This window comes from Streptococcus sp. FDAARGOS_192, assembly GCF_002073815.2.
GTDB lineage: Bacteria > Bacillota > Bacilli > Lactobacillales > Streptococcaceae > Streptococcus > Streptococcus salivarius_H.
In genome coordinates, this window is sequence record NZ_CP020431.2 from 1,900,001 (window position 1) to 1,957,671 (window position 57,671).

The 57,671-nt window shown below is 40.1% G+C and carries 55 protein-coding genes, 9 tRNA genes and 1 rRNA gene (1 of these 65 cut by a window edge); 52 read left to right on the plus strand and 13 right to left on the minus strand.

What is annotated here, in order from left to right:
- From A6J31_RS09825 to A6J31_RS09885, 13 genes are all read left to right on the plus strand, one after another.
- A tRNA-Ser gene (locus A6J31_RS09825) sits at positions 1–13 on the plus strand (it extends 77 nt beyond the left edge of the window).
- A 9-nt stretch (positions 14–22) separates the two neighbouring features.
- A tRNA-Met gene (locus A6J31_RS09830) sits at positions 23–96 on the plus strand.
- 3 nt (positions 97–99) lie between these two features.
- Positions 100–172, plus strand: a tRNA-Phe gene (locus tag A6J31_RS09835).
- 14 nt (positions 173–186) lie between these two features.
- Positions 187–267 (plus strand) — tRNA-Tyr (locus A6J31_RS09840).
- Between the two features lie 5 nt (positions 268–272).
- Positions 273–343 (plus strand) — tRNA-Trp (locus A6J31_RS09845).
- An 11-nt stretch (positions 344–354) separates the two neighbouring features.
- Positions 355–427 (plus strand) — tRNA-His (locus A6J31_RS09850).
- 8 nt (positions 428–435) lie between these two features.
- Positions 436–507, plus strand: a tRNA-Gln gene (locus A6J31_RS09855).
- Between the two features lie 9 nt (positions 508–516).
- A tRNA-Leu gene (locus tag A6J31_RS09860) sits at positions 517–600 on the plus strand.
- 50 nt (positions 601–650) lie between these two features.
- Positions 651–5,045 (plus strand): PolC-type DNA polymerase III, encoded by a 4,395-nt coding sequence (locus A6J31_RS09865; RefSeq protein ID WP_080611072.1) that lies wholly within the window; start codon positions 651–653, stop codon positions 5,043–5,045.
- Positions 5,046–5,208: 163 nt separating this feature from the next.
- Positions 5,209–6,450, plus strand: a complete 1,242-nt coding sequence (locus A6J31_RS09870; protein ID WP_080611074.1) for an aminopeptidase — start codon at positions 5,209–5,211, stop codon at positions 6,448–6,450.
- Between the two features lie 19 nt (positions 6,451–6,469).
- On the plus strand, positions 6,470–6,700 hold the full coding sequence (locus tag A6J31_RS09875) for a GlsB/YeaQ/YmgE family stress response membrane protein (RefSeq protein WP_002889604.1): 231 nt from the start codon (positions 6,470–6,472) through the stop codon (positions 6,698–6,700).
- 132 nt (positions 6,701–6,832) lie between these two features.
- Entirely contained in the window at positions 6,833–7,261 is a 429-nt protein-coding gene (locus tag A6J31_RS09880) for a MarR family winged helix-turn-helix transcriptional regulator (RefSeq protein ID WP_045771742.1), read from the plus strand.
- 87 nt (positions 7,262–7,348) lie between these two features.
- A complete protein-coding gene (locus A6J31_RS09885) occupies positions 7,349–7,894 on the plus strand; it encodes an NAD(P)H-dependent oxidoreductase (RefSeq protein ID WP_080611076.1) in 546 nt (181 codons plus the stop codon).
- A gap of 87 nt (positions 7,895–7,981) precedes the next feature.
- Here the strand turns inward: A6J31_RS09885 and A6J31_RS09890 are convergent.
- From A6J31_RS09890 to ahpC, 3 genes are all read right to left on the minus strand, one after another.
- A tRNA-Cys gene (locus A6J31_RS09890) sits at positions 7,982–8,052 on the minus strand.
- Between the two features lie 175 nt (positions 8,053–8,227).
- Positions 8,228–9,760 (minus strand): alkyl hydroperoxide reductase subunit F, encoded by a 1,533-nt coding sequence (gene ahpF, locus A6J31_RS09895; RefSeq protein WP_080611078.1) that lies wholly within the window; start codon positions 9,758–9,760, stop codon positions 8,228–8,230.
- A gap of 16 nt (positions 9,761–9,776) precedes the next feature.
- On the minus strand, positions 9,777–10,337 hold the full coding sequence (gene ahpC, locus A6J31_RS09900) for an alkyl hydroperoxide reductase subunit C (protein WP_004182174.1): 561 nt from the start codon (positions 10,335–10,337) through the stop codon (positions 9,777–9,779).
- 272 nt (positions 10,338–10,609) lie between these two features.
- Here ahpC and rpsB point away from each other — a divergent pair, with 272 nt between their 5' ends.
- Complete coding sequence (gene rpsB / locus A6J31_RS09905) at positions 10,610–11,377, plus strand: 30S ribosomal protein S2 (RefSeq protein ID WP_002886342.1); 768 nt, start codon at positions 10,610–10,612, stop codon at positions 11,375–11,377.
- A gap of 110 nt (positions 11,378–11,487) precedes the next feature.
- The gene (gene tsf, locus A6J31_RS09910; RefSeq protein WP_080611079.1) at positions 11,488–12,528 is read left to right on the plus strand and encodes a translation elongation factor Ts; all 1,041 of its coding nucleotides are present in this window, start codon (positions 11,488–11,490) and stop codon (positions 12,526–12,528) included.
- A 107-nt stretch (positions 12,529–12,635) separates the two neighbouring features.
- Here the strand turns inward: tsf and A6J31_RS09915 are convergent, their stop codons facing one another.
- On the minus strand, positions 12,636–13,106 hold the full coding sequence (locus tag A6J31_RS09915) for a COG2426 family protein (protein WP_004182164.1): 471 nt from the start codon (positions 13,104–13,106) through the stop codon (positions 12,636–12,638).
- A 317-nt stretch (positions 13,107–13,423) separates the two neighbouring features.
- Here A6J31_RS09915 and A6J31_RS09920 point away from each other — a divergent pair, with 317 nt between their 5' ends.
- Positions 13,424–13,879: a CtsR family transcriptional regulator gene (locus A6J31_RS09920; protein WP_014633783.1), complete on the plus strand. Its 456-nt coding sequence runs from the start codon at positions 13,424–13,426 to the stop codon at positions 13,877–13,879.
- The gene (locus A6J31_RS09925) at positions 13,880–16,330 is read left to right on the plus strand and encodes an ATP-dependent Clp protease ATP-binding subunit (protein WP_080611081.1); all 2,451 of its coding nucleotides are present in this window, start codon (positions 13,880–13,882) and stop codon (positions 16,328–16,330) included.
- A 127-nt stretch (positions 16,331–16,457) separates the two neighbouring features.
- Here the strand turns inward: A6J31_RS09925 and pbp3 (A6J31_RS09930) are convergent, their stop codons facing one another.
- Together pbp3 (A6J31_RS09930) and pbp3 (A6J31_RS09935) are read right to left on the minus strand one after the other, a co-directional pair.
- A complete protein-coding gene (gene pbp3, locus A6J31_RS09930) occupies positions 16,458–17,714 on the minus strand; it encodes a D-alanyl-D-alanine carboxypeptidase PBP3 (RefSeq protein ID WP_080611083.1) in 1,257 nt (418 codons plus the stop codon).
- Between the two features lie 144 nt (positions 17,715–17,858).
- Complete coding sequence (gene pbp3 / locus A6J31_RS09935; protein ID WP_192573926.1) at positions 17,859–19,106, minus strand: D-alanyl-D-alanine carboxypeptidase PBP3; 1,248 nt, start codon at positions 19,104–19,106, stop codon at positions 17,859–17,861.
- Positions 19,107–19,315: 209 nt separating this feature from the next.
- On the opposite strand from pbp3 (A6J31_RS09935), the gene pnp reads away from it, so the two are divergent.
- The 14 genes from pnp to rpsI all read left to right on the plus strand — a co-directional run bounded on the left by pnp (position 19,316) and on the right by rpsI (position 31,988).
- The gene (gene pnp, locus A6J31_RS09940) at positions 19,316–21,553 is read left to right on the plus strand and encodes a polyribonucleotide nucleotidyltransferase (RefSeq protein WP_073689843.1); all 2,238 of its coding nucleotides are present in this window, start codon (positions 19,316–19,318) and stop codon (positions 21,551–21,553) included.
- A complete protein-coding gene (locus A6J31_RS09945) occupies positions 21,550–22,320 on the plus strand; it encodes an SseB family protein (RefSeq protein WP_080611087.1) in 771 nt (256 codons plus the stop codon). The genes pnp and A6J31_RS09945 overlap by 4 nt, the downstream gene beginning before the upstream one ends.
- 84 nt (positions 22,321–22,404) lie before the next feature.
- Positions 22,405–23,025 (plus strand): serine O-acetyltransferase, encoded by a 621-nt coding sequence (gene cysE, locus A6J31_RS09950; RefSeq protein WP_014633706.1) that lies wholly within the window; start codon positions 22,405–22,407, stop codon positions 23,023–23,025.
- A 376-nt stretch (positions 23,026–23,401) separates the two neighbouring features.
- On the plus strand, positions 23,402–24,745 hold the full coding sequence (gene cysS, locus A6J31_RS09955) for a cysteine--tRNA ligase (protein ID WP_014633787.1): 1,344 nt from the start codon (positions 23,402–23,404) through the stop codon (positions 24,743–24,745).
- Entirely contained in the window at positions 24,738–25,139 is a 402-nt protein-coding gene (locus A6J31_RS09960; protein ID WP_048790652.1) for a Mini-ribonuclease 3, read from the plus strand. Before cysS ends, A6J31_RS09960 begins: the two co-directional genes overlap by 8 nt.
- Positions 25,140–25,303: 164 nt before the next feature.
- Complete coding sequence (gene tnpA / locus A6J31_RS09965; protein WP_013990678.1) at positions 25,304–25,777, plus strand: IS200/IS605 family transposase; 474 nt, start codon at positions 25,304–25,306, stop codon at positions 25,775–25,777.
- Between the two features lie 398 nt (positions 25,778–26,175).
- On the plus strand, positions 26,176–27,852 hold the full coding sequence (locus A6J31_RS09970) for a hypothetical protein (RefSeq protein ID WP_004182169.1): 1,677 nt from the start codon (positions 26,176–26,178) through the stop codon (positions 27,850–27,852).
- Positions 27,853–27,899: 47 nt separating this feature from the next.
- Positions 27,900–28,643 carry a 23S rRNA (guanosine(2251)-2'-O)-methyltransferase RlmB gene (gene rlmB / locus A6J31_RS09975; RefSeq protein WP_080611089.1) on the plus strand — a complete coding sequence of 248 codons (744 nt, stop codon included), beginning with the start codon at positions 27,900–27,902 and terminating at the stop codon, positions 28,641–28,643.
- A 2-nt stretch (positions 28,644–28,645) separates the two neighbouring features.
- A complete protein-coding gene (locus A6J31_RS09980) occupies positions 28,646–29,161 on the plus strand; it encodes an NYN domain-containing protein (protein WP_002886370.1) in 516 nt (171 codons plus the stop codon).
- A gap of 8 nt (positions 29,162–29,169) precedes the next feature.
- A complete protein-coding gene (locus A6J31_RS09985; RefSeq protein WP_080611091.1) occupies positions 29,170–30,030 on the plus strand; it encodes a DegV family protein in 861 nt (286 codons plus the stop codon).
- A gap of 152 nt (positions 30,031–30,182) precedes the next feature.
- Positions 30,183–30,653, plus strand: a complete 471-nt coding sequence (locus A6J31_RS09990; RefSeq protein ID WP_080611093.1) for a hypothetical protein — start codon at positions 30,183–30,185, stop codon at positions 30,651–30,653.
- Positions 30,654–30,662: 9 nt separating this feature from the next.
- Positions 30,663–30,863, plus strand: a complete 201-nt coding sequence (locus A6J31_RS09995; RefSeq protein WP_002886373.1) for a helix-turn-helix transcriptional regulator — start codon at positions 30,663–30,665, stop codon at positions 30,861–30,863.
- Between the two features lie 258 nt (positions 30,864–31,121).
- A complete protein-coding gene (rplM, locus tag A6J31_RS10000; RefSeq protein WP_002886374.1) occupies positions 31,122–31,568 on the plus strand; it encodes a 50S ribosomal protein L13 in 447 nt (148 codons plus the stop codon).
- Between the two features lie 27 nt (positions 31,569–31,595).
- Positions 31,596–31,988 carry a 30S ribosomal protein S9 gene (gene rpsI / locus A6J31_RS10005; RefSeq protein ID WP_002888293.1) on the plus strand — a complete coding sequence of 131 codons (393 nt, stop codon included), beginning with the start codon at positions 31,596–31,598 and terminating at the stop codon, positions 31,986–31,988.
- A gap of 110 nt (positions 31,989–32,098) precedes the next feature.
- Here rpsI and A6J31_RS10010 read toward each other — a convergent pair whose 3' ends face one another.
- The 5 genes from A6J31_RS10010 to A6J31_RS10030 all read right to left on the minus strand — a co-directional run bounded on the left by A6J31_RS10010 (position 32,099) and on the right by A6J31_RS10030 (position 35,882).
- The gene (locus tag A6J31_RS10010; RefSeq protein ID WP_045768738.1) at positions 32,099–33,316 is read right to left on the minus strand and encodes a tyrosine-type recombinase/integrase; all 1,218 of its coding nucleotides are present in this window, start codon (positions 33,314–33,316) and stop codon (positions 32,099–32,101) included.
- Between the two features lie 70 nt (positions 33,317–33,386).
- Positions 33,387–33,647, minus strand: a complete 261-nt coding sequence (locus A6J31_RS10015; RefSeq protein WP_045768737.1) for a helix-turn-helix domain-containing protein — start codon at positions 33,645–33,647, stop codon at positions 33,387–33,389.
- Positions 33,648–33,706: 59 nt separating this feature from the next.
- On the minus strand, positions 33,707–34,735 hold the full coding sequence (locus tag A6J31_RS10020; protein WP_045768736.1) for a replication initiation factor domain-containing protein: 1,029 nt from the start codon (positions 34,733–34,735) through the stop codon (positions 33,707–33,709).
- 2 nt (positions 34,736–34,737) lie between these two features.
- Entirely contained in the window at positions 34,738–35,160 is a 423-nt protein-coding gene (locus A6J31_RS10025) for a hypothetical protein (RefSeq protein ID WP_045768735.1), read from the minus strand.
- 278 nt (positions 35,161–35,438) lie between these two features.
- Positions 35,439–35,882: a hypothetical protein gene (locus A6J31_RS10030; RefSeq protein ID WP_021144847.1), complete on the minus strand. Its 444-nt coding sequence runs from the start codon at positions 35,880–35,882 to the stop codon at positions 35,439–35,441.
- A 158-nt stretch (positions 35,883–36,040) separates the two neighbouring features.
- Between A6J31_RS10030 and A6J31_RS10035 the strand changes: the two genes are divergently transcribed.
- Positions 36,041–36,616, plus strand: coding sequence for a helix-turn-helix domain-containing protein (locus A6J31_RS10035; RefSeq protein ID WP_052699104.1), 576 nt, complete (start codon positions 36,041–36,043; stop codon positions 36,614–36,616).
- A gap of 220 nt (positions 36,617–36,836) precedes the next feature.
- Positions 36,837–37,001: a hypothetical protein gene (locus tag A6J31_RS11575; protein WP_167546404.1), complete on the plus strand. Its 165-nt coding sequence runs from the start codon at positions 36,837–36,839 to the stop codon at positions 36,999–37,001.
- Positions 37,002–37,155: 154 nt separating this feature from the next.
- On the opposite strand, the gene A6J31_RS10040 is transcribed toward A6J31_RS11575, so the two are convergent.
- Both A6J31_RS10040 and A6J31_RS10045 read right to left on the minus strand, forming a co-directional pair.
- Positions 37,156–38,526, minus strand: coding sequence for an MFS transporter (locus A6J31_RS10040; RefSeq protein ID WP_080611095.1), 1,371 nt, complete (start codon positions 38,524–38,526; stop codon positions 37,156–37,158).
- Positions 38,527–38,566: 40 nt separating this feature from the next.
- Entirely contained in the window at positions 38,567–38,692 is a 126-nt protein-coding gene (locus tag A6J31_RS10045) for a hypothetical protein (RefSeq protein ID WP_021144850.1), read from the minus strand.
- 102 nt (positions 38,693–38,794) lie between these two features.
- On the opposite strand from A6J31_RS10045, the gene A6J31_RS10050 reads away from it, so the two are divergent.
- The 19 genes from A6J31_RS10050 to A6J31_RS10140 all read left to right on the plus strand — a co-directional run bounded on the left by A6J31_RS10050 (position 38,795) and on the right by A6J31_RS10140 (position 57,665).
- Entirely contained in the window at positions 38,795–39,124 is a 330-nt protein-coding gene (locus A6J31_RS10050) for a winged helix-turn-helix transcriptional regulator (protein WP_080611097.1), read from the plus strand.
- 805 nt (positions 39,125–39,929) lie between these two features.
- Complete coding sequence (locus A6J31_RS10055; RefSeq protein WP_049545170.1) at positions 39,930–40,511, plus strand: hypothetical protein; 582 nt, start codon at positions 39,930–39,932, stop codon at positions 40,509–40,511.
- Between the two features lie 3 nt (positions 40,512–40,514).
- Entirely contained in the window at positions 40,515–40,724 is a 210-nt protein-coding gene (locus tag A6J31_RS10060) for a helix-turn-helix transcriptional regulator (protein WP_002886384.1), read from the plus strand.
- Positions 40,725–41,397: 673 nt separating this feature from the next.
- On the plus strand, positions 41,398–41,817 hold the full coding sequence (locus tag A6J31_RS10065) for an LPKTxAVK-anchored surface protein (protein WP_049545169.1): 420 nt from the start codon (positions 41,398–41,400) through the stop codon (positions 41,815–41,817).
- Between the two features lie 86 nt (positions 41,818–41,903).
- A complete protein-coding gene (gene srtB, locus A6J31_RS10070; protein WP_049545168.1) occupies positions 41,904–42,740 on the plus strand; it encodes a class B sortase, LPKTxAVK-specific in 837 nt (278 codons plus the stop codon).
- 165 nt (positions 42,741–42,905) lie between these two features.
- A complete protein-coding gene (locus tag A6J31_RS10075; RefSeq protein ID WP_037597324.1) occupies positions 42,906–44,123 on the plus strand; it encodes a CapA family protein in 1,218 nt (405 codons plus the stop codon).
- 322 nt (positions 44,124–44,445) lie between these two features.
- Entirely contained in the window at positions 44,446–44,712 is a 267-nt protein-coding gene (locus A6J31_RS10080) for an ACT domain-containing protein (RefSeq protein ID WP_002886390.1), read from the plus strand.
- A 17-nt stretch (positions 44,713–44,729) separates the two neighbouring features.
- A complete protein-coding gene (locus tag A6J31_RS10085; RefSeq protein WP_002886391.1) occupies positions 44,730–46,067 on the plus strand; it encodes a PFL family protein in 1,338 nt (445 codons plus the stop codon).
- 116 nt (positions 46,068–46,183) lie between these two features.
- On the plus strand, positions 46,184–46,888 hold the full coding sequence (locus A6J31_RS10090; RefSeq protein ID WP_080611099.1) for a histidine phosphatase family protein: 705 nt from the start codon (positions 46,184–46,186) through the stop codon (positions 46,886–46,888).
- On the plus strand, positions 46,875–47,672 hold the full coding sequence (locus A6J31_RS10095) for a M15 family metallopeptidase (protein WP_080611100.1): 798 nt from the start codon (positions 46,875–46,877) through the stop codon (positions 47,670–47,672). The genes A6J31_RS10090 and A6J31_RS10095 overlap by 14 nt, the downstream gene beginning before the upstream one ends.
- Positions 47,669–48,250 carry a glycoside hydrolase family 73 protein gene (locus A6J31_RS10100; RefSeq protein ID WP_080611102.1) on the plus strand — a complete coding sequence of 194 codons (582 nt, stop codon included), beginning with the start codon at positions 47,669–47,671 and terminating at the stop codon, positions 48,248–48,250. The genes A6J31_RS10095 and A6J31_RS10100 overlap by 4 nt, the downstream gene beginning before the upstream one ends.
- Before the next feature lie 192 nt (positions 48,251–48,442).
- Positions 48,443–49,477 (plus strand): heat-inducible transcriptional repressor HrcA, encoded by a 1,035-nt coding sequence (hrcA, locus tag A6J31_RS10105; protein ID WP_080611104.1) that lies wholly within the window; start codon positions 48,443–48,445, stop codon positions 49,475–49,477.
- Positions 49,478–49,515: 38 nt separating this feature from the next.
- Positions 49,516–50,040, plus strand: a complete 525-nt coding sequence (grpE, locus tag A6J31_RS10110; protein WP_080611106.1) for a nucleotide exchange factor GrpE — start codon at positions 49,516–49,518, stop codon at positions 50,038–50,040.
- A gap of 318 nt (positions 50,041–50,358) precedes the next feature.
- Complete coding sequence (gene dnaK / locus A6J31_RS10115; RefSeq protein ID WP_070476865.1) at positions 50,359–52,182, plus strand: molecular chaperone DnaK; 1,824 nt, start codon at positions 50,359–50,361, stop codon at positions 52,180–52,182.
- Between the two features lie 353 nt (positions 52,183–52,535).
- On the plus strand, positions 52,536–53,669 hold the full coding sequence (dnaJ, locus tag A6J31_RS10120; RefSeq protein ID WP_002886399.1) for a molecular chaperone DnaJ: 1,134 nt from the start codon (positions 52,536–52,538) through the stop codon (positions 53,667–53,669).
- A 105-nt stretch (positions 53,670–53,774) separates the two neighbouring features.
- On the plus strand, positions 53,775–54,521 hold the full coding sequence (gene truA, locus A6J31_RS10125) for a tRNA pseudouridine(38-40) synthase TruA (RefSeq protein WP_080611107.1): 747 nt from the start codon (positions 53,775–53,777) through the stop codon (positions 54,519–54,521).
- On the plus strand, positions 54,514–55,275 hold the full coding sequence (locus A6J31_RS10130) for a bifunctional hydroxymethylpyrimidine kinase/phosphomethylpyrimidine kinase (RefSeq protein WP_014633802.1): 762 nt from the start codon (positions 54,514–54,516) through the stop codon (positions 55,273–55,275). The genes truA and A6J31_RS10130 overlap by 8 nt, the downstream gene beginning before the upstream one ends.
- Positions 55,265–55,738 carry an ECF transporter S component gene (locus A6J31_RS10135; protein ID WP_014633803.1) on the plus strand — a complete coding sequence of 158 codons (474 nt, stop codon included), beginning with the start codon at positions 55,265–55,267 and terminating at the stop codon, positions 55,736–55,738. The genes A6J31_RS10130 and A6J31_RS10135 overlap by 11 nt, the downstream gene beginning before the upstream one ends.
- A gap of 379 nt (positions 55,739–56,117) precedes the next feature.
- Positions 56,118–57,665, plus strand: a 16S ribosomal RNA gene (locus tag A6J31_RS10140).
- Positions 57,666–57,671: the final 6 nt, after the last annotated feature.

Below are 57,671 nucleotides of genomic sequence, written 5' to 3' on the forward strand. Positions count from 1 at the left end.
CCCACATCCTCCTTATAATTAACGCGGGATGGAGCAGCTAGGTAGCTCGTCGGGCTCATAACCCGAAGGTCGTAGGTTCAAATCCTGCTCCCGCAATATGGCTCGGTAGCTCAGTTGGTAGAGCAATGGATTGAAGCTCCATGTGTCGGCGGTTCGATTCCGTCTCGCGCCATTTATTTATATTTTGGAAGGGTAGCGAAGAGGCTAAACGCGGCGGACTGTAAATCCGCTCCTTCGGGTTCGGGGGTTCGAATCCCTCCCCTTCCATAGTTACGGGCATAGTTTAAAGGTAGAACTAAGGTCTCCAAAACCTTCAGTGTGGGTTCAATTCCTACTGCCCGTGTTAGTAAAGTGGCGAATGTGGTGAAGTGGTTAACACATCAGATTGTGGCTCTGACATTCGGGGGTTCGATTCCCCTCATTCGCCTATATTTTTGGGGTATAGCCAAGCGGTAAGGCAAGGGACTTTGACTCCCTCATGCGTTGGTTCGAATCCAGCTACCCCAGTTATACTTTGCCGGCGTGGCGGAATTGGCAGACGCGCTGGACTCAAAATCCAGTGTCCGCAAGGACGTGCCGGTTCGACCCCGGCCGCCGGTATAAGTTACACTCCTTAAGGAGTGTTTTTTTTCTATAGGAGTTTATTTTTTATGTCTGATAAATTTCAGCTTCTCTTAAAACAAATTCGTTTTCCTGAGGATCACGATGCGTTTAAAGAAATTAATGATGGTTCTATCGAAACAGTAAAGCTATTTAAATCAAATCGCCAATGGTTCTTTGTTTTTTCTTTTCCTAGTGTTCTGTCTTATGAGTCTTTTGCTCTTTTTGATAGTTTACTTCACTCTTCTTTTAATTCTTTAGGTGCTAAAGCTTCTTTTGAGATTCGTTTAGTTTCTACTGCTTGCGATGATTCTTTACTTGGAGATTATTTTTCATATGCTTTAGATAGTTTAAAAGTGTCACACTTTTCTACTTATTCTTTATTCTCAAATCTAAAGGTTGAGATTTCGAATAATAGTATTTTTGTTAAAGCTCCAGAGCATATTATAAAGGAAAATGTACAGGATAGATTTATTTCTTTGATATCTAAATCACTTTCTCAAGTTGGTTTATCTGATGTATCCATTTCTGTTGTCGAAGATAAGGAAGCTTCATCTTCTTTAGAAGAGGCTTACCAAACAAATAAGGTTTCTTTACAAGAACAAGCTGAGTCTCAGGCTAGACAAGCACTTCAATCTATTCTTGAAAGTGCCCCAGCACCGAAATCTGTGACCGAACCATCACAAAATTTTGCTGAGAAACAAAGTCAACGTCAAGCTAGTTTTGATAAGGCTGAAATAACGCCAATGGTTGATATTAATTCTGAAGAGAATCGTGTTGTTTTTGAAGGATATATTTTTGATGTAGAGCAACGTGAAACTAAGACTGGTCGAATTATTATTAATTTTAAGGTAACTGATTATACCTCTAGTTTTGCTATGCAACGATGGGTCAAAGATAGTGATGAGCTCGCTAAGTTCGATATGATAAAAAAGGGGAACTGGGTTAGGGTTCGTGGCCGTATCGAGAATAATCCTTTCACTCATAGTCTGACTATGAATGTGCAAGACATTAAAGAAATTTCACATACTCCTCGTAAGGATTTGATGCCTGAGGGACAAAAGCGTGTGGAATTTCATGCGCATACCAACATGTCGACTATGGATGCAATGCCAACTGTTGAAGATCTTATTGATACTGCTGCTTCTTGGGGGCACCCAGCAGTTGCTATAACAGATCATGCTAATGTTCAGAGTTTTCCTCATGGCTATCATAGGGCTAAGAAAGCTGGGATTAAGGCTATTTTTGGTCTTGAAGCCAATCTTGTTGAGGATAAAGTTCCTATTGTTTATAATTCCCAGAATTTGGAATTAAAAGAAGCAACTTATGTTGTATTTGACGTTGAGACAACGGGCTTGTCTGCTGTTCATAATGATTTGATTCAGATTGCGGCATCAAAAATGCATAAAGGTAATATTATTGAGCAATTTGATGAATTCATAGATCCAGGACATCCTCTTTCTGCATTTACTACTGAGTTGACCGGTATTACTGATAATCATGTTAAAGGTGCTAAACCTTTAGTGCAAGTTTTACAGGAGTTTCAAGAATTCTGTCAAGGAACTGTGCTAGTAGCCCATAATGCGACCTTTGACGTTGGTTTTATGAATGCCAATTATGAAAGACATCAGTTACCAACAATTTCACAACCGGTTATTGATACTTTAGAATTTGCACGAAATCTTTATCCTGAGTATAAGCGTCATGGTTTGGGGCCTTTGACAAAGCGGTTTGGTGTGGCTTTGGATCATCACCATATGGCCAATTATGATGCGGAAGCTACGGGTCGTTTGTTGTTTATCTTCATAAAAGATGTGTTTGATAAGCACGGTTTGACTAATCTAGAACAGTTGAACACGGATTTGGTTTCTGAAGATTCGTATAAAAAGTCTCGTGTCAAACATGCAACGCTATATGTTCAGAATCAAACTGGCTTGAAGAATATCTTTAAGTTGGTAAGTTTATCAAATGTCTCATACTTTGAGGGAGTAGCACGTATTCCTCGTACGGTCTTAGATGAGTATCGTGAAGGAATCATTGTAGGTTCTGCTTGTGCTGATGGTGAGGTTTTTGATACGCTTCTGTCTCACGGTATTGACAAGGCGGTTGAAGTTGCCAAATATTATGACTTTATTGAAGTTATGCCACCGGCAATTTATGCGCCCTTGATTGCAAAGGATTTAATCAAGGATGAGGCGGCTATAGAACAACTGATTAGAGATTTGATTGAAGTCGCTAATCGTCTGGACAAGCCTGTGCTGGCTACAGGAAATGTACACTATATCAACCCTGAGGATGCCATTTATCGTGAAATCATTGTTCGTGCTTTGGGACAAGGAGCCATGATTAATAGGCCAATTGGTAAGGGAGAAAATGCGAAACCTGCTCCTTTACCTGAAGCTCATTTTAGGACAACTAACGAGATGCTAGACGACTTTGCCTTTTTAGGAAAAGACTTAGCCTATGAAATTGTTGTAACTAATACGCAAGCTATGGCAGATCAAATTGAAGAGGTTGAGGTTGTTAAAAAAGACTTGTACACACCTTTTATTGATCGTGCGGAAGAACAGGTTGCGGAGATGACATATGCTAGAGCGTTTGAGCTCTATGGTAATCCTTTGCCTGATATTATTGACCTGCGAATTGAGAAAGAGTTGTCTTCAATTCTTGGTAATGGATTTGCCGTAATCTACCTGGCTTCGCAGATGCTAGTTAACCGTTCAAATGAACGTGGCTACCTAGTTGGTTCGCGTGGATCTGTCGGTTCTAGTTTTGTTGCGACGATGATTGGAATTACTGAGGTCAATCCGATGCCGCCACATTATCTCTGTCCTAATTGTCAACACTCAGAGTTCATTACAGATGGATCTTATGGATCTGGCTTCGATTTGCCTGATAAGGAATGTTCAGAATGTGGAACGGAATATAAAAAAGATGGTCAGGATATTCCTTTCGAGACCTTCCTAGGTTTTGATGGGGATAAGGTTCCTGATATCGATTTGAACTTCTCCGGTGATGATCAACCATCAGCCCACTTGGACGTTCGTGATATTTTTGGAGAGCAATATGCTTTTCGTGCCGGAACAGTAGGAACTGTTGCAGATCGGACGGCTTATGGTTTTGTTAAAGGTTACGAACGTGATTACAATAAGTTTTACCGTGATGCCGAGGTCGATCGTTTAGCCATGGGGGCTGCGGGTGTTAAGCGAAACACAGGTCAGCACCCGGGTGGTATTGTTGTTATTCCAAATTATATGGATGTCTATGATTTCACACCTGTTCAATACCCGGCAGATGATGTAACGGCTGCCTGGCAGACGACTCACTTTAACTTCCACGATATTGATGAGAACGTGTTGAAGCTTGATATTCTGGGACATGATGATCCGACTATGATTCGTAAGTTGCAGGATTTATCAGGAATTGATCCAAAAGATATTCGAGCAGATGATCCAGATGTAATGAAACTTTTTTCAGGGACTGATATTTTAGGGGTAACACCTGAACAGATTGGGACACCAACGGGAATGTTGGGAATCCCTGAGTTTGGGACTAACTTTGTTCGTGGTATGGTCGACGAGACGCATCCGACGACCTTTGCGGAACTCTTACAGTTATCTGGTTTGTCTCATGGAACAGACGTTTGGCTAGGTAATGCACAAGATTTGATTAAGGAAGGTATCGCCACTCTGAAAACAGTTATCGGTTGTCGTGATGATATCATGGTATACCTAATGCATGCGGGGTTAGATCCTAAGATGGCCTTCACTATTATGGAACGTGTGCGTAAGGGGATGTGGTTGAAGATTTCCGAAGAAGAGCGTAATGGCTATATTCAAGCTATGCGTGAAAATAATGTTCCAGACTGGTACATTGAATCTTGTGGTAAAATCAAGTACATGTTCCCTAAAGCCCATGCGGCAGCCTACGTTATGATGGCCCTACGTGTAGCTTATTTCAAAGTGCACCATCCTATTTATTACTATTGTGCCTACTTCTCGATTCGAGCTAAAGCATTTGAGCTTAAGACGATGTCTGCAGGTCTTGATGCTGTTAAAGCTCGAATGGAAGATATTAAGGAGAAGCGCCAACGAAATGAAGCGACTAATGTTGAAAATGACTTATTTACGACGCTTGAAATTGTCAATGAAATGTTAGAACGTGGCTTTACCTTTGGTCAGTTAGATCTTTATAAGAGTCAGGCAACTGAATTTCTGATTGAAGGAGATACTTTGATTCCACCGTTTATTGCACTTGAAGGTTTGGGTGAGAACGTTGCTAAGCAAGTGGTTGCTGCGCGTGAAGAAGGTGAATTCCTTTCCAAGACAGAATTGCGTAAACGAGGAGGCCTATCATCAACCTTGGTTGAAAAATTGGATGAAATGGGCATCCTAGGAAATATGCCAGAAGATAATCAATTAAGTCTTTTTGACGATTTCTTTTAATGGCTAAAGAGAATCGTCCTCAACTTTGAGAGAATGGAGTCAGTCTCCGTTCTCTTTTTGTTTAGGGGTCTGCATGTGATGCTAAAAAGCCAAAGCTGAGAGGAAACCTTTTTCTTCGTCTTATGGTATACTGATAGAAAATTATAGTTTCAAGGAGTTAATCATGGTTTTACCAAATTTTAAAGAAAATCTTGAGAAATATGCTAAATTACTGGTTGCTAATGGGATTAATGTGCAACCTGGTCATACAGTGGCCTTGAGCATTGATGTAGAACAAGCAGAGCTAGCACACCTCTTAGTTAAAGAAGCCTATGCTTTAGGAGCAGCTGAGGTAATCGTTCAATGGTCAGATGATATTATTAATCGCGAGCGCTTCCTGCATGCTGATATGGACCGCATCGAAGAGGTTCCCGCCTATAAAAAAGCTGAAATGGAATATTTGTTAGCCAAGAAGGCAAGTCGCTTAGGTGTTCGTTCATCAGATCCAGGTGCCCTTAATGGTGTAGCTCCTGAACGTTTATCTGCTCATGCTAAAGCTACTGGGGTGGCCTTTAAACCTATGCAGGTGGCAACTCAGTCTAATAAGGTTAGTTGGACTGTAGCTGCTGCAGCTGGTAAGGAATGGGCTAAGAAGGTCTTTCCTGATGCTTCGAGTGATGAGGAAGCTGTAGATTTACTTTGGGACCAAATTTTCAAGACCTGTCGTGTTTATGAAGAGAATCCTGTACGTGCTTGGAAGGAACATGCTGACCGTTTGGATGCTAAAGCACGCCTACTCAAAGAGGCACAATTCTCAGCCTTACACTACCAAGCACCTGGAACAGATTTGACTCTAGGATTGCCTAAAAACCACGTTTGGGAGTCTGCAGGTGCCATCAATGCGCAAGGTGAAGGCTTCCTTCCTAATATGCCAACAGAAGAGGTCTTTACGGCACCAGATTTTCGTCGTGCAGATGGTTATGTCTCAAGCACAAAGCCTCTAAGCTACAATGGTAATATTATTGAGGGAATCAAGGTAACCTTCAAAGATGGTGAAATTGTAGATATCACAGCGGATCAAGGTGATGAAGTGATGAAGAATCTCGTCTTCAACAATAATGGAGCGCGTGCTCTAGGTGAATGTGCTTTGGTTCCAGATCCAAGTCCGATTTCACAGTCAGGCATCACTTTCTTTAACACTCTTTTTGATGAGAATGCATCCAACCACCTAGCTATTGGAGCAGCCTATGCTACCAGTGTTGAGGGAGGGGCAGACATGACAGAAGAGGAACTTAAGGAAGCTGGTCTTAATCGTTCAGATGTGCACGTAGACTTTATGATTGGTTCAAATCAAATGGATATTGATGGTATCCGCCAAGATGGTAGTCGTGTACCGATCTTCCGAAATGGGGATTGGGTAATCTAAGTATGATGGAGAATTTATCATGATTGGAAGTATGATAGTTGGTTTTCTAATTGGCCTTATTGCCTCTGCTATATCAAATAGGGGTGAACGTATGGGCTGTATTGGTAAGACCTTTGTTGGATGGCTAGGTGCTTTTGTTGGTCAGCTTCTTTTTGGAAATTGGGGACCGATGCTAGCAGATACTGCTATAGTTCCTTCGGTACTAGGTGCTGTTATCTTATTAGCCCTTTTTTGGAATCGTAATAGTTAGAAATGAAAGAGTTCTGAGGTATTGGTTAGATATCTAAGGACTCTTTTTTCTTATTTTTTCATTTTCATATACCACTTTTAGAAAAACTGTGGTAGAGTAATAAAAACAGCATCTATTTGGAAAGGACTAGAAATGAGTGACTTAGATAAAAACATGGCTGTAAAAAGTATGGTAGTTATGCGTAAGGCTTTTCGTACCATCGATGCCAAGGTTTCTGAGACCTTTAAAGAATTTAATTTGACACCAACTCAATTTGGAGTCATGGACGTGCTTAATGCCAAAGGACGTATGAAGATTGGCGAATTAATTGACCGCATGCTTGCCACCTCCGGGAATATGACTGTCGTCATTAAAAATATGGAGAAAAAGGGTTGGCTGACGCGAGAAGCCTGCCAAACAGATAAGCGTGCTTTCGAGGTTGATTTGACGGATGAGGGCCGTCGTATTATTCAAGCAGCAATCCCGCCACATCAGCGAGCTATTGAGGAGACTTTTTCCGTTCTGACACCTGAAGAGCAGACACAGTTGGTAGAGCTCCTGAAAAAATTTAAGAATGTCTGAGCATATTTCTTTATATTTCTAATGGAATCCTATATATTACTATGTAGTAGTAAATATCAATTATTAGAAATACAAAGGAAACGTATCATGAAAAACATTCTATTTATCGTTGGATCTCTTCGCAAGGAATCATTTAACCACCAATTAGCAGAAGAAGCTGAGAAAATGCTAGCTGGTAAAGCTAATGTTTCTTATCTTGACTATAGTCAAGTACCTGTTTTTAATCAGGATTTAGAAAGTCCAGTTCTTCCAGTTTTGGCAGAAGTTCGAGAACAGATTTTGGCAGCAGACGCAATTTGGATTTTTTCACCGGTTTATAATTTCTCAATTCCTGGGCCAGTGAAAAATTTGCTTGACTGGTTGAGCCGTGCCCTTGACCTATCAGATCCTTCAGGGCCATCAGCTCTTCAAGATAAGATTGTAACCGTGTCATCAGTTGCTAATGGTGGCCACAATCAACTTTTTGATGCCTACAAAGAATTGTTACCATTTATCCGTACCCAAGTCGTTGGCGATTTTACAGCGACACGTGTTAATGATACAGCCTGGGTGGATGGGAAATTCCTAGCAACTGAAGAAGTTCTTGAAAGCCTTCAGAATCAAGCGGAAGCTTTGAGTGAAGCGATTAAATAAGAATAATGAATACCCGAGTTTTCTAGCTACGGGTATTTTTATATGCAATAATGAAAAAAGACACCCTAAGGTGTCTTCGTATTATGAAGGCGGTAGACGGATTTGAACCGACGATCAAGCTTTTGCAGAGCCGTGCCTTACCACTTGGCTATACCGCCATAACAGATACCATTCTATCGAAAAAAAAAAGATTCGTCAAGTCTCTTTCATCAAATTGACTGGTTGATTATTCAAACTGCCTATTTACAAGAAACATAAAGAGGTTGAAAGACATTCAACCTCTTCATATTAATTATAACTGTTGTAGATAGATTACTAACACGTTAGTGTTGATTATTGTCTAATCAAGTAATCAAAGGCTCCAATAGCAGCCGTAGCACCAGACCCCATGGAGATAATGATTTGCTTGTAGGCGCTATCTGTACAGTCACCTGCAGCAAAAATACCAGGGATATTTGTTGAACCAAATTTATCAACGATAATTTCTTGGCGCTCATTGAGTTCAATGCCACTATCTTTGAGCCAAGCAGTACTTGGTACAAGACCAATTTGAACAAAGACACCTTCAAGATCAAGATGTTTTTCTGCGTTTGTATCACGCTCAACGTAATTCAAACCAGTTACATGATCTTGACCAACAATTTCTTTGGTTGCAACGTTCTTAATAATGGTTAGATTATCAGTTTTAGCAGCTCGTTCTTGTAAGACTTGATCTGCCTTTAATTCAGGTAAGAACTCTAACACTGTAACATGTTTAGTAATGCCTGCTAAATCTAAAGCCGCTTCCAAACCTGAGTTACCACCACCGATAACTGCAACATTCTTTCCTTCAAATAGTGGACCATCACAGTGTGGGCAGTAAGTAACCCCTTTATTGCGGAATTCTTCCTCGCCAGGAACGTTGATATTACGCCATTTGGCTCCGAGAGCTAGGATAGCAGTTTTGGATTTTAAAACGGCACCGTTAGCCAGTGTCACTTCAATAAGTTCTTTCTTTTCGATGCCAGTAGCTAATTGACTTTTGATGATATCAACATCATAAGATTTCGTATGCTCCTCAACTTGGGCCATTAACTTAGGACCTTCTGTATATAGCGTACCAATCATGTTCTCAATGCCGACTGTCTCGATAACTTGTCCACCAAAGGTTTCTGCTAAAAGACCAGTTTTTAAACCTTTACGGGCAGCATAGATGGCCGCACTGTTTCCAGCAGGACCACCACCAATAACCAAAACATCATAGACACCTTTATCAGCGAAAGCATCAGCATCAAGTGGTCCGTCCAATTTTTCTACAAGCTGTTCAATGGTTGCACGACCAGATGTAAATTCTTCTTGGTCTTTGTAAACCGTAGGAACAGACATGATACCTTTGGCTTTGACCTCATCCTGATACATACCACCTTCAATCATGGTGTGAGTGATATTTGGGTTCAAAACAGCCATTATATTAAAGGCTTGAACAACGTCTGGACAATTGTGACAAGTTAATGAAACATAAGTCTCTAAGTCGGTGGGTTTATCAATCTTCTTGATACGTTCGATAGTGTCCTCATCAACTTTAGGTGGACGACCAGAAACTTGCAAGAGAGCTAAAATGAAAGATGTGAATTCGTGGCCCATTGGTAAGCCTGAGAAAATAACACGACTTTTTTGCCCTTTTTGTGCAATACCAAAACTAGGTTGACGTTTTAAATGTGTTGATTCAAGACTAATACGGTCAGACATAGCGGCAATCTCGTCTAGAAATTCTTTTACTTTTCGAGAATTATCGTCATCCCCTAAGTCTGTTTGTAATACAATATCAGATTCTAGTAAATTTAAATATTGTGCTAATTGCGTCTTGATTTCTTTATCTAAGACCATGGATACCCCCTGGTTGTTAAATTTTACCTACAAGATCTAAGCTAGGAGTAAGTGTTTCAGCTCCTTCTTTCCACTTGGCTGGACAAACTTCACCTGGATGTTGACGAATATACTGAGCAGCACGGACTTTATCAATAAGAGTGCTTGCATCACGTCCAATACCATCAGCGTTAATTTCCATCATTTGGATAACGCCATCTGGATCAATGATAAATGTACCACGTTGTGCGAGACCATCTTGTCCAAGAACATCAAAGCCTTGTGAGATGTGGTGTGAAGGATCTCCAATCATAGGATAAGTAATAGTTCCAACAACATCTGAGTCATCATGCCAAGCTTTGTGAACAAAGTGAGTATCAGTAGAGACAGAGTAAACCTCTACACCAAGAGATTTAAGAGCTTCATATTGTTCTTGAAGGTCACCGAGTTCAGTTGGGCAGACAAATGAAAAATCTGCAGGGTAGAAGCAGAAAACAGCCCATTTTCCCTTAACATCTTCATCTGTAACAGTAATGAATTCCCCGTTGTGATAAGCTTGTGCTGAAAATTCAATAATTTCTTTTCCGACTAATGACAAAATAATGTCCTCCTCTATTTTTGATAGCCTAATTATAAACAAAATACTTATCAACCTCAAAGAAAACGATTGCAATTTTAATACGGGTGAATTTTTTCTAATGGTCAGACTGATTTTAGAGCTTGTCAAATGTCACTTTTTTTGATAAACTACTATAGTTGCGTAAAGTGACAAATACTCATTCTAAGCCGATTGTGGTCTTGTTGCCGCAGGGTGGGACTGCAAGTCTAAAGCTTAGAAGAGGAAAAAACAATTTTTAAGGAGAAATACTCATGGCAGTAATTTCAATGAAACAACTTCTTGAGGCTGGTGTTCACTTCGGTCACCAAACTCGTCGCTGGAATCCTAAGATGGCTAAGTACATCTTCACAGAACGTAACGGAATCCACGTTATCGACTTGCAACAAACTGTAAAAATGGCTGATACAGCTTACGAATTCGTTCGTGAAGCAGCAGCTAACGATGCAGTAATCTTGTTCGTTGGTACTAAAAAACAAGCAGCTGAAGCAGTAGCTGAAGAAGCAACTCGTGCTGGTCAATACTACATCAACCACCGTTGGTTGGGTGGTACTCTTACAAACTGGGATACTATCCAAAAACGTATCGCTCGTTTGAAAGAAATCAAACAAATGGAAGCTGATGGAACTTTCGAAGTTCTTCCTAAGAAAGAAGTTGCACTTCTTAACAAACAACGTGCACGTCTTGAAAAATTCTTGGGTGGTATCGAAGATATGCCTCGCATTCCAGATGTAATCTACATCGTTGACCCACACAAAGAACAAATCGCTGTTAAAGAAGCTAAAAAACTTGGTATCCCAGTTGTAGCGATGGTTGATACAAACGCTGATCCAGATGAGATTGATGTAATCATCCCAGCTAACGATGACGCTATCCGTGCCGTTAAATTGATCACTTCAAAAATGGCTGATGCTATCATCGAAGGTAACCAAGGTGAAGATGCTTCTGCAGATTTCCAAGAAGCAGCTGCAGCTGATTCAATCGAAGAAATCGTTGAAGTTGTCGAAGGTGACAACAACTAATCTTTAAGATTGGTTTGGGCTCAATGCCCACTAAAGATACGACAAACACCTAAGGGGCGGGGCTCAGCCCTGCCCCTTAGTTTGATAAAATAAATTTGGAGAAAAACAAAATGGCAGAAATTACAGCTAAACTTGTTAAAGAATTGCGTGAAAAATCTGGTGCTGGTGTCATGGACGCTAAAAAAGCATTGGTTGAAGTTGAAGGTGATATCGAAAAAGCGATTGAATTGCTTCGCGAAAAAGGTATGGCTAAAGCAGCTAAGAAAGCTGACCGTGTTGCAGCTGAAGGTTTGACTGGTGTTTACGTTAACGGTAACGTTGCAGCAGTTGTTGAAGTTAATGCTGAAACTGACTTCGTTGCGAAGAACGCTCAATTCGTTGAGTTGGTAAACGAAACAGCCAAAGTAATTGCTGAAGGTAAACCAGCTAACAACGAAGAAGCATTTGCATTGACTATGCCTTCAGGTGAAACTCTTGAAGCTGCATACGTAACTGCTACAGCTACTATCGGTGAAAAGATTTCATTCCGTCGTTTTGCAGTTGTTGAGAAAACTGATGCACAACACTTCGGAGCTTACCAACACAACGGTGGACGTATCGGTGTTGTTTCAGTTATCGAAGGTGGAGATGATGCTCTTGCAAAACAAATCTCAATGCACATCGCAGCGATGAAACCAACTGTTCTTTCATACACTGAATTGGACGAACAATTTGTTAAAGATGAATTGGCACAACTTAACCACGCTATCGATCAAGATAACGAAAGCCGTGCAATGGTTAACAAACCAGCTCTTCCACACCTTAAATATGGTTCTAAAGCTCAATTGACTGATGCTGTTCTTGCTCAAGCTGAAGAAGATATCAAAGCTGAGTTGGCTGCTGAAGGTAAACCAGAAAAAATCTGGGATAAAATCATCCCAGGTAAAATGGACCGCTTCTTGCTTGACAACACTAAAGTTGACCAAGCATACACACTTCTTGCTCAAGTTTACATCATGGACGACAGCAAAACAGTTGAAGCTTACCTTGAATCAGTAAATGCTTCAGTAGTAGAATTCGTTCGCTTTGAAGTTGGTGAAGGTATCGAAAAAGCATCTAACGACTTTGAATCAGAAGTTGCAGCTACAATGGCAGCAGCTCTTAACAACTAATTCTAGTTGCTAGATAAAAAGAAAAGAAGTTACGTGAATGAATCGTAACTTCTTTTTTGTTGCTATTAAAAAACGTCTGAGCATGCCCCAGACGTTGAAAAAAGTAATTAATGAGCGAAGGTATTTACACCAAGTAGAAGAGAGAGTGTTCCCATGATGATACCTGCAAGGATAACCCCCAGCATAACAGCAATAACACTACGTTTAAAGTCCCAATCTAGGATAGATGCTGCTAGGGTACCAGTCCAAGCTCCTGTTCCTGGAAGCGGAATTCCCACAAAAAGTAGAAGGGCCCAGAAGACACCCTTATCTCCGGCAGCTTTTTCAAGTTTTTGGCCACCACTGTGACCTTTTTTAAGACACCAGGTAAAGAAGCCACCAATCAGAGGTTTGTCTGCCCCCCATTCGAGAACACGGCGGGCGAAGAAGAAGATAATTGGAACTGGAATCATGTTCCCAATGACACAAAGAATTAGGGCTTGCCACCAAGGGATACCTGAGGCGATAGCAACAGGAACGGCTCCACGGAGCTCAACCAAAGGAATCATAGAGATTAAGAGTGCAATGATGTATTTCATGAGTAACCTTTCATAGGGGAATAAAATAAGAGATAAGACTCAAAATGACATGAGCTTTATCGAGAGTGATAAGACTAATACTACTGCAAAAGTGCTAAAAAGTACTTGTTGGATTAGGTGGGTCTCAGCCTGTCAAAGTGGATAGAAAATTTGAATCAAACACCTTAAGTTACCTAATATTTTAGTCTTATTTATTGTATCTTATATGGTCTCTAATGACAACTTTAAAAAGCTTTTTGAAGGTATAGTTTCCCATGAGCTGACATTTTTGGTATAATAATAGTCAGTTATAGTCAAATTAGACTGGAGGAATTAAGATGGCAAGAAATACATCAGATAGTATAGAAGAATATATTAAAGAATTGCTGGGCCAGTCTGGAATTGCTGAGATTCAACGCTCGAACTTAGCAGATACTTTTCAAGTTGTACCGAGTCAGATTAACTATGTTATTAAGACTCGTTTTACAGAAAGTCGCGGTTATATTGTTGAGAGTAAACGTGGAGGTGGCGGTTATATTCGTATCGTCAAGGTCAGATTCTCCGACAAGCACCACATGATTAATGATTTGCTTCAGAACTTGGCAGATCAGCTCAGCGAGCAGGTATTTACAGACTTGATTCAGTTGCTTTTTGATGAAAAAATCATCACTGAACGTGAGGGAAATTTGATTTTAGCAACTGCTAGTGATGATGTTTTAGGCGAAGATGCGGCTGCTATTCGTTCGCGTATTCTACGCTCGCTATTACTTAGATTGGATAGAAAAGGAAATTAGATGACGACATATTCAAGAAAAATGCAGGCCATTTTCCATCGTGCTCAGCTTGAGGCAGAGCGTTTTGGAAGTCCTTTCTTGGAGACTTGGCATGTGCTTCTGGCTATGGTTGAGGTTCCAGGATCTGTAGCCTACCTAACATTTACTGATTTTGAGGACCGTATTCGTGCGGAAGAGATTGAGACCGCTGCTGTGCTAGCGATGGAGAAAAGTCCAAAAGACTTGTCTGAATCAGATATTATCGATTTACGTGCACAGTCACATGCTTTAGAGGCTATGTTGCAAGAGGCAGAGGGAATTGCTAGTGTGACTGGTGCTGTAGAGGTAGGGTCCGAACATGTATTGATGGCCTTCCTTCTTCATAAGGATTTGATGGTTTGTCGTCTCCTTGAAGTTGCTGGTTTTCAATATAAGGATGACAGCGATAAGCCTCGCATTATCGATTTACGACGTTCTTTGGAGCGTTACGCAGGTCTTAGTAAGCAAGATTTGAAGGCCATTCATGACCTTCGTAAGCCTAAAAAATCAAAGGCATCAGGAAATTTTGCTAATATGATGCAGCCTCCTCAATCTTCTACTGGGGAACTGTCAGATTATACCAAGGACTTAACGGCAGTAGCCGAGTCAGGTGCTCTTGATCCTGTTATCGGACGTGAGAAAGAAATTTCACGCATGATTCAGGTTTTGAGTCGTAAAACGAAGAATAACCCAGTTCTTGTGGGTGAAGCAGGTGTTGGTAAGACGGCACTTGCGCTTGGCTTAGCACAGCGTATTGCTTCAGGCGAAGTACCTTTTGAGTTGGCTGATATGCGTATCTTAGAGCTTGATATGATGAGTGTGGTTGCAGGAACACGTTTCCGTGGCGATTTCGAAGAACGTATGAATCAGATCATTGATGAGATTGAAGCTGATGGAAAAATCATTCTCTTTATTGACGAATTGCATACGATTATCGGTTCTGGTTCAGGTATTGATAGCACCTTAGATGCGGCGAATATTTTGAAACCTGCTCTAGCACGTGGAACCCTTCATATGGTTGGAGCAACAACTCAAGCTGAGTACCAGAAGCATATTGAAAAAGATGCAGCTCTTTCTCGTCGTTTTGCTAAAATTACAATTGAGGAGCCAAGTGTAGCTGAGGCGATTGATATTCTAAAAGGCCTACGTTCGTCTTATGAAGACTATCATCGTGTAACGATTACTGATGAGGCAGTTGAGACAGCGGTCAAGGCGGCCCACCGTTATTTGACGAGTAAAAACTTACCTGACTCTGCCATTGATCTTTTAGATGAAGCGAGTGCAACTGTTCAAGGTCGTATCAAAAAAGAAGCCAAACGTGAGATAACGCCTTTGGATGAAGCACTTCTATCTGGTGATATGAAGGCTGCTGTTAAACAATATAAAGCTAGCCAAAAAGCAAAATTACCAAAACCTGCCTTGGTAGATGCAGATCAGATTATGCAAACCCTTAGTCGTCTATCAGGTATTCCTGTTGAGAAGATGACTCAGGCAGATAGCAAGCGTTACTTGAATCTGGAAGCAGAGCTTCACAAACGTGTTATTGGTCAAGATGAAGCAGTTTCAGCCATTAGTCGTGCTATTCGTCGTAACCAGTCAGGTATTCGTACTGGAAAACGCCCAATTGGTTCCTTTATGTTCCTTGGACCTACTGGTGTTGGTAAGACAGAATTGGCCAAGGCTTTGGCGGAAGTTCTCTTTGATGATGAGTCAGCTTTGCTTCGCTTTGATATGTCAGAATACATGGAAAAATTTGCGGCTAGCCGACTTAACGGTGCTCCTCCAGGTTATGTTGGATATGATGAGGGTGGTGAATTAACAGAGAAAGTTCGCAATAAGCCTTACTCAGTTCTCCTCTTTGACGAGGTGGAGAAGGCTCACCCAGATATTTTCAACATCCTCTTACAGGTTTTGGATGATGGTGTCTTGACGGACAGTCGGGGTCGTAAAGTTGACTTCTCAAATACCATTATCATTATGACTTCGAACTTGGGAGCGACTGCTCTTCGTGATGATAAGACTGTTGGATTTGGTGCCCAAGACATTTCTCATAATCACCAAGCTATGCAATCACGTATCATGGAAGAACTTAAGAAGGCCTACCGTCCAGAGTTTATCAACCGTATTGATGAGAAGGTTGTCTTCCATAGTTTAGAGGAAGAGCAACTTCGTGAGATTGTCAAGATTATGGTGCAACCGTTGGTATCAGCTTTGGCTGAAAAAGGGATTGACTTGAAATTCCAACCAGCTGCCCTTAAGCATTTAGCTAAAGATGGCTATGATGTTGAGATGGGTGCTCGTCCATTACGTCGTACGATTCAAACTCAAGTGGAGGACAAGTTATCTGAGCTCTTACTAGGTGGCCAAGTAGTTAGTGGACAAACTCTTAAAATTGGCTGCTCGAAAGATAAATTAACCTTTACAGTAGTGTAAAAATCAAACAAAAAGACAGATTACAGGTGTAGTTTGTCTTTTTTGTGTCAATAGGAGTCAAGGTAGAGTCAATCTATCTGTAAAGGTGGGGTAAAAGAAAAAGTCGAGCAAAGCTCGACTGTAATGACTAGAGTTTTTCGTTGACAAAGTTGACAAAGTGATTCCACCAGACCTTGAGGAAGAAACTTTTCTTAACTTCTTTACCAGCAACCAGTTCCATGCTAGGCATACCTTGGTCAGGCAAGTAACCTTCTCCTACAAGTGACTTATCTTCAAAGGTAGCAGTTCCAACCTTGTCACTTGAGTTGACAGGGGCTTGGACTTGATTGGTAGTGACTTTAATATGTTTACTATTGTTGGCATCTATTTTTTGGATGATATTAAAGTCAGACTTAGCGACGGCAGTGACTTGTTTAGATTTCCCATCAAGGACATTGGCTTGGCTTTTACCGATAGCTTGTCCTTTTTTGGCAATGGTCTTGCTTTCCCAATGATAGACAACGTAGTTAAGCAGGTCATTGGTTGCAGTGAAACGGGCGTAGTCATCAGTATCGGTATTATCAGCATTCAAAATGACAGTGATAATGCTCATGCCACTTTCATTTGAGTGGGCCACGAAGGAAGCACCGGCTAAATCAGTGGTCCCTGTTTTTAGGCCATCCACTCCTTTACGGTAACTAGGTTGTCCCTTAAGCATATAGTTGAAGGTTTTGAGTTTGTTGACACCATCAAAATCAGCCTCAGTTTTTTTAGTGATATCGAGAATTTCAGGATATTCTTTCACCACGTGTTGTGCAATGATAGCAACATCTTTAGCACTCATGGTATTTTCTTCGTCTGATTTAGAGCCTGGATAGATATTGTCACCTAAGTAAGAATTATTGAGACCAGAGGCATTGACAATCTTGGCATCAGTGATACCCCAATCTTTAAGTTGGGCTTTCATCATGTCGACAAACTTACTTTCGGTTCCTCCGATTTCCTCGGCTAGAGCAATAGATGCACTGTTGGCACTGGAAATAAGAGTTGCGTCAAGAAGTTGTTTGACAGTGTATTTGCGAGCATCTAGTGGAATATTAGATACTCCGGCACTGACAGTTAGTTCAAAGGGGTAGTCAGAAATGTCAACTTTGCTGTTCCATTTGAGGTCTCCCTGATCTACCGCTTTATAAACCATATAGGCTGTTAGGAGCTTGGTAATAGAGCCAATCCCTGTAGAGGTAGTGGCATCTTTTTCATATAAAATTTTGCCAGTATTAGCTTCGACAGCGATGGCATGTTTGGCTGCGGCATCATATCCTTTTTTCTTATCTGCTGCAAAAGCAGGGGCTACGCTTCCCAGACAGAGTAAGAAGGTCATCATAAGCGTAATCAGTTTTTTCATGGTTTGTTCCTTCATGTGTTTTGGATATTTATTATACCACATTTTGAGAGGAACTTAAGGTGTTGAGAAGGAGCTTTTACTTACAAGACCAATTTTGAAGGCAAGATAAAACTACCTTTTGATATCTAAAAGGTAGTTTTGTGTTTACTTGTTTCCTGTAAAGAAATTAACGATATGGTTCCACCAAACTTTTAAGAAGAAACTTTTCTTGATAGATTGGTTGGCTGTTACAGAAATTTGAGGTGGATCAGAGATATAACCTGTTCCAACGAGATCCTTATCATCAAAGGTCGCTGTTCCAATAGTGTCACCTTTTTTGATAGGTGCTGTTATAGTTTTTGCTTTGATTTTAACAGCATCATTTTTGCTGTTTATTTTTTGAACGACTGTAAGGTCCGACTCGAGTTTAGCAGAGATAGTTTGACTGTCTCCATCGGCTACCTTAATATCATTTTTCTTGACGATTTGCCCTTTGGTGTTGAGGGTTTTGATTTCCCAGTTTTGAGTTACATAATCTAGCAACTCATTTGTGGCTGTGAATCGAGCAGCTTCATCCTCTCCACCATTGTCTGCATTCATGACAACGGTAATCAAACTCATGCCATTTTCATTGGAGTGGGCTACAAAGGATGCACCTGCAAGTTCAGTTGTTCCAGTCTTGAGTCCATCAACGCCTTCACGGTAGTTGTCTTGTCCCTCCAACATGTAGTTGTGCGTCGTTAATTTGTTGTCACCTTCGAAATCAGTTTCGGTTTGCTTGGTGATTTCAAGTACCTGAGGATAGTCTTTGATGAGGTGATCTGCAATAATGGCAACATCTAGAGCGCTCATAGTATTTTCGTCATCTGCTTTAGAGCCAGGATAGCGGTTATCCCCAAGGTATTTATTGTTTAGGCCAGAAGCGTTAAATAATTTAGCATCTGTAATGCCCCACTCTTTAAGTTGGGCTGTCATAGTGTCAACAAAGGCACTCTCTGATCCTGAGATTTTTTCAGCTAGAGCAATAGCAGCACTGTTAGCGCTAGAAATGAGGGTGGCATCTAGGAGCTGTTTAACAGTGTATTTTCGGGAATCTAGTGGGATATTTGAAACTTCTGAATCAACGGTTAAGTTGAAAGGATAGTCTGAGATATCGACTTCAGTGTCCCAGGTAATTTTTCCTTGGTCAACTGCTTTATAGACCATGTAGGCTGTTAGGATTTTAGTCATTGAAGCCACACCATCAGGAGTAGTGGCGTCCTTTTCATAGAGGACTTTCCCTGTAGTTGCTTCGATAGCAATCGCATGTTTAGCGGAAACATTGAAGTTATCTGTCTGTTCTTGTGCTAGAGCAGGTGTTACTAGGCCTAGTAAGATTAAGGCAATCATAATGATGTGTTGTAATTTTTTCATAGTCATTCCTTTGTCTCTCATAAGTGTTTATTATATCACAAAACGACTTAAATATCTGAGAGAAAGGGAGACTTGGGTGCTAACTTATGCCGGAGCTCTGCCATTTTTGACTATAATATGGTAAAATGAAAGTTATATCAAATGAATGACATAAAGTTGACCGGTCCGTTTTTGTAAGGACTGGTCATGGATAAAAAGAGGGATCAAACATGGCTAAACAAACTTTTGAGATGACCTTTGCAGGACGCCCGCTTGTCGTTGAAGTTGGGCAGGTAGCCAAGCAGGCTAATGGTGCTGTCGTCGTGCGTTATGGAGATACAACGGTATTATCAACAGCTGTTATGTCTAAAAAGATGGCAACGGCAGATTTCTTTCCTTTGCAGGTTAATTACGAGGAAAAAATGTATGCAGCTGGCAAGTTCCCGGGGGGCTTTAACAAGCGTGAGGGTCGGCCTTCAACAGATGCCACTTTGACTGCTCGCCTCATTGATCGTCCTATTCGTCCTATGTTTGCGGAGGGCTTTCGTAACGAAGTTCAGGTCATTAACACGGTCCTCTCCTATGATGAGAATGCTAGTGCTCCGATGGCGGCTATGTTTGGTAGCTCTTTAGCTCTTTCTATTTCTGATATTCCTTTCAATGGTCCGATTGCTGGGGTTCAAGTGGCCTATGCTGCAGAAGATTTCATCATCAACCCAAGTGCAGCGGATAAGGAAGTTTCACTTTTAGACTTGACAGTGGCAGGTACCAAGGAAGCTATCAATATGGTAGAGTCAGGTGCTCAGGAATTGTCTGAGGATATTATGTTGCAAGCACTCTTGAAGGGACATGAGGCTATTCAAGAGTTGGTTGATTTCCAAAATTATATCGTTGCAGCTGTCGGTAAGGAAAAGGCTGAGGTTGAACTTCTACAAGTTGATGCTGATTTGAAAGTCGAAATCGAAACGGCTTATTATGATCAGTTAGCTAAGGCTGTTCAGGAGGAAGAAAAACTGGCGCGTGAAGCAGCAACTCAGGCTGTAAAAGAAGAGGTCCTCGCTTCTTATCAAGAACGCTTTGCAGAAGATGAAGATAAGGAAACCATTCTGCGTGATGTAGCAGAAATCCTCGAGCAGATGGAACATGCTGAAGTGCGCCGTCTCATTACCGAGGATAAGGTTCGTCCAGATGGCCGTCGTGTGGATGAAATCCGTCCTTTGGACGCAGAGATTGACTTTCTTCCTAAGGTTCATGGTTCAGGTCTCTTTACACGTGGTCAAACTCAAGCCTTGTCAGTTTTGACTTTGGCACCTATGAGTGATACACAGCTTGTTGATGGTTTGGATCCAGAGTATAAGAAGCGTTTCCTTCACCACTATAATTTTCCTCAGTATTCAGTGGGTGAAACAGGGCGTTACGGTGCACCAGGTCGACGTGAAATTGGTCACGGAGCCTTGGGTGAACGTGCCCTTGCTCAGGTTCTTCCAAGTGTTGAAGAGTTCCCTTATGCTATCCGTTTGGTAGCAGAAGTCTTGGAGTCAAATGGTTCTTCCTCACAAGCTTCTATTTGTGCAGGAACCTTGGCTCTTATGGCTGGTGGTGTACCGATTAAGGCACCTGTTGCAGGTATTGCCATGGGACTTATCTCAGATGGTACTAACTACACTGTCCTAACTGATATTCAAGGATTGGAAGATCATTTTGGAGATATGGACTTTAAGGTAGCTGGTACACGTCAAGGAATTACAGCTCTTCAGATGGATATTAAGATTTCGGGTATTACACCGGCCATTCTCGAAGAGGCTTTGGCTCAAGCAAAGGTAGCTCGTTTTGAAATTCTTGATGTTATTGAGTCAGCAATCGCTGAGCCACGTCCAGAATTGGCACCAACAGCACCTAAGATTGATAGCATTCAGATTCCTGTTGACAAGATCAAGGTTGTCATCGGTAAAGGTGGCGAAACTATTGACAAGATTATCGCTGAGACTGGTGTCACAATTGATATTGATGAAGAAGGTCTTGTTCAGATTTTCTCTAGTGATCAGGATGCCATTAACCGTGCTAAAACTATCATCTCTGATCTTGTACGTGAAGCTAAGGTTGGTGAAGTTTACACTGTACCCGTTGTGCGTATTGAAAAGTTCGGTGCCTTTGTCCACCTCTTTAATAAGACAGATGCTCTCATCCATATCTCAGAACTAGCTTGGGAACGTACTGAGCATGTCGAAGATGTGGTTAAAGTTGGGGGTACGGTAACTGTTAAAATTATCAAAATCGATGAAAAAGGACGTATCGATGCCTCAATCAAGGCCTTGCTTCCTAAGCCTGAAAAACTTGATGATGGGGAAAATGGAGGAGAGCATCGTCACCGCCGTCGTTCTCATCATAAACCACGCCACCATAATGAAAGTGGTGAAGCACCGAAAAATCCTGATAAATCAGAAACGAAAGAACAGACAGAAGAATGACAGAAAATCAAGAATTGCAAGCTTTTGATGAAACTCTAAGAGAATTTTTAAAGGAACCAGACCACTTTTTGACCAGTCTGGCTTTGGTTAATCACCTACAACGTACTCCCGTCTTGGCTGCCCAAGACCTCTATGCAGTTGAAGTGGAAGGAAAGAAGGTTGTTCCTGTCTTCACCAATGAACAGGACCTACAATCTTTCAAAGCTACTCAGGAGAGTGCTCGAGAACAAATTTGGATAGAACGTTCGAGCTTAGATGTTTTAACACAACTGGTTCAGGCAGAGCTTTTTGGTCTTGCTTTCAATTTAAAAGAGGATGGTGATTTCTCGAATACCACTCTTTTTGCAAGCAGTGAACTCATCCAGTTTATCAACTATTTCACTCAGACCCTTAATAATCTTTTGGGTGAGGAAAATCAAAAGGCAGATCCTAAAGATAAGATTTATCTTGTTCCAGCCTTCATTCATAAACGTGAGGAAGATGGCCAGGATAACCGTCTCTTTGCGACCATGTCGAATGCAGAGGGACAGAGTTATGTGCCTGTGTTTACGAACTTAACGAGCTTTGCAAAATGGTACGGCAACGAGACTTTTGGTCTACCTTTCCGTAAGGTTAAAGGGACGATTTTGCAATGGCCACTGTCAGAAATTTACCAGCCTTCAACAGGTGAAAATGAGTTGGATAAGGTTCAAGGTATTGTCATCAATCCGTTTGATGAGCAGCCTGAGTTAGTCGACTGGTCTTATTTTGAAGGGGATAGCGAGTAGACCTAGTGTTGGTAGCTTTCCACTTTAAAGAAAAATAGGCCACAGCAAACAATAATAACAATAATGATGTAAGGAGTGACCTAAATGGGTTGGTGGAAAGAAAGTATTGATATAGTAAAGAAAAATGACCCGGCAGCTCGGACGAGTTTGGAGGTTCTTTTAACCTACCCTGGATTAAAAGCCTTGGCTGCCCATCGTATCTCACATTTTCTCTGGCGCCACCATTGTCGACTCTTAGCGCGTATGCATAGTCAGTTTTGGCGCTTTTGGACTCAGATTGAGATTCACCCAGGGGCTCAGATTGCTGAAGGTGTCTTTATTGACCATGGCTCTGGCCTTGTCATTGGTGAGACAGCTGTTGTGGAGAAGGGTGCTATGCTTTACCACGGTGTCACTTTAGGTGGTACTGGTAAAGATGTCGGAAAACGTCACCCAACCGTTCGTGAGGGTGCCTTGGTTTCAGCCCATGCTCAGGTCATAGGCCCTATTGAGATTGGAAAGAATTCTAAGGTCGGTGCGGCAGCTGTGGTTGTTGCGGATGTCCCAGAAGATGTTACAGTCGTTGGTGTTCCTGCTAAGGTTGTGCGTGTTCATGGTCAAAAGGATGAAGAAGTTATCCACGATATTGAAGAAGGCCGTGAATACTATAGTGAAAAGCTAGAAGACCTTCTAAAAGCAGCTAGCTTCCACTCATCACGTCTATAAGGAAAGGAAACGATGAAACTCTTTAGTTCAAAGGTGACTCGATTGACGGTTGTGGGTCCTCTTGCTCTTGTTTACATTGCTTTACATAGAGCAGACTATAGCATGGCCGCCTTATGGTTTTGCATTGCTCTTTTATGGGCCGGTCTGGTTTTTAAGCAACGACACAAGTGAGATTTGAGTAATGAAAAAATTCTTCAAGGACAATCCTTTTTTGGTCTTCTATATAGTTGGGAGTTTTCTTTCAGCTATGTCTCTCTTGGCTCAAGGTCAGCTAGTTGCGGCTATTTGGATTATCATTCTCGTTATACTCTTGTGTTTGTACCTAAACCATATCAAGGATAAAAAATAGTTTCCAGTTAATTGAAAGGAATCTCAAGTGATTAAAATTTATGATACGATGACGCGTTCGCTCCGTGATTTTGTACCTTTGACAGAAAATGTTGTCAATATGTATGTCTGCGGACCAACAGTTTACAATTATATTCATATCGGAAATGCCCGTTCAGCAGTAGCTTTTGATACTATTCGTCGTTATTTTGAGTATTGTGGCTATACAGTCAACTATATTTCCAACTTTACGGATGTAGATGATAAGATTATCAAGGCAGCTAATGAAGCTGGTATTTCAACTAAGGAATTGTCGGACAAGTTTATCGCGGCCTTTATGGAAGATACCGGACAACTTGGCATCAAACCAGCGACACAAAATCCTCGTGTTATTAACTATATGGATGAAATCATTGCATTCGTGTCGACCTTGGTTGACAAAGGATTTGCCTATGTCTCTGAAGGTGATGTTTACTTCCGAGTAGCTAAGTCAAACAACTATGCTAAATTGGCTAACAAGACCTTGGAAGATCTTGAAATTGGTGCAAGCGGACGTACGGATGCTGAAACAGAACGTAAGGAAAATCCTCTGGATTTTGCCCTTTGGAAAGCTGCCAAAGAGGGAGAAGTTTCTTGGGACAGCCCATGGGGACCTGGTCGTCCTGGTTGGCACATCGAATGTTCTGTAATGGCGACTGAAATCCTTGGAGATACTATCGATATTCATGGTGGAGGGGCAGACCTTGAGTTTCCACACCATACCAATGAAATTGCCCAATCAGAAGCCAAAACTGGCAAGACCTTTGCTAACTACTGGATGCATAATGGTTTTGTCAATGTGGATAATGAAAAAATGTCAAAATCCTTGGGTAACTTCGTGACCGTTCACGATATGCTTCAAACGGTTGATGGTCAAGTGCTTCGTTTCTTCCTAGCGACACAACAGTATCGTAAACCAATTAACTTTACAGAAAAAGCTATCCATGATGCTGAAGTTAATCTTAAGTATTTGAAAAATACCCACAGTCTTCCGTTGACAGAACAGGTGAATCAAGCTGAGTTGCAAACTTATCTTGACACCTTCCAAGAAGCTATGGATGATGACTTTAATACGGCAAACGGAGTGACTGTTCTGTTTGACATGGCCAAATGGATTAATTCAGGCAATTATGATCAAACCGTTAAGGATGCTTTTGAAAAAATGCTCCAAGTCTTCGGTATTGTTTTCGAAGAAGAAGTCCTTGATGAAGATATCGAAAAACTCATTGAAGAGCGTCAAGCGGCGCGTGCTAACAAGGACTTTGCGACTGCAGACCGCATTCGTGATGAGTTAGCTGCTCAAGGTATCAAACTTCTTGATACCAAGGAGGGCGTGAGGTGGACACGTGACTAAACATCTTGATGTCAACCTTCTTAACGGCATTGCTCTCGCCTTTGAGGGAGATGCTGTTTATTCCTTGTACATTCGCCGTCACCTGATTTTTCAAGGTCAGACCAAGCCAAATCAACTGCACCGTCTAGCTACACGCTATGTTTCAGCTAAGGCCCAGGCTAGTCTCATTGAAAAAATGCTAGAGCAAGAGCTTTTGACTGAAAAAGAGCTAGACATCTATAAAAGAGGGCGTAATGCGAATAGCCATACCAAGGCTAAAAATACAGATGTTATTACCTATAAAATGTCAACAGGCTTCGAAGCAGTCATGGGCTATCTTCATATGACAGAGGATATCGCTCGCTTAGAGGAACTGATTGCTTGGTGTATTGACGAAGTTGAAAAAGAAATCTAAAAATTCTGCCGAGAGCAGGATTTTTGTTATTGTCTTACGAAAACCACTAGCTGTGCTAGTGGTTCCGAAAAGCTTTTAGCGATGTATCAAAAAAAGTCCCCCTAAAGTGTTATATTAGATAAGGTTTCCCGACCACTAACTAATATACTAAAGGAGGACCCCTGATGAGACAGGATAATAATAGTTTAGCACATACTACATGGAATTGTAAGTATCATATTGTTTTCGCCCCAAAATATAGACGTCAGATAATCTATGGGAAATACAAAGCAAGTATTGGTCAAATCTTACGATTATTATGTGAAAGAAAAGGTGTTGAAATTCATGAAGCAGAAGCTTGCCCAGATCATATTCACATGTTAGTGAGTATACCACCGAAACTAAGTATTTCTTCATTTATGGGATATTTAAAGGGCAAAAGTAGCTTAATGATATTTGATCGACACGCAAATTTAAAGTATAAATATGGGAATCGCAAATTTTGGTGTCGAGGCTTTTATGTTGATACGGTTGGGCGAAATCAGAAGCGAATTGAAGAATATATTCGTAATCAATTACAAGAAGACGTGGTAGCAGATCAGCTTAGTCTGTTTGAGGAGTATGATCCGTTTACAGGTGAGAAGAATAAAAGAAAGTAATCTTAAAGAGACCCGCTAGACGGGTCAGCTAGCAAAGGTGGTGCTGAAGGGAAACCATTCGGTAGGCCTTTAGGCCTCGGCCGGTAGCAGAGGCTTTCAGCCGAAGAGCAAGCCACCCGTTCTCACGGGTGGTTTTGACTTAAAGGCTATAAAAATTGTAACAGTTAGCCAGAGTTTTAACATTTAGATTATTTGAGAATCAAAGTAATTCAGCGTCTTGATAATGAAAAATAAGATGAAACTAATATTTAGCACCTTGAAAATGAGAAAGTTAAGGGGTGTCTGACACGTGTAAAACCCCGATATTATAGCGTTTTTTAATAAAACTAATTTGACAGAAAGTAAAAAAAAAGTCTATAATATTAATAAATGAGGCCATCTAAAAAATGAGGAGGTGAATGGAAATAGCTAAGAAAAAAGTTTTCTATACAACTTTTGCTGCTTTGATTTTATCTAGCTTTACGCTTCAAACAGGTAAAGCAGATGAAGTTCAGGTAAAACCTGATGAAGCTAAAATAGATTATGTTAATAGTGAGGCACCGGCTCCAGTTGCTCCTCAGGCTGATTTTTCATCAGTAGGAGCTAAGGCAGAGCCAGCGAGTCAAGTAGGTTCAGTAGTGACCTCAACATCACTGATGGTTGTCTCTTCAAGTGAGACAGATGAGGGGCTTCTTGAGGTACATTCTCAAGTTGATATCGTGGAGACTAGCGTTTCTACGACGACACCTCATTCAGAAGAGGCTCGTGCCCAGGCTTTTGGTGAGGATCGATCAGTAGCGGCATCTGAACGAGGAGATGCAAACCCAACATCTGATTCTGAACAAGCAAAACCAAATATTGTGCTTACTTATGATAAGTCTCGTGAGGCTACAGCGACTGCAGAGTCTCAAGCTGTGACTTCAATGTATAAGAGTGAAAGCACCCTATATACATCTGAACTTGCTGGAAATACACATGCAGTTATTGAAAAATCAGAGTATTCTTCACTGGATTCTCATACGACATCTGTAAGTGCGACTCCTACTAGCCAAGCTATTGCAACTTCTGAAGTCGCTTCTGAGTCTGCAAGTACTGCAAGCTCTCTTGCATCTACGGCTCCAGAAACGAGTCAGTTAAATAATAATTCAGAAGATAGCTTAACTGTCCTTACGGTTGGCTGGAAAGATTCATCATCAACTTCTGAGGTCTTTAAAACTTCTGAAGTGGTTTCTATGTTGCAAAGTGAGAGTTTGACCTATTCGTCAGAGGTAACCTTTACGGATGGACTCATCTCAGAAATCTTAGCGACTCCAATCACTTCTGAAGTATATACCGTTGTTCCAAAACGAGACAGTACTGGAGCGCTTCTTGAAGATCAACCTGCTGTTACAGGGAATACAGATATTCTTTATTTAGCACGTGGTGAAATCTTTAACGTCAACTTTGATGTTAACAAGATGGAAGGTAAGAAGATTAAGGGCCTTAATCTAGTCCTTGATGGCAAACAAATTCATCATAGCTACTTTGTTGAAGGAACTCTGGATGAGGTCAATGCTGGTTTGAGTGCCTACCATTTGGCAGAGCAAACGACTGGTATTCATAAAATGACCTTTGAGTTGATTGATACGAATAACAATATTCATTACCTGACACAGACTTTTAGCGTCTTCAATGAAGGCGAGCGTCCAGTGACACCGGATAGTTACCGTAGGAATCAGTATTCATCAACAACGACAACAACGACTGTACCGGTTACTTATAATACCAGTGCAAATAGCTACACTGAAACCGCCAATCATATACAAGCTACGGCTGTCAATGAGTTGGCTGAGACAACTAGAGCGCTAACACAGCAATTGGCAGAACAAATTGCTGAGGTTTTGAGTGGTTGGTCTTCAGCGATTTCTGGAAATAGTTCAACAAGCACAGGTTCAATTGATATCTTCCAAGCAGCAGGTAAAACCATTACTCAAGCTGCGAGAAAGATTGCAGAATCAATCTCAGATCCAGATACAATTGGTAAGCAAGCTTTGGCTGCTGCAACTGTTGTTCTCGTTCTTCTAGTGCTTTACCTAGCAGCAATTACATTTATTTAACATGCTTTGCCCTCGTAAGAGGGCTTTTTTTATGATAGAATTAGCTTATGAAAACAACTAAAGAATTAAGTCTAGACATTGTTTATGGTGTGCATGCCGTAACAGAGAGTCTGGAAGCAAATACTGGAAATAAACTCTATATTCAAGATGATCTTCGAGGAAAAAATGTTGATGCCATTAAGGCCTTGGCAGCTGAAAAGAAGGTTTCCATCTTTTGGACACCTAAGAAAACCTTGTCTGATATGACAGGTGGAGCAGTGCATCAAGGTTTTGTTCTTCGTGTGTCAGAGTTCGCTTATTCTGAGCTCTCAGTTATTATGGATAAGGCTGAACAAGAGGAGAATCCTCTAGTCCTCATTTTAGATGGACTCAACGATCCTCATAACTTTGGATCTATCCTACGTACAGCTGATGCTACTCAGGTGACAGGAGTTATTATTCCTAAGCATCGTGCTGTGGGGGTAACACCTGTCGTTGCCAAGACATCAACAGGGGCAGTGGAACATATTCCCATTGCTCGAGTGACCAATCTTAGCCAAACTCTTGATAAACTTAAAGAAGCAGGCTTCTGGGTGTTTGGGACAGATATGGATGGCACACCATCTCATAAATGGAACACAGCTGGAAAGGTTGCCCTTATCATTGGTAATGAAGGTAAGGGAATCTCTGCTAACATCAAGAAACAAGTGGATGAGATGATTACTATTCCTATGAGTGGTCATGTGCAGAGCCTTAATGCCAGTGTGGCAGCTGCAGTTCTCATGTATGAAGTTTATCGAAACCGATTGTAACTATGAAAAAAAGAATACTTCTAGTTGATGGTTATAATATGATTGCCTTTTGGCAAGAAACCCGTCAACTCTTTAAGACCAATCAGCTTGATCAAGCTCGTGAAACCTTGCTTCGTAAGCTCAATCATTATGCTAACTTTGAACATATTGATATTATCTGTGTGTTTGATGCCCAGTTTGTTCCAGGGAGTCGTCAACGTTATGATCAATATCGTATCAGTGTTATTTTTACTGAGGAAGATGAGACAGCAGATAGCTATATTGAGCGCGCAGCGGCTGAGATGAATACTGTTCAAAATCTAGTTGAAGTAGCAACTAGTGACTTAAATGAACAGTGGGCTATCTTTTCACAAGGAGCTTTACGTGTTTCGGCGCGTGAGTTGGAAGAGCGTGTCAATACAGTAAAGTCTGACTTAGACAAGATGTCGGCACATATTGACTTAAAGACACCAAAACTACGTCCATGGGACGATGCACAATTAGGGAAATTACAGGACCTTTTAAATGAAATAGAATAGAGGGATATATGACATTTAACATTTTGACAGATTCTACAGCAGATCTAGATGAAAAATGGGCTCAGGAGAATAAGGTAGAGCTCGTTGGTTTGACCATCACGCTTGATGATATCGCCTATGAGACCGTTGGTCCTAACCGCTTAATGAGTGACCGTCTCTTAGAACGTATGCAAGAAGGCAGTCAGCCTACCACAAGCCAGGTGAATGTTGGTCAATTTGAAGAGGTTTTTCGCCGTCATGCTAAAAATGGTGATGCTCTTCTCTATATTGCCTTCTCATCAGTGCTTTCAGGTACTTATCAAAGTGCTGTTATGGCACGTGACATGATTTTGGATGAATACCCAGAAGCTATCATTGAGATTGTAGATACTCTGGCGGCAGCAGGTGGGGAAGGTTATCTTTCTATTTTGGCGGCAGCAGCTCGTGACCAAGGTAAGAGCTTATCTGAAACGAAAGCCATGATTGAGGAAATTCTGCCACGTTTACGGACCTATTTCTTAGTTGATGATCTCTACCATCTCATGCGTGGGGGTCGCCTTTCTAAGAGCTCAGCCATTATTGGTAGTTTGATTAATATCAAGCCCCTTCTTTGGCTGGACGCTTCAGGCAAGTTGGTTCCTCTGGCCAAAATCCGTGGACGTAAAAAAGCTATTAAAGAAATGGTCCTACAAGCTACCCAGGATATTGGACATAGCACAGTAATTGTCGCTTATGCCAATGATATTGAAGCGGCGGAGAATCTAAAAGAACAATTGTTAGCAGTTGACGGCATTGAGCAAGTTCTCATTATGCCACTTGGGCCAGTTATCTCTACCCACGTCGGACCAGATACCTTGGCCGTCTTTACGATTGGTAAAGAAGCTAGATAGAAAAAGTGTCAGATAGGATTTCCTATCTGATTTTTTGTTTTCTGAAATGATAGATTAATAGAATATAAAAAGATAACCTATACAAAATGAATGATATATTTGACATAGCGTAAAATAATATTATAATTAATCTAGAAAATGGAGGAAACAAAATGAAAAAGTCAAAGAAAAAAGTAGCTAGCACGATGGATGAACGTGCTCAGTTGATCAGCGGAGAATCTTCTGCTAGAGGTTATTGGGTAGCCATGCTTGGTATATTTGTAACGATTATGGTTGCTAGCAAGACACACTCCGTCGAATTAGTGCAGTCACTATTAATCATCACTTTCTTTGGTTCTATGTGCCTAGTATTAGTTCACAGCGTATCACGTAATGGACATCCATGGTTGCTAGACAAAAAACTTGAAAAGAAGATGCTCAGATTATCCTGGGTAATGTGTTTTTTTGGAATCTTTATATCGCTAATAGGCCTCTTAAGTCTATTTCAGTCGTTTAAGATAGGGAAGAATCTTATGAGTAGTGTGGCATTTTTGACATTGGGTTTGACCCTTATTTGCGACTGCTGGGTTATTATTAATAGAATCAAGAAGAACCGTTTGGAAGAACTAGAAGACGAAGAATAGGATTTTTGAATGAAAAATTTAAAAATGAAGTCAGCTCGTGTAGCAAAGGATCTCACTCAACAAGGTTTGGCAGATGCTATAGGAGTTTCTCGTCAGACCATCTCAGCTATTGAAAAAGGTGATTACAACCCAACTATAAATCTGTGTATTGCTATCTGCAAAACTCTGGACAAAACTTTAGACCAGCTTTTTTGGGAATCTGAGGATTAGTTTGTACTCTTTAGATGTTATTTAGGCATGAATTCTAGTCTTACACCTTATAAAATGAGAGACTAAAAAAATACAAAAAATACAAAAAATAAAAGAAAAACACCTCCAAATGACTTGCCTTGGACGTGTTTTTTTGATATTATGTTAAACGGTATTGTTTACCCCATTTGAAAGGCCCCGGAACCTTCCAAATACTTTTCGATGGGAAGGAACACCCATCACTCGTAAACAAAAATCGAACTATATATAGGAGAAATCATGAACAAAACAACATTTATGGCTAAACCAGGCCAAGTTGAACGTAAATGGTATGTCGTTGACGCAACTGATGTGCCACTTGGACGTCTTTCTGCAGTAGTTGCTAGCGTACTTCGCGGAAAAAACAAACCAACTTTCACACCACACACTGATACAGGTGACTTCGTAATCGTTATCAATGCTGAAAAAGTTAAATTGACTGGTAAAAAAGCAACTGATAAGATCTACTACACTCACTCAATGTACCCAGGTGGATTGAAACAAATCTCAGCAGGTGAACTTCGTTCTAAAAATGCTGTTCGTTTGATCGAAAAATCAGTTAAAGGTATGCTTCCACACAACACTCTTGGACGCGCACAAGGTATGAAATTGAAAGTCTTCGTTGGCGGTGAGCACACTCACGCTGCACAACAACCAGAAGTACTTGATATCTCAGGACTTATCTAATTCTAAGAGGAAAGGAGCACTAATATAATGGCACAAGCACAATATGCAGGTACAGGACGCCGTAAAAACGCCGTTGCACGCGTACGTTTGGTTCCAGGTACTGGTAAAATCACAGTTAACAAAAAAGATGTAGAAGAATACATCCCACACGCAGACCTTCGTCTCGTTATCAACCAACCTTTTGCAGTTACTTCAACTGAAGGTTCATACGACGTACACGTTAACGTTGTAGGTGGTGGATACGCTGGTCAATCAGGTGCGATCCGTCACGGTATCGCTCGTGCACTTCTTCAAGTAGATCCAGACTTCCGCGATTCATTGAAACGCGCTGGACTTCTTACTCGTGATGCACGTATGGTTGAACGTAAGAAACCAGGTCTTAAGAAAGCTCGTAAAGCTAGCCAGTTCTCAAAACGTTAAGAAACGGCTACAATACAGCATTTATCAACACTTCATGGTTCACACCATGGGGTGTTTTTTGATGTTTTTTTGGCAAAATTCACACCACTTTTCACACCAAATTCACACCATTACTTTTTAAGGTTACGGTAGGCAATTTCACCAACAGCCATTGGTATGACATTTGAAGTGTTGACATAGGTCTTAGTTGTGAGAGTATCGCTATGCGTTAGAGCTTCTGAAATGTCCTCTAGTGATGTGCCAAATTGTTTGGCAAGAGTTGCACCCGTATGACGTAATTTATGAGGTGTGGCGTGTGTTAGTTCCTTATGACGGCGTTCGACAGACTTCATCTTATTATTAAGATAATCAGCGTGTAAGGGACTATTAACATTCCCTTTTGTATCAATATAAGTAAAAACATACTGTTCATCAGATTGGATAATATTGAATTTTGCCAATTCCAATTTTTGTTGTTTTTTCCAAGCACAGAGTAAATCAGTTAGTTCAATAGGAATATGGAAAGTTGTCCTTTTATTTCCCTTAGTTGATTTTGGATTTTTATACTTGTCCAAGGCTTTCACTAACTGAATTTCTTGTTTCTTTAGGTTAATGTGTTTCCATTGCAAAGCGTAACTTTCGGATTTCCTATCTCCTAAGAAAAAAGTTGTATAGAATAACACATAATCTTTGAATAGGAGCTTGTCGTTTTCTAAATCTTCTTCAAAAGCGGTGAACCATGCTTGAAGTTCTGATTGTGACAGATATAAATCTTCATCATTTTTACTCTCTTGTAGTTTAATTTTTTTAGTTGCCTTAATACGGCTAATTGTTTTAGAGAGACGATTAGTTTCGATATATTCCAATTCCTCAGCCCAATCAAAAATAGAATTAACGTAACTTCTAATCACTTTAAAGTTTGCATATTCTTCTGCCTTTTGTGTTAAAAGGTTCAAGATAACCTGTTTATTTTGATTGAGAAAATCAATGGAATAATTACCAAGCAAGGGTAGGATATGTTTTCTAAAGACAATTTCGGTACCGTCAATAGTAGCTTGTGAAGGTGGTTTTGTGGTAGATGTTGTTTGACCTGCTTTATAGGACTCCCACCAAACATTGTGATAAAAATCGGAAAAGAGGATTGAGCCATTTGTTTCCAATGAGGTTGATTCTCCGCTTAAAATTTTATCAATCTTGTTTTGTAATTCAAGTTCGTATTTTTTAGCCTCACTCCTTAGTTTGAAACGTTTTTCAATCACTTTTTTATTAATTCCCAATGAGGATTTGACTTCTTCTGGGACATAGATACGTAAGCGATAAGTTCCGTTTTTAGTTTTTGTAATTGACATAGTATTCTCCTTTTTTGAATTGAGCTAGAAAAATACCGTGGCTTCATTATATCAGACCACGGTTAGAATGCTACTGATTTTGTAACCAGTAATTAAGTTCGGTTTTATCAAAGCGGACAGTTTTTCCAACTCGAATAACTGGTAATCCCTTTTTTATCCAAGAATCAAGCGTATTATTGGCAATTCCTAGATACTTACAAGCTTGTTGCTTGTTCAAGAATGGACTTTCAATGTTGTTACTATCCAATTTATTTTTTATTTCATTTTCTATAAGTCGGCTAATTAAAAGTTGTAGCTGATGAATTTGTTCGTCTGGTAAAATCACTTGCATAGCCTCTTTTGTCCTTTCATGATATAATGTTAGTAGTTATTATTTCTAAGGCGATTTGTTTACGGCAAGTCGTCTTTTTGTATGCCCCAAGTCCCGGAACTCTGGTGTTCACGGACATATTGGTCAATCTCCTTTTCATCGCTGTTAGTAAATTTCGATAGTCCCAATTTTAAGAGGTCTTGGAGAAATTGGTTAGCTTCTTCAAGTGTGGTTGCCTCGTACTTAGCCACATAGAGCTTGGCTAAGGTCTTTGAGACTTGTTTTTCCGTCCATTGTTCCGATTGTCTAAGTGTTGGCTTGGTGCGTTCAATACTCAATCGTGTTTTAGTTTCCGTCTGGAGGTAGTCCAGCCACCATTTAACAGGTTGACGTCTGCGTTTGTTGGTATCCCTGTCATTAGGTCTGACAAAGCGGTAGTGTCCGTTGATTGCCTCAAAGTAAATGGCTGTCAGAGGTCTTTTAAGAACTATTTGCTGGGCGATAATATTGGCTTTGCCTTGCCAACAACGGAGCTCCGCCCTGACCCAATCACTTATCTTATCAACAATCTTACCTTTGCCTGTTTGTTCCATGAGTTTGTTGTAAACACACCATTGCTGGCTTCCTCGTGCGCCTATGGTGACGGTCTCGCCAATCCGTTCCCCTGTTTCAAGGACTGACCGCTCGTGATAGTCCATGTGTTGGGCTCTGGTGATACACAAGCCCCGTTTACAGTAAGCATAGAGAGTTTGAACCGATAAGGCATTATCGTAGATGTCATTAGCAATATCAATTCGGGTAAAGTTAACCTGATAGCGGTAAAGGCGTGTGACTAGAGCTACCCAGTTGTTAGCGTTACCCGCCATAAATTCCTCATATTGGCGACAGCCTTGTCCTTTTAGTTCCAGATAGACCCCCATATTATCTAAGGCTTGGTTAAAGTAAACTTTGATGTCTGAACAGGCATAGTGGCGTTGATACTTATTTATTCCCCAAGCATTCAGTGCAAACTGGTCTTGGGGAATAAGGAGTATCTCTTCTAATACCTCCTCTGGTGAAACATCTTTAACGGTTACAGCGAAGTAGTCAATCCTTACGCTGTTGTCCATGCTTAGTCACCAGTCATTTTAAGGTCATTTGCCACTAGTTTTACACCAGACCAGTTGCTACGAGTCATGTTCCACATGAGACGGACTTGAGGATTGACGAGTTCAACGGTCTTATCAAGTAAACCGTCGTTTTCTGCCAGTTTAGTGATTTTGTCGAGGTTGTCATGAATTTCAAGCGTTATCGCTTTGAGTTCTTCAATGGCAATGTTCATTTCTTTTAACACTTTGATTTTATCCGCATCTTGAACGCTACAAACTAGTTTGGATGGTTCGTCTGTTCGGACTTGTTCGCCGTTTACCTCTTGATACTTATAACTCATACGAGCAGAAAGTACCACTACTTTTTTAGGAAGCATGAATTGACTTTTATCAAGGTTCAATTCGCCAAGTTTAAGTGTTGTGTCAGTTAGTGTTAAGTTTGTCATCATATTCTCCTTTGTGTTTTTTAAAGTAGTTATCTTTTCTAAACGTACGCAGAATTAGCTTTGAACCTTACTCTCCCAAGGGATTTCAGCGAAAACTTCAACTGATTGGTTTTAACCCCAGACGTATCAAGGGGTTAGCCCTACTTTCGTGTACGTTCGTACCCCCTATTAGTAGTGGGGCACTTATTTTAGTGGCAAGTCTCGCCCGTTTCAAGCCCCGACCGCCTTGTGGGCTACCGTGTTGACCACTCGCCCACAGCGTTGGTGCTGTACCGTGCTCACTTGCCAAAGAGTGTTCGCTTCTTAGGGTGTTCTAAGACCTCTATGCGCTTTTCCAGTGAGGTTTGGCGCAAGGTTAGAACTTGATTATCTCTGGTTAGTCCCTCAACCTGATTGTTCAGTTGAGACACTTGAACAGATAGTCCCTGTACTTGTTTAGTCAAGGGAACAGGTGAGGCACGGGTTGGCGGATAGACTTTGAGAATGGCTTTCTCTAGTCCCAGATTGCCTTTTAAATAGGCAATCTGTTGCAACTGCTCAATGTCACTATCAGTAAAGAGAGTAACCTTACTGTAAGAACGTTTGCCTGTTCGTACTCGGCTTTCTTCAAAGGTATGTCCTGTTAAGCGTTCAATCTTTAAGCGCCATTTCTTTAAAGTTGAGACAGAGTTCAAACCATTAACCAATTCAACCGTTTGGGGATAATCGTAAAAGCGTGTCATTTTAGCCTCCTTCCATTTACTCTCAAGGTAAAATATTATATAATCAAGAGGTAAACAATTATTTTACCTATCGATTGTTTTCATTATACAAAACATATTTTTACTCGTCAACTAAAAAGTAAAAAATAATTTTACCTAAATAGAAAGTGTGAAATCCAATGTCAGCTTTATATAACTATGCCAATGTCTTACGAGCGGGGGAGCTTGATATTAAATCTGCCCGTTTAAAAGCAGGAATGACCCAAAAGGAATTGGGAAAAATTCTAGGTGTAACTAAACAAACAATTATTAACTATGAAAAAGGCACTACCGAACCAAGTTGGGAGCGCCTAGAAGATATTGCGAAAGCTCTAAAAATAGATGTGGATGAACTCTTTCCTTATAGTGAGTTTGGAGAAAAAAAGGGGGATTTAAAGTGGGCAGAGCATTTGGAACGTTTGGCAAATGATTTTCAGTATGCTCGAATGGCAGAAGAAGAATTGCTGTTACAAAGTCTTTTTAATTACTCAAAATTTCAGCGAGAGGTAGAACAAAAAACTTATATGAAAGAGCAACTCAATCAAGCATTGGAATTGGAAAGTAACAATACTATGTCTGACGAGGATAAAATAGACCTCATTACTCTAAAATATGAAAAAGATATTCAGAAGAAAATCGACAATCTGATTGCGTTATATAAAGATCAATCAGACAAAGAACTTGATGCTATTCGATTTGAAAAGATAAATTTATAAAGAAATTACCTTGAAGCTGTTTTTTTGAGTTTTTTGAAACTCTTAGTAAGCAAGCTATAGGGCAGAGAGCAAAGAAATGTTTAGCTACTTATGGTAATTTTCAGAAATACAGCTAATAAAATCCATTAATTATATATCAAATACAATCTATACTACTTATCAGTTAGTAAAAGATTTAAAAGACTTGACTAGTGAAACGATTGCTAGCGAGGTTTAGGATATGAGTGAAGAGCTACTCAAAAGAGATATTGCAATTGATAGTAGCCTAGTTCATTATGATGACGGTTTTCTTTTGGGAAGTTTAATCAATATTGAGGATAGCCAAGGAACACGACGAGTGTTATCTAATTTATCATATGAACTAACGCTTATGCATTTTTCATAGTTTCATCAAGGTTATAAGGTAGTTGGTATTTTACAATCTTTGCGACAAAAGTAATTGAGTTATTTATCAAGCAAATTATGATGATTGGAGTAATTGTGCTGAGAAATAATATAAAACGCAATCAACTTTTAAATTGATTGCGTTCTGTTTAGTTTTATTCTTTTCCATAAAGGTAACGACTAGCAATTAACCAAGTAGCAATATACATTATCACGTTAACCAAAAATGCGACAACGATGACTATATTCCAATCATGGGATAAATTAGTAGTTACAATCCCCATAATTGTTGTACCAAAAAGTCCACCAATCTGTTTGTTTGCGTTTAGAGTTGCACCAGCAATTCCAGATAATTCTTGACCAGCAGCTTCCATAAGAATGGTTGTAGTTGCTGGAGTTAACACCCCGATACCTAGACTCATTAAAGAAAATAAAGGAATTAGGATGTATAGTTGAATTTCATGAAAAAGAACTCCAATTCCAAAAATTCCTGCTGCTCCTACAATGGCAAAAATAATTGAGACAGTAGCGAGGCTTCCCACGGAAAATCGTTTTACAGCACGTGCGTAAAATAAATTACCAATAATTAAGACAATCATTCCTGGTAGAATGAGGAGTCCAGAAACCATTGAGGAAAGGTTTAAATAAGTTTGAAAATAGAGTCCTAGCACCAAAACAATGCCATATAGTGAAATGTTAACTACTAAACCTAATAGATTAGAGACAATAAACTTAGCATTTTTTAATAGTTGGTGGGGAACAATAGGTGCTTTACTTTTTTTATCGTGGACTACTAAACCAATAGCAAATAATATAAATAGGAGAAGAAACAATAAAAGATTTGAGTTACTATAACCATATTGATTCCCTTCAACAAGGTAAATAACTAGACTTCCGATAGTTGTAACCAGAAATATATTACTAAAGATGTCAATTCTGGTCTTTAGATTGGCAATATTATTTTTCACGAGAAGTAATATTGAAATTACTGTCAAAATTCCAAATGGAATATTGACCAAGAAAATACCCCTCCATCCGAAGTAGTTAATAATTAGTCCACCAATAAAAGAACCAGTACCGGTTGCAACAGAAATAATTGCTGTCCAGATTCCTAACATACGTGCTCTTTTAGTAGAATCGGGGTATGAAATGAATAAAAGTGCTAATGAACTTGGCATGAACAAAGAAGCACCGAAACCTTGAATGAATCTAAGTATAATTAATGTTTCAATATTTGGTGAAAAAGAGCACCCTAACGAGGCAAGTGTAAAAATTATCATTCCAATTAATAAAATTCTTTTAGCACCATATTTTGTTGTTAAATTTCCTGAAAGTAGGAGCAAAGACCCTAAAGCTAGTGTATAGGCATTAATAATCCAAATGGATTGCTCTAATGAGACGCTCATAGCTGTTTCAATATGAGGCACTGCAAGAACAACTCCAGTTGTATCTAGGACCGCCATAATGTATCCTAGCGAAAGAATAAAAAGTAGATAAGCTGGTGCTTTTGTATTTGTTTTTTTCATCAAGCTTCCTCCGTTATTTCATCAAACCAATTTTCATTTATCAATCAAAAGCAATATGTTTAACTTTCTGAAAATATTTTACTTGAGTATATCCAGTACCAAAGTATCTTCCATCAGGACTACCGAGAATATCTTCAATACGGTCAAACTTAGTTATAATATCCATAGGAATTTCTCCCTTCAAGTGATATAATTAACTTATCATGTAATTATTTATGAAACAAGAAGGGAAAAAAAGTATAGTAACTATCAAAAAAGGAGGAAACGAATGGAGACTTGCAAGATGCAACCTTTGAAAAAAACAATTTGTCCAGCAAGAAGGGTCTTGAATTTACTAAAGGGTAAATTTACTCTTGAGATTTTATCTGAAATTATTGATGGTAATATACATTATGGTAGTCTTCTGCGTAGTGTAGAAGGTATTAATCCTAGAATATTAGCGCAACGGTTACATGATTTCGAGCAAGAAGGCATTTTATCAAGAAAAGTTTTACCGACATCGCCTCCACAGGTTGAATATAAAATGACAAAGAAAGGTATTGCTCTAAGAAGTATCGTTGAAGAAATGAAAAAATGGGAGCAAACTTATAGTAATTAGGTTGAATTTACATAATTTATTACTAATATTCTTCCTATAAATAGAAATTGTAATTCTGAAAGATTTGGTAACCTTGTTAATCAAGGCAATGTAAAACACTAGTTCAAATGTGTGACTAGTGTTTTTTGGCTCTATAATTTTTGTTGTGGGTAAGACCATAGGTAAAAACAGGCAAAATAAAAAATCATCAAAATAGTGGTGTGAACTTTTTGGTAAAATCTAGCTCAATTCGTGTATTTTTAGGGCAAAATTCACACCATTCAATTGAAAGTTACTCAAATTAGACGAAATATTTCTTTCTGAAAACGTGGGTAAACATTGATATTAAGCATACATTGAAATTCATTCAAATACGAGATGTTCCAACCAGGTCTTAAGAAAACTCGTAAAGCTTCACAATTCTCAAAACGTTAATTCGTTGCTGGGAAGCACAATACAAACGAAAATACTTTGCAACTTGCAAGGTGTTTTTTTGTATGAGAACTGGCGGTACACAATTAGGCTAGCTCTAGCGACTTTAGTCGCATAGAGATATGCTATGCATAGTTGCCCCAAGAAAATAAGCGAAGTGACATTTGATTGGATGGCAACCACTGCACTCAAAACGTTAATCAATACGATTATATCAACGTTTCAACGTACTCACAGGTTTGCCCTAGGGGTGCTTTTTTGTATAGATTTCTGAAAAATTGTTCAAAATCTTACTAGAGTTTTGTCTTCATCTTGAAATTCTTACAACAATGTGATATATTTATAACAGATAAGGTGTGATGTATTTATAACACGACGAAAAGAGGTGACGAAAATGACAATGTCGAAGAACTTAAAGATAATCCTTTATATCGCTAGCGTGCTTATTGTTGTATGTTTAGTTTTATTGCTTGGGAATCACCTACCGATTCTAGCAAAAGGTGCTATTATGACGATGTCTTGGCTTCCTACGTATTTGGCTTGTACGATGCTATCGGTCCTCTCAAAATCAACCTATCAAAAGAAAGAGAAAAATATGTTTGGGATTACTGCAAAATTATATACAGTGCTTGTATTTCTCTCGTCCTCGATTTATACTATTGGAGTTTGGCTTCTAACTCCTGGTTCTTTGATTAAGAATATAATGTTAGGAATTGGATTAAGTGTTCAGTTGTTATTAATGTTTTACTTCTTATTCAAGAGAATTAATGAAGAACCCGATGAACGATTTTATAGAAATATTGCAAAGTCCTCTTCCATTTTGTTTACAATAGCAATCTTTATATTATTGGGAATTGCAACCTTGATAGCCGTCTGTAAAGTTTTTGTTTTGAATGCTGGATTTCTTTATATTTTGGTGGCTTTTTTACTCTTATTATTTGCCATTACTTACTTTATCACTGAAAAAAGGGGATGAAATATGGCGAAAGAAAGTAAAATAAAGACTAACTTGAAAGAAGTAAGGGAAGCTTATGGGATGACTCAACAAGATTTAGCAGATCAAGTAGGAATACGGAGAGAAACGATTGTTCATTTAGAAAATAATCGCTACAACCCTTCGTTGGAAATGGCTTTAAAAATAGCACAAGTCTTTAATAAACAAGTGGAAGAACTATTTCGTCTGAAATAAGAGAAGTAAAACAATCCAATTGATTTGTGTATCAGTTTTTTGGGAACTCGTTATTCTGAAGTGAGGTATTGGTAAGAGGGAGTGTTTTCAAAGGAATTTTCTTGACTTCACCTTAGTTAAAACGCTTTCAAAAATAAGATAATAGTTTATTTTTCAAGCATTTTAACCCAATAATAGAACTTTTTAGGCCAAAATGCTTTCAAAAACGCTAATGTTTCTCTAATCTATTCAATTTTGAGGTCTTGTATATTATGTATTTATCATCCAAAAATACCAGAAAATAAGTAGGTGCGATAATTTGAAAGTTGATATTGTTCTATACCTCAAATAACTTAGATTTGGTCATTTTATAGGACTCTTCTAGCCATTGTTTTTTATGATAACGAATGTATATTTTACAAATTATGCTTTTATATATGATTTAAATTTGTATTTAAACTTAGTAGAGGACATAATAAATTACCTAAAATAACATTAAAATTAAAAATGATTAATTATTACTATTTGGTAACACGCTTCAAAAACCCTTTGTTTGTAGGAATTGTAGGATATATTAAAAATTTAAAAAAGTTTTTAAAAATTGTTGACATATCTCTAAATAGTGTTATAATCTATAGATGTCAGGGAGGTCCTGATACTAAATATATAATAATCCATTAGAGGAGAAACAATTATGAAAAAAGTATTGCTTACATCAGCTGCAGTTCTTGCAGTATTCGCCGCAGCAGCTCCTGCATTCGCTAACAACGAAGGTAACGTTCACACAGGAAACCTTGATAACAAAACAGAAGTAACTGGTAAAGACTTCTTCTCAAACGAGACTGATGGTCTTACTCAAGCTGCTAAAGATGGTCTTAACAACGTTGACGCAGATTCAACTAAACAAAAATTTGAAGATGCTGGTGAACACATCGAACCAAAACGTGATGCTAACGGAAACATCATCAAAGACGAATTTGTAGTTACTGATAAAGCTAACGCTAACAAAGACGCTAAAGAAGAAGCTAAAGCTGTTAAAGCTGCAGAACAAAAAGCTCCAGCAGCAGCAAAAGCTGACGCTAAAGCTCTTCCAAACACAGCAGCTGTTAAATAATTAACTGCTATTGCTAAAAAGAATATCACTGGGGCTAGTGCTTCGGTGATATTTTTCTATGGATAAAGAAAAGGATTTGACATTTCATGAGTAATCATAACCGTAAATCTACTGGATCTCGTAAAAAACTGATTGCTGGGATTTCGGCCTTAGTCATTGCTGCTTTGGCTGTCTTCCTTGGCTTCCAGTTTATGTCTCCAACAGCATCATCCTCTAATGGTGTTAAGAGTGTTTTAACGACTAAAAAAGCAAACACTTATAAAGTTTCAGATGAGGAGAAAGCCTACCTCAAAAATAAATTTGATGGTCTTGAGGCAACAAACCCTGATACTATCGCTTATGTCTATGCACCAGGGACTAAATTGGATGAGCCGGTTGTTCAAACAACGGACAATTCAACCTATTTAGATAAAACATTCGATGGAGGAAACGTTCCATATTTGGGAACTGTCTTCATGGATACAGACAATAAGAAAGATTTCAGCGATCGTTTGACTTGGCTCTTCGGTCATGCTCGAGGAAGTAAGGTTGCTGATAGTCGTATGTTCAACGACGTTAACTACTATAGTGATCAGTCATTCTTTGACAAACACAAATATGTTGTTATTGAGACACCTCAACGTAAGTACTATTACGAAGCACTTGCTATGGTAATTGTGCCTGAAGACACAGCTTTCTATCGTACATCATTTGAAAGCGATAAAGACTTTAAACAACAGTTGGATATTATCTATGATCAAGCAAGTGTTAAAAACAAGGATTTGAAGGTTAGTGCTTCAGATAAATACCTTGTTCTTTCGACTTGTCGTGAGGAAGACGAAACAATTCGTGCCAATCTCTACTTACGTCAAATTCCAGACTCTGAAATGTCTGATTTTGTAGCTAAACACGGTAAAGATTTGGAATACACACCAACACGCTAATCATTAACAAAACTCTACTTCATACTGAAGTAGAGTTTTTATCTTGTCTAAGAAAACTGATCTTTTCAATCGTCGTGGAATTGAGATGTAACCGTTTATTAATCTTTTTTATCATCAATGGATAAGTTTTTTTGGTACACTAGAAGTATGAAAAAGGAGAGTATTATGAAACAGAGCCAGGCTAAAAAGCGTGACAATGCGATGACTAATAAGATTTTGATGGGGTTAATTGCTCTTGTCTTAGGTTTGCTTTTTCTTGAGATTTTAATTGTTCATAGTAAGAACGAACAGCAAAAGAATGCCTCGAACCAGGTACAGACAGCACGTATCATGGCCAATGGGGACTTGCTCTATCATGACGGTCTCTATATGAGTGCCCTACAGGCAGACGGTAGCTATGATTTTACGGAGAATTTTACTTATGTGAAGCCGTGGTTAAAACAGGCTGATTTGGTTTTGGGTGATTTTGAGGGAACGATCAATCCTGACTATCCCTTGTCGGGTTATCCTCTGTTTAATGCTCCTCAGTCAGTGACCGCAGCTATTAAGGATGCTGGCTATGATGTTATGGATTTGGCTCATAATCATATCTTGGATTCTGGTTTAGAGGGAGCTTTTACAACAGCTGATGCTTTTAAAGAGGTGGGCATTGATCCTGTTGGTGTTTATGAAAAGCCGGTGCGTGATAAGGCACCACTCCTCATCAAGAATGTTAATGGTATCAAGGTTGCAATACTTTCCTATGCTTATGGTTACAATGGCCTAGAGTCGAACTTGACGGATAAAGAGGTTGCAGACCACTTATCGAATTTGGATGAAAAACGTATGAAAGCTGAGATTCAGCGTGCAGAAAAAGAAGCAGATATCACGGTTATCATGCCTCAGATGGGTGTTGAATATCGTTTGGAACCGACAGATGAACAGGTCAAACTCTATCATAAGATGATTGATTGGGGTGCCGATATTATCTTTGGAGGTCATCCTCATGTGGTTGAGCCTTCTGAGGTGGTTAAAAAGGATGGACAGCAAAAACTCATTATTTACTCAATGGGGAATTTCATCTCTAACCAGCGCATAGAGACTATGGATGGTGTGGATAGTGCAGAGTGGACAGAGAGGGGTGTCTTAATGGATGTCACTCTTGAGAAAAAGAATGGTCAAACCACGATTAAGACAGCTCAAGCACATCCGACTTGGGTTAACCGTACGCCTAAAGGAACAACTTCGCCAGAGGGGTATCCTTTGTATACTTACCAAACTTATATTTTAGAGGATTTCATTAAAGGTGGTAAATATAGAAATAAACTAGATGAAGAAACCAAAGAGCGTATAGATACTGCTTATAAAGAAATGAATGCCCATGTTAATTTAAAATGGAAATAAAGCTAAGATATCGCCTGAATTTGGCGATATTTTTTTGTTTATCGACAAGTTACCCACAGACTTATCCACAGGTGTGGAAAAGTCTGTTGATAGTGTTGAATCTTGATTTTTCAAGGTTTTATAAGAAAGATATTATTTAGGTTGTGAACAAGTTTATCCACAAGTAGTTGGGGCAAAGAGAGGATATTTTCATAAACGATATTAGTTAAATTCCTCGGAAACATTCGTCTTTTTCAAGAAAAAATATGCAAATTTCATAAAAAATAGCATTTTTAATCAAAATATGCTAAAATTATACAAAATAAAATGATGGAGGCTTCTCATGAAAGCGATTATTACAGTTGTAGGTAAGGACAAATCAGGTATTGTTGCGGGTGTTGCGACTAAGGTGGCAGAACTTGGTTTGAATATTGATGATATTTCTCAAACAGTTCTTGATGAATTCTTTACCATGATGGCGGTTGTATCATCAGAAGACAAACAAGATTTTACACACCTACGTGCTGAATTGGAAGCCTTTGGTGAGTCATTGAACGTTAAAATCAACATCCAAAGTTCAGCAATTTTTGATGCTATGCATAACTTGTAAGATAGGAGTAGCTTAAAATGGATATTAAACAGGTCACAGAAACCATTGCCATGATTGAGGAGCAGAACTTTGATGTTCGTACCATTACCATGGGGATTTCACTCCTAGACTGTATCGATTCAGATATCGATAAGGCGGCAGAAAAAGTCTATAACAAGATTGTATCTAAGGCTAAAAATTTGGTAGCTGTTGGTGACGAAATTGCGGCTGAACTTGGTATTCCGATTGTTAATAAACGTGTGTCTGTTACTCCGATTTCAATCATCGGTGCGGCAACAGATGCAACAGACTACGTACCTTTTGCGAAGGCGTTAGACCGAGCAGCTAAGGAAATCGGCGTTAACTTTATTGGTGGTTTCTCTGCACTCGTTCAAAAGGGCTATCAAAAAGGTGATGAGATTCTTATTAATTCTATTCCACGTGCGCTTGCAGAGACTGATTTTGTCTGCTCATCTGTCAACATCGGTTCAACAAAGACTGGTATTAACATGACAGCAGTACGTGACATGGGACGTATCATCAAAGAGGCTTCTGAGGCAGATCCAATGGGCCCAGGTAAATTGGTGGTCTTTGCTAATGCGGTTGAAGATAATCCATTTATGGCAGGTGCCTTCCACGGTGTTGGTGAGGCTGATGTTGTAATCAATGTTGGGGTTTCAGGTCCTGGTGTTGTGCAACGTGCAGTTGAGAAAGTTCCAGGCGAAAGTTTCGATGTTCTAGCTGAAACAGTTAAGAAGACCGCTTTCAAAATCACACGTGTTGGTCAGTTGGTTGGTCAAATGGCCAGCGAACGCCTTGGTGTCGAGTTCGGTATTGTAGATTTGTCTCTTGCGCCAACACCAGCAGTTGGTGATTCAGTAGCCCGTGTACTTGAAGCGATGGGTCTTGAAGTTGTTGGTACGCATGGTACTACTGCAGCTCTAGCCCTTCTTAACGACCAAGTTAAAAAAGGTGGTATCATGGCATGTAACCAAGTTGGTGGTTTGTCAGGTGCCTTTATTCCAGTTTCTGAAGATGAAGGTATGATTGCGGCGGTTCAGTCTGGTCATATCAACCTTGAAAAATTGGAAGCCATGACAGCTATCTGTTCTGTTGGTCTAGACATGATTGCTATTCCTGCTGATACGCCAGATACAACAATCGCGGCCATGATTGCTGATGAGGCGGCTATCGGTGTCATTAACCAGAAAACAACAGCTGTTCGTATCATTCCTTATGGTAAGGAAGGTGATATGTTGGAACTTGGAGGTCTTCTTGGTTATGCACCAGTAATGAAAGTAAACAAGGCTTCATCGGCTGACTTCATTGCACGTGGTGGTCAAATCCCAGCTCCTGTTCACAGCTTTAAAAACTAAGCGGATGTTAAATGCTTTGCCAATTGGTAAGGCATTTTCTGATGGTCTCGCTGGCTAGATAGTCGAGGGGATTTGTGCTATAATGAATTCAAAAAATGACGGAAAGAAGGGGTGCTATGAGTAAGGTTAAGTTGTATATTGCGAGACACGGCAAAACGATGTTTAACACCATTGGTCGTGCACAAGGTTGGTCTGATAGCCCTTTGACCCCGTTCGGTGAAGAAGGTATTCGTGAATTGGGGGTAGGTCTGAAAGCAGCAGGTATCCCTTTCAAGGCCGCATATTCTAGTGATTCAGGTCGAACGATTCAAACTATGGATATCATTTTACGTGAGACGGGTTTAGAAACTATTCCTTATAAACGTGACAAACGTATTCGTGAGTGGTGTTTTGGTAGTTTAGATGGTGGCTATGACGGTGAACTTTTCTATGGTGTGCTACCGAGAACAGATGCTTTTCAAGGTAAAGATTTGCATGAGGTAACTTATCCTGAGCTTGCACAGGGTATCCTTGATGTGGATACGGCTGGTTGGGCAGAGCCTTGGGAAGTGCTCAGAAAACGTATTTTAGAGGGGTTCACAGCTATTGCAGAAAATCTTGAGAGGTCTGGTGGCGGTAATGCTATCGTCGTTAGTCACGGTATGACCATTGCAACCTTTGCTTGGTTAATTGATCCTTCTGTTGAGCATCCTTCATTGGACAATGGTTCGGTTACTGTTGTTGCTTATGAAAATGGTAAATTTACATTAGAAGCACTTGGCGATATGACCTATCGTCAGGTTGGGCGAGAGATAATAGAAAAAGAAAATGGTAAAAAATAACTATCCAAGTCGCCGTCAGGCGAAAAAGCAAACCAACTGGTTTTTGGTTATCAGCAGTGTCTTGATTGCAGTTCTTTTAGTTGCAGCAGGACTTTATTCAGTATTTGGTGTCAGTCGTACAGTCCAACAAACTAATGGATCGTCAGTAACAAAAAGTAGTAAACAAGCTACCGATGCGACTCAAAGCAAGGATGCAAAGGGACTACCTGATGTATCGCCTAAAGACTGGCAATTGCTTTTGGTAAATCGAGATAATAAGTCTAAAGAACTTAACCCTGAGATTGCTGATGTCGATGGTGTTTCTGTAGATGCAAGAATTGCTAAGAACGTTAAGGAGTTTTTAGCAGCTGCTCAAGAAATTGATCCAAGTTATCACTTGATATCAGGTTATCGTAGTGTTACTTATCAGACAGAACTTTATAACAGTTACGTTCAGCAGGAAATGGCTGCTGACCCAAGTTTGACGGAGTCTCAGGCGGAGAAAAAGGTTCAAACCTATTCACAACCACCAGGAGCGAGTGAACACCAAACAGGTCTTGCGATTGATATGAGTACTGTAGATAGCTTAAATGAAGCAGATCCAGATACAGTAGCTAAAGTCAAAGAGTTGGCGCCGAAATATGGCTTTGTTCTTCGTTTTCCAGATGGTAAAACATCGTCAACGGGTGTAGGTTATGAGGATTGGCATTTCCGCTATGTTGGTAAAGAGTCAGCAGAGTATATGACTGAACATAATCTTACTTTGGAGGAGTATTTGGCATTATTAAAGGAGAAAGCTAAGTGAGACGACGTTTTAAACTAAAAGCCTTCATTACCTTAGTTGTTGTTTTTGCTTTAGGTATTCTCTTACCTTTGATTCTTCATGCCTCTACAGATGATAATGCTCGTTCGGTAAAGGTTGCTTACACACAGCAAGAATTTATTGAGACCTTAGCTCCAACAGCTCAAAAGATGTCTAAAAACTATGGTGTACCTGCGTCTATTCTCCTTAGTCAAGCTGCATATGAGTCGAATTATGGTAGCAGTCTTTTATCTGTTAAATATCATAACATCTACAGTCTCCCTGCTCAGCCAGGTCAAGAACGTATTCGTTTAAAGGATAGTATCTACAGTAAAGGGAAGTGGCAATACCAAAAGGTGGATTTTGCAGTTTTTAAGGATTGGTCAAGTTCTATGATGACTTATTTAGAAGAACTTCGCCAAGGAACATGGGGCGAATCGACCTATAAAGAGGTGGCAGGAACGACTAGTTATAAAGTTGCGGCAGAAAAACTACAAGCTGCGGGTTTTAGCAGTGATCCGGGTTATGCCAAACACCTCATATCTATTATTGAGACCTATCATTTGTCAAAATATGATTGATAAGATTAGAGTGCCTCTGAGGTGCTCTTTTTTTGCTTTTCTAGGTCTTAAGATGTATTTTTAGCACTCTTACAAAAAGAGTGCTAAATTTTTGGTTTTTTGGGTTGACATGTTCAAGTTTAGGTGTATAATAGAATCATAAGTTAGCAGTCGATGTATTAGAGTGCTAATAAATAGAAATGAGGTGACATCGTGATTACGCAAAGGCAAAACACTATTTTGAATTTGATAGTTGAGATGTTCACTCGTACACATGAACCGGTTGGTTCTAAAGCATTACAAGAATCAATTGATTCGAGTTCAGCGACCATTCGTAATGACATGGCCAAGCTTGAAAAGATGGGCTATCTTGAAAAAGCTCATACTTCTAGTGGACGTATGCCAAGCCGAGCAGGTTTCCAGTATTTCGTCGCTAATTCTTTGAATCTTGATACGATTGATGAACAAGATGTTTATCAAGTGGTCAAGGCCTTTGATTTTGAAGCCTTTAAACTTGAAGATATCTTGGATGCAGCGGCGAAGCTGCTGGCAGAAATGACAGGATGTACAGCAGTGATTCAAGATGTGGAGCCGACACGACAACGTCTGACTGGATTTGACATTGTTCATCTATCCAATCACGACGCTTTAGCGGTTCTTACTCTAGATGAATCTAAGCCTGTGACAGTTCAATTTGCTATTCCAAAAAATTTCTTGTCTAGTGATTTGGAAATTCTTCATAAGCTTGTTCAAGAACGTTTTTTGGGAAACACTGTCTTAGATATCCATTACCGATTGAGAACTGAGATTCCTCAGATTGTGCAAAAGTATTTCAAAATAACAGATAATGTTCTAGATTTGTTTGATTATATCTTTTCACAACTTTTTAAGGAATTGATTTTCATCGAAGGTAAGGTTGCATCACTGACTTATGCCGACTTAAAAACCTATCAATTTTTGGACAATCCACAACATGTGGCACTTGAGCTTCGATCAGCTATCTCCGATGATGAAGTGACCAAGATTTCGGTTGCAGAATCAACTGAAGAAGCGCTTGAAAATGTCACAGTTATGAGTCATAAATTCCTGATTCCTTATCGTGGGATGGCACTCATGCATGTGATTGGCCCAATTGAAATGGATTATCGTCGCATGGTTAGTTTGGTCAATGTTATTAGTAGAGTTTTGGTTATGAAGTTGACGGATTATTACCGTTACCTCAATAGTAACCATTATGAAGTTAGCTAAGATATAACATTTAAAAAGTATAGAAAGAGGTGTATGCCTTGACTGAAGATATTAAAAAAGAAGAAGTGAAAGAAGAGGAAGCTACGGAGACAACTGAAGAAGTTGTAGAGGAAGTAAGCGAACCTTCTGAACTTGAAGAAGTCCAAGCGCGTGCCGAAGAATTTGAAAACAAATACCTTCGTGCCCATGCAGAAATGCAAAACATTCAGCGACGTGCAAATGAAGAACGTCAACAATTGCAAAAGTATCGTAGCCAAGATTTGGCAAAAGCGATTTTGCCATCACTTGATAACCTTGAACGTGCTCTTGCCGTTGAGGGCTTGACTGATGATGTCAAAAAAGGCTTGGAAATGGTGCAAGAAAGTTTAGTGCATGCTCTTAAAGAGGAAGGAATTGAAGAAATTCCAGCTGATGGTGATTTCGATCATAACTTCCACATGGCAATTCAAACAATGCCTGCAGATGATGAACATCCAGCAGACACGATTGCACAAGTTTTCCAAAAAGGGTATAAACTCCACGAACGCGTCTTACGCCCAGCTATGGTAGTTGTATACAACTAGGATACAAAGTCCGTAAAAGCTCACAGTAAAAATAGGAGATTGACGAAGTGTTCGATGAACACAAGGAAATCTATCTTTTTTACCCAGAGCTTAGGGCGTGTTCAACTAGGCAATTCTGACGGTTGCTGAAGCAACTCGTCAGAAAACGGCAAGCGCCATAGCGATTGCCTAGCCTCCTTACTAACTCGTCGTCAAAATAAAATCGATTTCGACTTCTTGTGTCGTAACATAATTGAAAACTTGTCCGAAATGACAGAAAACTATGAATGAAAGATAAAAAAAGCAAAATAGAAATTAAAGTAAAAAGGGGAAAAACATATGTCTAAAATCATTGGTATTGACTTAGGTACAACAAACTCAGCAGTAGCAGTTCTTGAAGGAACTGAATCAAAAATTATCGCAAACCCAGAAGGTAACCGCACAACTCCATCTGTTGTGTCATTCAAAAACGGTGAAATCATCGTTGGTGACGCTGCAAAACGTCAAGCAGTAACAAACCCAGATACAATCATCTCTATCAAATCTAAGATGGGTACTTCTGAAAAAGTTTCTGCAAACGGTAAAGAATACACACCACAAGAGATTTCAGCTATGATTCTTCAATACTTGAAAGGTTATGCTGAAGATTACCTTGGTGAAAAAGTAACTAAAGCAGTTATCACAGTTCCTGCTTACTTCAACGATGCACAACGTCAAGCAACAAAAGACGCTGGTAAAATCGCTGGTCTTGAAGTAGAACGTATCGTCAACGAACCAACAGCAGCAGCTCTTGCTTACGGTTTGGATAAGACTGATAAAGAAGAAAAAATCTTGGTATTCGACCTTGGTGGTGGTACATTCGACGTATCTATCCTTGAACTTGGTGACGGTGTCTTTGACGTGTTGGCAACTGCAGGGGATAACAAACTCGGTGGTGATGACTTTGACCAAAAAATCATCGACCACATGGTTGAAGAATTCAAGAAAGAAAATGGAATCGACTTGTCAACAGACAAGATGGCTCTTCAACGCTTGAAAGATGCAGCTGAAAAAGCTAAGAAAGACCTTTCTGGTGTTACTTCAACACAAATCAGCTTGCCATTCATCACTGCTGGTGAGGCTGGACCTCTTCACTTGGAAATGACATTGACTCGTGCGAAATTCGATGATTTGACTCGTGACCTTGTAGAACGTACGAAAACTCCAGTTCGTCAAGCCCTTTCAGATGCAGGTTTGAGCTTGTCAGATATTGACGAAGTTATCCTTGTCGGTGGTTCAACTCGTATCCCTGCCGTTGTAGAAGCTGTTAAAGCTGAAACTGGTAAAGAACCAAACAAATCAGTTAACCCTGATGAAGTAGTTGCCATGGGTGCTGCTATCCAAGGTGGTGTTATTACTGGTGATGTCAAAGACGTTGTCCTTCTTGACGTAACTCCATTGTCACTTGGTATCGAAACAATGGGTGGAGTGTTCACAAAACTTATTGACCGCAACACTACTATTCCAACATCTAAATCACAAGTCTTCTCAACTGCAGCAGACAACCAACCAGCCGTTGATATCCACGTTCTTCAAGGGGAACGCCCAATGGCAGCAGATAACAAGACTCTTGGACGCTTCCAATTGACTGATATCCCAGCTGCACCTCGTGGTATTCCACAAATCGAAGTTACTTTCGATATTGATAAGAACGGTATCGTATCTGTTAAAGCTAAAGACCTTGGAACTCAAAAAGAACAAACAATTGTCATCCAATCTAACTCTGGTTTGACAGACGAAGAAATTGAAAAGATGATGAAAGATGCTGAAGCAAATGCTGAAGCAGATGCAAAACGTAAAGAAGAAGTAGATCTTCGTAACGAAGTTGACCAAGCTATCTTTGCGACTGAAAAAACAATCAAAGAAACAGAAGGTAAAGGCTTCGACACAGAACGTGATGCTGCTCAATCAGCTCTTGATGAACTTAAGAAAGCTCAAGAATCAGGCAATCTTGATGACATGAAGGCTAAATTGGAAGCTCTTAACGAAAAAGCTCAAGCTCTTGCAGTTAAACTTTACGAACAAGCTGCAGCAGCACAACAAGCTCAAGCAGGAGCAGAAGGTGCACAAACAGCAGATAACTCAGGCGACGATGTTGTAGACGGAGAGTTTACTGAAAAGTAAGATGTAAAGTCCATTAAAACCTCACAGTAAAAATAGGAAGATTTCTCTTTTTCACCAAGAGGTTAGGGTGTGCTCAGTTCGGTAAGGTGTTGAGCTTAGCTAGTAAATGATAAAAAGAAATCCAGAGGTTGCAAACCAGCCTCTGTTTTTCGCTAAAATAAGTGAAGTGAATATAAGATATAGTTTTACTTCGTATCGTAACAAATATAAAATAGAAAGGAACAAAGAGTGTTCGTCGTTGAACACGGGCTAGGGATTAAGCCAAAAAGATAGTTGGTTTCAAGGGACTAGGTGTTCATCTTCAAAACTATTACTTTGGCTTTCTCCATTAGATGCCCTTTGTATCTAAAATTATGAACAATACCGAATATTACGATCGTCTTGGGGTATCTAAGGATGCCTCTCAAGATGAAATTAAACGTGCCTATCGTAAGATGTCTAAGAAATACCACCCAGACATTAATAAAGAACCGGGTGCGGAAGAAAAATATAAAGAGGTTCAAGAGGCCTACGAAACTTTAAGTGATGACCAAAAACGTGCAGCCTATGACCAATACGGACCAGATGGTGCGAATGGTTTTGGTGGTCAAGGAGGCTTTGGTGGCTTCGATGGTGGTGCAGGCTTTGGTGGCTTTGAGGATATCTTCTCTAGCTTCTTTGGTGGTGGTGCTACTCGTAACCCGAATGCTCCACGTCAAGGTGATGATCTTCAGTACCGTGTCAACCTAAGCTTCGAAGAGGCGATTTTTGGTGCCGAAAAAGAAGTTCACTACAATCGTGAAGCAACATGTAAGACATGTTCGGGATCTGGTGCAAAACCTGGCACAAGCCCTGTAACTTGTGGTCGCTGTCATGGTCAAGGGGTTATCAATGTCGATACGCAAACACCACTTGGTATGATGCGTCGTCAAGTAACCTGTGATGTCTGTCATGGAACAGGTCAAGAAATTAAAGAGCCATGTCAAACTTGTCACGGAACAGGACATGAAAAACAAAGCCACAAAGTATCTGTCAAGATTCCAGCAGGTGTTGAAACAGGTCAACAAATCCGTCTTGCAGGTCAAGGTGAAGCTGGTTTCAATGGTGGTCCTTATGGAGACCTCTTTGTAATCATCAATGTTAATCCAAGCGATAAGTTTACTCGTGATGGATCAACAATTTACTATACACTTAACATTTCCTTTGTCCAAGCTGCTCTTGGTGATACTGTCGAAGTACCAACAGTTCACGGAAATGTTGAGATGACCATTCCAGCAGGGACTCAAACAGGCAAAACTTTCCGTCTAAAAGGAAAGGGGGCTCCACGTCTTCGTGGAGGTTCACAAGGAGACCAACACGTTACAGTTAAGATTGTAACTCCTACGAAGCTAAACGATGCTCAAAAAGAAGCTCTCCTTGCATTTGCCAAAGCAAGTGGTGATGAAAAAATCGCACCACAGAAAAAAGGTTTCTTCAATAAAGTAAAGGATGCCTTAGAAGATTTATAAAGGAAGGACGCTGAAGGCGTCTTTTTCTTTATTTCGAAAATTGTATGGGGTCAGTTGCTAATCGACCTACTTCTTATCCTTGAAAAAATCTGATATGATAATCTTATGGTTAGATACAAAGCGACAATTTCCTATGATGGTACACTTTTCTCAGGTTTTCAAAGACAACCAAATGCACGTTCTATTCAAGAAGAACTTGAAAAGACTCTCTTACGGTTAAATAGCGGAACACCTGTCACCGTTCATGGAGCGGGTCGTACAGATGCAGGTGTTCATGCCTATGGACAAGTTATACACTTCGATTTGCCCCAGGAGCGGGATCCAGAGAAGTTACGTTTTGGTTTAGATACACAATGTCCAGATGACATTGATGTTGTTAGTATTGAACTTGTATCAGAAGAATTTCATGCACGATACAATAAACACAGTAAAACCTATGAGTTTCTAGTAGATGCAGGGCGACCTAAGAACCCCATGATGCGTAATTATGCGACCCACTATCCCTACCCTCTAAGTTTAGCACCTATGCAGAAGGCTGCTAAGGATTTGGTCGGTACACATGATTTTACAGGCTTCACAGCTTCAGGAACTTCTGTAGAAAATAAAGTACGCACAATTACTCAGGCTAGTGTATCTATCGATGAGAAAACTGGATTTTATATCTTTACTTTTTCTGGCAATGGTTTTCTCTATAAGCAAGTTAGAAATATGGTCGGTACCTTGTTGAAGATTGGCAATGGTCGCATGCCTGTTTCGCAAGTTAAGACAGTGTTGGAAAGTCGTAATCGTAATCTCGCAGGACCAACGGCAGCAGGAAATGGGTTATATTTGAAGGAGATAAGATATGAGTGATGAATTGATTTTAGCGATTTCGGGGAATGATATTTTTAGTGGTGGCGGACTTCATGCAGATTTAGCGACGTTTACCACAAATAAACAGCATGGATTTGTGGCTCTTACCTGTCTGACAGCTATGACTGAGAATGGTTTTGAGGTCATTCCGGTTGATACTAATGTTTTTAAACAACAACTTGACTCACTAAAAGATGTCCCATTCTCAGCAATAAAAATTGGTTTGTTGCCTAACGTTGAAATCGCAGAATTAACGTTGGATTTTGTTAAAAAACATTCTGATATTCCAATTGTCTTGGATCCCGTTTTAGTATGTAAGGAGACTCATGACGTTGAAGTTTCTCAACTACGTGATGAATTGGTTAAATTTTTCCCTTATACCACGGTTATCACTCCGAACTTACCTGAAGTCGAACTGCTTATAGATAGAAAGGTTAAGACTCTTGATGACATGAAGCATGCGGCTAGCTATCTCAATGAATTAGGTGCTAAGACTGTCGTTGTCAAAGGTGGAAATCGCTTGGATGGTAATAAAGCGATAGATGTCTTTTATGATGGAACAGATTACAAATTGTTTGAAGAAGCTGTGCTAGACAAAAACAATACCGGTGCAGGATGTACATTTGCTTCAAGTATAGCTAGTGAATTAGTCAAAGGCTGTTCAGAAACTGAAGCTGTAGCAAATGCTAAAGCCTTCGTTTATGAATCAATTAAACAATCAAATGAATTTGGAGTAGTTCAATATGCAAAATAAGAAAACAAAAGAGCTAACATTATTAGCTGTCTTAACGGCTTTATCAGTGACCTTTGGATTCGTAGCTAAAATTCCGACTCCAACAGGGCTTTTAACTTTGGTAGATGCAGGAATCTACTTCACAGCCTTCTATCTTGGAAAGAAAGAGGGGGCAATTGTGGGAGGACTATCTGCATTTTTGATAGATTTGCTATCATCTGCTCCGCAATGGATGTTTATCAGTTTGTTAATCCATGGTGCACAAGGTTATTTTGCTGGATTTAAAGGTAACTATCGTATCCTAGGTCTTCTGATTGCTACAATTGTGATGGTGGGTGGCTATGCACTTGCTTCAGTATTTATGTATGGAACAGGAGCTTCAATCGCAGAAGTGATTCCTAATTTCTGCCAAAATGCTTTTGGCCTAGTCGTTGGATGGGTATTGTATCAAGGATTCAAAAAAGTTCAATCTAAAAAAGGATAATAGTTTTACTAAACCCTATTGACAAGTATTGATTTGGGTGATAAGATATAAAAGTTGTCTTAACTGACTTGCCACAAACTTGAAAAGGTTCCAAAACTTTAAAAAAGTTATTGACAAGACAAGCTAGAGATGATATTATAAATAAGCTGTTTCGCGAGAGACAGCGGACACGAGAAGTAAAAAAACTTCAAAAAAAGTGTTGACAAGGTATTCTAGATTTGCTAGAATATAGAAGTTGTCTTAAGAGAGACAAAGACCTTTGAGAACTGAATAAGAAACCAAGTGCAGGGTTATGATAGAAGAATTATAACCTGTCAATTTACAAGAATAAATCGTCAGACGACGGTAATGAGTTAACGCTCGAACAATTATTAAATTTTTTAATGAGAGTTTGATCCTGGCTCAGGACGAACGCTGGCGGCGTGCCTAATACATGCAAGTAGAACGCTGAAGAGAGGAGCTTGCTCTTCTTGGATGAGTTGCGAACGGGTGAGTAACGCGTAGGTAACCTGCCTTGTAGCGGGGGATAACTATTGGAAACGATAGCTAATACCGCATAACAATGGGTGACACATGTCATTTATTTGAAAGGGGCAATTGCTCCACTACAAGATGGACCTGCGTTGTATTAGCTAGTAGGTGAGGTAACGGCTCACCTAGGCGACGATACATAGCCGACCTGAGAGGGTGATCGGCCACACTGGGACTGAGACACGGCCCAGACTCCTACGGGAGGCAGCAGTAGGGAATCTTCGGCAATGGGGGCAACCCTGACCGAGCAACGCCGCGTGAGTGAAGAAGGTTTTCGGATCGTAAAGCTCTGTTGTAAGTCAAGAACGAGTGTGAGAGTGGAAAGTTCACACTGTGACGGTAGCTTACCAGAAAGGGACGGCTAACTACGTGCCAGCAGCCGCGGTAATACGTAGGTCCCGAGCGTTGTCCGGATTTATTGGGCGTAAAGCGAGCGCAGGCGGTTTGATAAGTCTGAAGTTAAAGGCTGTGGCTCAACCATAGTTCGCTTTGGAAACTGTCAAACTTGAGTGCAGAAGGGGAGAGTGGAATTCCATGTGTAGCGGTGAAATGCGTAGATATATGGAGGAACACCGGTGGCGAAAGCGGCTCTCTGGTCTGTAACTGACGCTGAGGCTCGAAAGCGTGGGGAGCGAACAGGATTAGATACCCTGGTAGTCCACGCCGTAAACGATGAGTGCTAGGTGTTGGATCCTTTCCGGGATTCAGTGCCGCAGCTAACGCATTAAGCACTCCGCCTGGGGAGTACGACCGCAAGGTTGAAACTCAAAGGAATTGACGGGGGCCCGCACAAGCGGTGGAGCATGTGGTTTAATTCGAAGCAACGCGAAGAACCTTACCAGGTCTTGACATCCCGATGCTATTTCTAGAGATAGAAAGTTACTTCGGTACATCGGTGACAGGTGGTGCATGGTTGTCGTCAGCTCGTGTCGTGAGATGTTGGGTTAAGTCCCGCAACGAGCGCAACCCCTATTGTTAGTTGCCATCATTCAGTTGGGCACTCTAGCGAGACTGCCGGTAATAAACCGGAGGAAGGTGGGGATGACGTCAAATCATCATGCCCCTTATGACCTGGGCTACACACGTGCTACAATGGTTGGTACAACGAGTTGCGAGTCGGTGACGGCAAGCTAATCTCTTAAAGCCAATCTCAGTTCGGATTGTAGGCTGCAACTCGCCTACATGAAGTCGGAATCGCTAGTAATCGCGGATCAGCACGCCGCGGTGAATACGTTCCCGGGCCTTGTACACACCGCCCGTCACACCACGAGAGTTTGTAACACCCGAAGTCGGTGAGGTAACCTTTTGGAGCCAGCCGCCTAAGGTGGGATAGATGATTGGGGTGAAGTCGTAACAAGGTAGCCGTATCGGAAGGTGCGGCTGGATCACCTCCTTTCTAAGG

Bases quoted from the DNA above. Each gene is read 5' to 3' on its own strand.
- A6J31_RS09865 (WP_080611072.1), top strand. From the start codon at position 651: ATGTCTGATAAATTTCAGCTTCTCTTAAAACAAATTCGTTTTCCTGAG.
- A6J31_RS09870 (WP_080611074.1), top strand. From the start codon at position 5,209: ATGGTTTTACCAAATTTTAAAGAAAATCTTGAGAAATATGCTAAATTA.
- A6J31_RS09875 (WP_002889604.1), top strand. From the start codon at position 6,470: ATGATTGGAAGTATGATAGTTGGTTTTCTAATTGGCCTTATTGCCTCT.
- A6J31_RS09880 (WP_045771742.1), top strand. From the start codon at position 6,833: ATGAGTGACTTAGATAAAAACATGGCTGTAAAAAGTATGGTAGTTATG.
- A6J31_RS09885 (WP_080611076.1), top strand. From the start codon at position 7,349: ATGAAAAACATTCTATTTATCGTTGGATCTCTTCGCAAGGAATCATTT.
- ahpF (WP_080611078.1), bottom strand. From the start codon at position 9,760: ATGGTCTTAGATAAAGAAATCAAGACGCAATTAGCACAATATTTAAAT.
- rpsB (WP_002886342.1), top strand. From the start codon at position 10,610: ATGGCAGTAATTTCAATGAAACAACTTCTTGAGGCTGGTGTTCACTTC.
- tsf (WP_080611079.1), top strand. From the start codon at position 11,488: ATGGCAGAAATTACAGCTAAACTTGTTAAAGAATTGCGTGAAAAATCT.
- A6J31_RS09915 (WP_004182164.1), bottom strand. From the start codon at position 13,106: ATGAAATACATCATTGCACTCTTAATCTCTATGATTCCTTTGGTTGAG.
- A6J31_RS09920 (WP_014633783.1), top strand. From the start codon at position 13,424: ATGGCAAGAAATACATCAGATAGTATAGAAGAATATATTAAAGAATTG.
- A6J31_RS09925 (WP_080611081.1), top strand. From the start codon at position 13,880: ATGACGACATATTCAAGAAAAATGCAGGCCATTTTCCATCGTGCTCAG.
- pbp3 (WP_080611083.1), bottom strand. From the start codon at position 17,714: ATGAAAAAACTGATTACGCTTATGATGACCTTCTTACTCTGTCTGGGA.
- pbp3 (WP_192573926.1), bottom strand. From the start codon at position 19,106: ATGAAAAAATTACAACACATCATTATGATTGCCTTAATCTTACTAGGC.
- pnp (WP_073689843.1), top strand. From the start codon at position 19,316: ATGGCTAAACAAACTTTTGAGATGACCTTTGCAGGACGCCCGCTTGTC.
- A6J31_RS09945 (WP_080611087.1), top strand. From the start codon at position 21,550: ATGACAGAAAATCAAGAATTGCAAGCTTTTGATGAAACTCTAAGAGAA.
- cysE (WP_014633706.1), top strand. From the start codon at position 22,405: ATGGGTTGGTGGAAAGAAAGTATTGATATAGTAAAGAAAAATGACCCG.
- tnpA (WP_013990678.1), top strand. From the start codon at position 25,304: ATGAGACAGGATAATAATAGTTTAGCACATACTACATGGAATTGTAAG.
- A6J31_RS09970 (WP_004182169.1), top strand. From the start codon at position 26,176: ATGGAAATAGCTAAGAAAAAAGTTTTCTATACAACTTTTGCTGCTTTG.
- rlmB (WP_080611089.1), top strand. From the start codon at position 27,900: ATGAAAACAACTAAAGAATTAAGTCTAGACATTGTTTATGGTGTGCAT.
- A6J31_RS09980 (WP_002886370.1), top strand. From the start codon at position 28,646: ATGAAAAAAAGAATACTTCTAGTTGATGGTTATAATATGATTGCCTTT.
- A6J31_RS09985 (WP_080611091.1), top strand. From the start codon at position 29,170: ATGACATTTAACATTTTGACAGATTCTACAGCAGATCTAGATGAAAAA.
- A6J31_RS09990 (WP_080611093.1), top strand. From the start codon at position 30,183: ATGAAAAAGTCAAAGAAAAAAGTAGCTAGCACGATGGATGAACGTGCT.
- A6J31_RS09995 (WP_002886373.1), top strand. From the start codon at position 30,663: ATGAAAAATTTAAAAATGAAGTCAGCTCGTGTAGCAAAGGATCTCACT.
- rplM (WP_002886374.1), top strand. From the start codon at position 31,122: ATGAACAAAACAACATTTATGGCTAAACCAGGCCAAGTTGAACGTAAA.
- rpsI (WP_002888293.1), top strand. From the start codon at position 31,596: ATGGCACAAGCACAATATGCAGGTACAGGACGCCGTAAAAACGCCGTT.
- A6J31_RS10010 (WP_045768738.1), bottom strand. From the start codon at position 33,316: ATGTCAATTACAAAAACTAAAAACGGAACTTATCGCTTACGTATCTAT.
- A6J31_RS10015 (WP_045768737.1), bottom strand. From the start codon at position 33,647: ATGCAAGTGATTTTACCAGACGAACAAATTCATCAGCTACAACTTTTA.
- A6J31_RS10020 (WP_045768736.1), bottom strand. From the start codon at position 34,735: ATGGACAACAGCGTAAGGATTGACTACTTCGCTGTAACCGTTAAAGAT.
- A6J31_RS10025 (WP_045768735.1), bottom strand. From the start codon at position 35,160: ATGACAAACTTAACACTAACTGACACAACACTTAAACTTGGCGAATTG.
- A6J31_RS10030 (WP_021144847.1), bottom strand. From the start codon at position 35,882: ATGACACGCTTTTACGATTATCCCCAAACGGTTGAATTGGTTAATGGT.
- A6J31_RS10035 (WP_052699104.1), top strand. From the start codon at position 36,041: ATGTCAGCTTTATATAACTATGCCAATGTCTTACGAGCGGGGGAGCTT.
- A6J31_RS11575 (WP_167546404.1), top strand. From the start codon at position 36,837: ATGAGTGAAGAGCTACTCAAAAGAGATATTGCAATTGATAGTAGCCTA.
- A6J31_RS10040 (WP_080611095.1), bottom strand. From the start codon at position 38,526: ATGAAAAAAACAAATACAAAAGCACCAGCTTATCTACTTTTTATTCTT.
- A6J31_RS10045 (WP_021144850.1), bottom strand. From the start codon at position 38,692: ATGGATATTATAACTAAGTTTGACCGTATTGAAGATATTCTCGGTAGT.
- A6J31_RS10050 (WP_080611097.1), top strand. From the start codon at position 38,795: ATGGAGACTTGCAAGATGCAACCTTTGAAAAAAACAATTTGTCCAGCA.
- A6J31_RS10055 (WP_049545170.1), top strand. From the start codon at position 39,930: ATGACAATGTCGAAGAACTTAAAGATAATCCTTTATATCGCTAGCGTG.
- A6J31_RS10060 (WP_002886384.1), top strand. From the start codon at position 40,515: ATGGCGAAAGAAAGTAAAATAAAGACTAACTTGAAAGAAGTAAGGGAA.
- A6J31_RS10065 (WP_049545169.1), top strand. From the start codon at position 41,398: ATGAAAAAAGTATTGCTTACATCAGCTGCAGTTCTTGCAGTATTCGCC.
- srtB (WP_049545168.1), top strand. From the start codon at position 41,904: ATGAGTAATCATAACCGTAAATCTACTGGATCTCGTAAAAAACTGATT.
- A6J31_RS10075 (WP_037597324.1), top strand. From the start codon at position 42,906: ATGAAACAGAGCCAGGCTAAAAAGCGTGACAATGCGATGACTAATAAG.
- A6J31_RS10080 (WP_002886390.1), top strand. From the start codon at position 44,446: ATGAAAGCGATTATTACAGTTGTAGGTAAGGACAAATCAGGTATTGTT.
- A6J31_RS10085 (WP_002886391.1), top strand. From the start codon at position 44,730: ATGGATATTAAACAGGTCACAGAAACCATTGCCATGATTGAGGAGCAG.
- A6J31_RS10090 (WP_080611099.1), top strand. From the start codon at position 46,184: ATGAGTAAGGTTAAGTTGTATATTGCGAGACACGGCAAAACGATGTTT.
- A6J31_RS10095 (WP_080611100.1), top strand. From the start codon at position 46,875: ATGGTAAAAAATAACTATCCAAGTCGCCGTCAGGCGAAAAAGCAAACC.
- dnaK (WP_070476865.1), top strand. From the start codon at position 50,359: ATGTCTAAAATCATTGGTATTGACTTAGGTACAACAAACTCAGCAGTA.
- dnaJ (WP_002886399.1), top strand. From the start codon at position 52,536: ATGAACAATACCGAATATTACGATCGTCTTGGGGTATCTAAGGATGCC.
- truA (WP_080611107.1), top strand. From the start codon at position 53,775: ATGGTTAGATACAAAGCGACAATTTCCTATGATGGTACACTTTTCTCA.
- A6J31_RS10130 (WP_014633802.1), top strand. From the start codon at position 54,514: ATGAGTGATGAATTGATTTTAGCGATTTCGGGGAATGATATTTTTAGT.
- A6J31_RS10135 (WP_014633803.1), top strand. From the start codon at position 55,265: ATGCAAAATAAGAAAACAAAAGAGCTAACATTATTAGCTGTCTTAACG.